Below are 57671 nucleotides of genomic sequence, written 5' to 3' on the forward strand. Positions count from 1 at the left end.
CCACGGCAGACGTTCAATCTGACTCTGAATAATGTTGACGTCCTGCGTCATAAAGGTGCCAGGCGACCCAAGCGCCAGAATCGACTGGCGAATGTCATCGTTACGCGTGTAGTGTCGCTCCCCGGTCACCACCAGCTTCGACAGCGGCAACCGCTGCGCGTCTTCCATCCAGCCCAGCACCATCCAGCCGCTGATAAACACGGTGCACAGCACCCCGAGCAGGAAGATGATCCCTGCAAGACGCGTTCCATTACTCCGGCGCGAAGAGGAATATTCTTCTTCGTCATCGCGGTTGCGCGTGTTCAATGCAGCCTGAGACATATCAGCCCGCCTGGTCCAGAATACGTACGACTAACTGCGAGAAGCTCATTCCCGCCTGACGCGCCGCCATCGGCACAAGGCTATGGCTGGTCATACCCGGAGACGTGTTTGCTTCCAGCAGATAAAATTGCCCGTCACCGTCAAGCATCACGTCAATGCGTCCCCAGCCACGACATCCCAGAACATTCCAGGCTTTAAGCACCAGAGACTGTAATTCGGCTTCACGCTCTGCTTCAAGACCCGCTGGGCAGAAATATTGCGTCTCATCAGAGAGATACTTCGCCTCATAATCATAGAAGACTCCGGCGGGTTGGATGCGAATTGACGGTAAAATTTCTTCGCCAAGCATCGCGACGGTAAATTCCGGCCCGCTAAGCCATTTTTCAATCAGAACTTCTACATCATGTTGAAATGCCAGTGCTAAAGCGTCAGCTAAATCTACAGCTTTATCGACTTTGGACATTCCCACGCTCGACCCTTCACGGCTCGGCTTAACAATAACCGGTAAGCCCAGTGCCGCAATGCGTGTATTAACGCTGTCCGACAGGCCCAATTCATATTCACGACGCGTCAGTGCAACCCATGGCGCAACAGGCAGTCCCGCCCCCTGCCACAGCAGTTTGCTGCGCAGTTTATCCATGGAGATGGCGGATGCCATTACGCCGCTGCCGGTGTACGGCATGCCGATCAGCTCCAGCAGCCCCTGCAACGTGCCGTCTTCACCGCCGCGACCGTGCAACGCGATAAAGGCTTTATCGAAGCCCATCGCTTTCAGCTGCGTGACGTCCACCTCTTTCGGATCAACCGGATGCGCGTCCACGCCGCCTTCACGCAGGCCCGCCAGCACGGCAGCGCCCGAATTCAGAGAAACTTCGCGTTCGGCGGAAGTGCCGCCAAACAGGACAGCAATCTTATCAGCCATGACGCTCGTCCTCCTGAGTTTGCGGCTTCAGTTTGATTTCAGCTAAGGTACGGGCGATTTTGCCGATATTTCCCGCGCCCTGAATCAGGATCAGATCGTTACCCGTCAGGACCGGGGCAAGCATCTCAGCTACCTGCGCCGGGTCGGGAACCAGAATAGGATCCACTTTACCGCGTCCACGGATGGTACGACATAAAGAACGACTGTCCGCACCCGGAATCGGCGTTTCACCCGCAGCATACACATCCAGCATCAGCAGGGTATCGACCTGCGAAAGGACGTTGGCAAAATCGTCATACAGATCGCGGGTACGCGTGTAACGGTGCGGCTGGAAAATCATGACCAGATTCTTTTCCGGCCAACCCGCGCGTGCCGCTTTAATGGTTGCGTCCACTTCCGTCGGATGGTGACCGTAGTCGTCCACCAGCATCGCTGACCCTGGCTTACCGTTTACCGGCTCCAGTGGGAATTCACCGAGGAAGTCGAAGCGACGACCCGTCCCCTGGAAGCTCTCCAGTGCGCGCAGGATCGCTTCATCGTCAATGCCTTCTTCTGTCGCAACAGCCACCGCCGCCGCCGCATTCAGGGCGTTGTGACGTCCCGGCGCGTTCAGGGTGACATGCAGCAGATCCTTATCCTGACGCGCCAGGGTGAAATGCCCCTGCGCACCAATCTGCTTGTAATCTTCTACGCGTACATCCGCGTCTTCGCTGAAGCCGTAGGTCGTAATTTGACGCCCGACGCGCGGCAGAAGTTCGCGAATAACCGGATCGTCCACGCACATCACCGCACGGCCATAGAACGGCAGGTTGTGCAGGAAGTTAATAAAGGTCTGCTTTAAGTTCTCGAAGTCGCCCTGGTAAGTGTCCATATGGTCAGCTTCGATGTTGGTGACGATCGCCACCATCGGCTGTAGATGCAGGAACGACGCATCGCTCTCATCTGCTTCCGCAATCAGATAACGGCTGTGGCCCAGACGCGCATGCACGCCAGCGGCTTTCACCAGACCACCGTTAACGAACGTCGGATCGAGACCCGCTTCCGCATAAATGCTGGAGACCATCGCTGTTGTGGTGGTTTTACCGTGCGTACCGGCCACCGCAATGCCGTGACGGAAACGCATCAGTTCCGCCAGCATTTCCGCGCGGCGGATCACCGGAATGCGCGCCTCATGCGCCGCAACGATTTCCGGGTTATCTGCGGAGATAGCGCTGGACACCACAACCACGCTCGCATCGCTCACGTTTTCCGGGCGATGATTGAAATAGATAGTCGCCCCCAGCGACGCCAGCTGCTGCGTAACAGGGTTTGGCGCCAGGTCAGACCCGCTGATCTGATAGCCTTCGTTAGCTAACACTTCGGCAATACCGCCCATGCCAGCACCACCGATGCCGACAAAGTGAATGTGCCGGACGCGACGCATCTCGGGCACGATAGAACGCAGTTTTGCCAGTTGTTGTGTATTCATTCTCTAAACGCCATCGACTACTTCAAAAAAATCGTGCAGCGCAACACGCGCTGCGAGAATTATGCCTGGGCTGCCAGGCTCACTTCTTTTGCCACCCGTTCCGTTGCATCCGGGATAGCGGTCGCGCGTGCGCGTTGCGCCATCTCCAGTAATACATCCCGGTTCCAGCCCGCCAGGGTAGTGGCGACCGCATCAGCGGTAAATTGTGGCTGCTCAAAAATCTTCGCGGCCCTCGCTTTCTCAAGCGGCAGCGCATTCCAGTACTGCTGTCGGTCTTTGTGCTGGAACGGCACAAACAGCGCCGGCAAACCGGCGGCGGCGATTTCACTCACCGTCAGCGCGCCCGAGCGACAGACCACGACATCGGCCCAGGCATAGGCTGCGGCCATATCATCAATAAATTCAGTCACTTTATGCTGCGGCTGACCTTCCTGCGCGTAGGCCTGCTCAACGGTCTGCTGAGCGCCCTTCCCGCTCTGGTGCCAGATGGTCACCGCATCACCCAGTTTTGCCGCAACCTGCGGCATCGTCTGGTTTAAAATACGTGCGCCCTGGGAACCGCCGACGACCAGCACGCGCACCGGCCCTTCGCGACCCGCCAGACGCGTATCTGGCAGCGGCAGCGCCAGCACGTCCACACGTACCGGATTTCCTACGACATCCGCTTTCGGGAATGCCCCGGGGAAGGCCTGCATAACTTTGGTGGCGATTTTTGCCAGCCATTTGTTGGTCAAGCCGGCAATACCGTTCTGCTCATGCAGAACAACGGGGATGCCCAGTGACCACGCCGCCAGTCCGCCCGGACCGGAAACGTAACCGCCCATGCCCAGAACGACGTCAGGCTTAAAACGCTTCATAATGGCGCGCGCCTGACGCCAGGCATTGAAAATGCGCACCGGCGCCAGCAGCAGCGCCTTGATCCCTTTGCCACGAAGGCCAGAAATACGAATAAAGTCGATCTCGATACCGTGTTTAGGTACCAGGTCGGCTTCCATGCGGTCTGCGGTTCCCAGCCAGCGTACCTGCCAGCCCTGTTCCATTAAATGGTGCGCAACCGCCAGTCCCGGGAACACGTGTCCGCCGGTACCGCCTGCCATCACCATTAACCGCTTCGGTTGATTCATCGTGAACCTCGTGTAAACGCCTGAGCTTTCTCCAGACGCGTTTCATAATCTATGCGTAACAAAAACATGATGGCCGTCGACATGATCAACAGACTCGAACCACCATAACTGATCAACGGCAACGTCAGACCTTTGGTCGGCAGCATACCCGCTGCCGCCCCAACGTTTACCAGTGCCTGGAAGCTAAACCAGATACCAATTGAGCAGGCCAGGAAACCGGAGAAGCGGTGATCGATCTCCAGCGCTTTCCGGCCAATCGACATGGCGCGGAAAGCGACGAAGAATACCATTAATAGCGCCAATACCACACCGATATAACCCAGTTCTTCCCCAATAATGGAGAAGATGAAGTCGGTGTGCGCCTCCGGTAAATACTCCAGTTTTTGCACCGAGTTGCCCAGGCCTTGACCCCAGACTTCGCCGCGGCCAAACGCCATCAGCGACTGCGTCAGCTGGTAACCGCTGCCGAACGGATCTTCCCATGGGTTCCAGAACGAGGTCACACGGCGGATACGGTAGGGTTCGGCGAGGATCAGCAGCACCACCGCCGAAATCCCCATCCCGATGATGGCAATGAACTGCCACAGTTTTGCGCCCGCCAGGAACAGCATCGCCAGCGTAGTGACAAACAGTACGACTACCGTACCGAGGTCGGGCTGCGCCAGCAGCAGGATCGCGAGGACCAGAATCACGCCCATCGGTTTTAAGAAGCCACGAAGGTTGTTACGAACTTCGTCAACTTTACGCACCAGGTAGTTAGCCAGGTAGCAGAACAACGACAGTTTGGTGAACTCCGCGGGCTGAATACGCAGTGGGCCAAAGGCAATCCAGCGTGATGCCCCGTTAACGGAGCTCCCGACAACCAGCACGATCAACAGCATGATGATTGAGGCGATGAGCATGGCCGTACTGTGCCGCTGCCAGAACGACATCGGCAGGCGTAAGGTGATCAGCGCCAGGCAGAACGCGAGAATGATGTACAGCCCGTCACGCTTGGCAAACAGGAACGGGTCGTTCGCCAGACGCTGTCCGACAGGCATTGACGCCGAGGTGACCATAATAAAGCCGATCGCTGCCAGCCCCAGCGTGAGCCAGAACAGCGTGCGGTCGTACATGATCAGGCTGTCGGAATCTTTATCCCGTGAAGCCATCACCCAGCCTTTCAGCGCCGTAAACAGCCATACCAGGATACCAAATCCTGGCAGGCGCGGCATTTTCAGGCGAGGGAGAGATAAACGCATCAGCCTAACTCCTTCGCCAGGCGGGTAAAGACATCACCCCGCTGTTCGAAATTCTTGAATTGATCGAGGCTGGCACAGGCTGGCGAGAGCAGTACCATATCGCCGGGCTTCACGCGTGGGGCGATGAGGCGCATCGCCTGCTCCATGGTCTCGGTTTGTTCGGCGACCTCAGGGCGCAACGCCACCAGCTCGCTACCATCGCGGCCAAAGCAATACAGGCGCACGTTATCACCGTTGAGGTACTGCTTCAGCGAGGAGAAGTCAGCCGATTTACCGTCGCCGCCCAGTAGCAGGTGCAGCGTGCCATCAACGTGCAGACCGTTCAGTGCCGCCTCGGTGCTACCCACGTTGGTCGCTTTGGAATCGTTAATCCAGCGTACGCCGTTGTGCTCCAGCGCCAGCTGGAAGCGGTGCGCCAGGCCGGTAAAGGTAGTCAGCGCCTTCAGGCTTGAAGATCGCGGCAGGCCAACAGCATCCGCCAGCGCCAGCGCCGCCAGGGCATTGGTGTAGTTATGCTGGCCGGAGAGCATCATCTCTTTCACGTTCAGCACCTTCTCACCTTTCACCCGCAGCCAGGTTTCGCCCTGCTGACGGTTGAGGTGATAGTCACCCATATTAATACCGAAGCTAATGCAGCGATCGTCTGCGCCGCGCACCGGCATGGTGAGTGCATCATCGGCATTCACCACGCAAACTTTGGCATTTTCATAAACGCGCAGTTTGGCCGCACGGTACTGCTGCAAGCCGAACGGGTATCTGTCCATATGATCTTCGGTGACGTTTAGGATCGTCGCCGCCGCCGCATGCAGGCTTGAAGTGGTTTCCAGCTGGAAGCTGGAAAGCTCAAGGACGAATAGCTCACACCCTTTATCAAGCAGCATCAAAGCGGGCAGACCAATGTTACCGCCCACGCCGACATTTTTGCCCGCCGCCTTCGCCATTTCCCCCACCAGCGTGGTGACGGTGCTTTTACCGTTTGAACCGGTAATGGCGACGATCGGGGCCTGCGCCTCCCGGCAGAACAGTTCGATATCGCCGACAATCTCAACGCCTGCATCCGCGGCGGCGCTCAGGGAAGGATGCGCCAGCGCCATACCGGGGCTGGCAACAATCAGATCGGCGTCCAGCAGCCACTCATCATTCAGACCACCCAGGTGGCGTTCAACCTGCTCCGGCAGCTTGTCCAGACCCGGCGGAGAGACGCGCGTATCCATCACGCGCGGCGTCACGCCACGCGCAAGGAAAAAGTCCACGCAGGAGAGGCCAGTGAGGCCCAACCCGATGATAACGACTTTTTTGCCCTGGTAATCTGCCATGATTAACGTACCTTCAGCGTTGCCAGGCCAATCAGCACCAGCATCAGCGAAATAATCCAGAAGCGCACAATGACGCGCGGCTCCGGCCAGCCTTTCAGTTCATAGTGGTGGTGAATCGGTGCCATACGGAAGATGCGCTGACCGCGCAGCTTGAAAGAACCGACCTGCAAAATCACCGACAGCGTCTCAACCACAAACACACCGCCCATGATCACCAGCAGGAACTCCTGACGCAGCAGCACGGCGATAATGCCCAGCGCGCCGCCCAGCGCCAGTGAACCGACGTCGCCCATAAAGACCTGCGCCGGATAGGTGTTAAACCACAGGAAGCCCAGCCCCGCCCCGACAATCGCCGTACAGACGATCACCAGCTCACCCGCGTGCCGCAGGTACGGAATGTGCAGGTAGTTTGCAAAGTTCATGTTACCGGTTGCCCACGCCACCAGCGCGAAACCGCCCGCGACAAACACGGTTGGCATAATCGCCAGGCCGTCCAGACCATCGGTCAGGTTGACGGCGTTGCCGGTGCCGACGATCACAAAGTAAGCCAGCAGAATGTAGAACAGCCCCAGCTGCGGCATCACGTCTTTGAAGAACGGCACCACCAGCTCGGTGGCCGGGGTGTCTTTTCCTGCCAGGTAAAGGGCGAAGGCCACCCCCAGCGCAATCACCGACATCCAGAAATACTTCCAGCGGGCGATCAACCCTTTAGTGTCTTTGCGCACAACTTTGCGGTAGTCATCAACAAAACCGATGATCCCGTAGCCAACCAGAACGGTCAGCACGCACCAGACGTAGGGGTTAGACGGATACGCCCACAGCAGAACGGACACCACAATCGCGGTCAGGATCATGATCCCGCCCATGGTCGGCGTACCGCGCTTGCTGAAGTGCGATTCCGGACCATCGTTGCGTACAACCTGGCCGAAAGAGAGTTTTTGCAGACGGGCAATCATGCGCGGGCCCATCCACAGCGAGATGAACAGCGCAGTCAGCAGGCTGACGATGGCGCGAAACGTCAGATAGGAAAAGACGTTAAAGCCTGAATAATATTTGACCAAATGTTCGGCCAGCCAAACTAACATGTCCCGTTCTCCTGTAATGCGTGCACAACCTCTTCCATGGCGGCACTACGTGAACCTTTAACTAAAACAGTCACAATCTGTTTTTCTGCAATCAATGCCTTCAGGCGTTCGATCAGTGCAGATTTATCGGCAAAATGTTCGCCAACTTCACTGGCATCGGAAATGGCCTTGCTCAGCGTGCCTGCGCTCAACACGCGGTCAAGCCCGGCGGCTTTCGCCGCTTCACCCACCTGAACATGGCAGGCTTCGCTTTCATCACCCAGCTCAGCCATATCGCCCACAACCATCACGCGATAGCCCGGCATCTCAGACAAGACCTGCACCGCCGCCGTCATGGAGCCGACGTTAGCGTTGTAGGAGTCATCCAGCAGGAGTTTGTTTTCAGCCAGCTGGATCGGGAACAGACGCCCCGGCACGGCTTTTAAATTTGCCAGACCTGCTTTGATCGCCGCGTGTGAGGCACCTACCGCCATTGAGAGCGCTGCCGCAGCAAGCGCATTGGCGATGTTATGACGACCCGGCAGGGGCAGCAGCACGTCGATGCCGCCCGTTGGGGTCGTGAGGGTGAACTCGGTGCCGTGTGACGTCACATGAATGTTGGTCGCCGAAAAATCACTGTTTGCCGCATTCGGTGAGAAGCGCCAGGTTTTGCGTGAACCAATGATGCTCTGCCAGTTCAGCCAGTCGTTGTTATCGGCATTCATAATGGCGATACCGTCATCCGGCAGGCCGGTATAAATTTCACCTTTCGCTTTCGCCACACCGGCCAGCGAACCAAAACCTTCAAGATGTGCCGCCGCCAGGTTATTCACCAGCGCCGCTTCCGGACGCGTCAGGCTCACGGTCCAGGCGATTTCGCCCTGATGGTTGGCCCCTAACTCAATCACCGCATATTCATGCTCGTGGGTCAGGCGCAGCAGCGTCATCGGCACACCGATGTCATTATTAAGGTTGCCCGCCGTATAAAGCGTGTTACCGCACTGGCTAAGGATCGCCGCCGTCATCTCTTTAACGGAGGTTTTGCCCGACGAGCCCGTCAGCGCCACGACGCGTGTTGGCACCTGCTGGCGAACCCATGCCGCCAGCTCGCCAAACGCCAGGCGCGTATCTTTCACCACAATCTGCGGCAAATCGATATCGAGCTTACGACTGACCAGCAGCGCGCCCGCGCCGTTATCTTTAGCCTGTTGCGCAAAATCGTGGGCGTCAAAACGTTCGCCCTTCAGCGCCACAAACAGGCAGCCCGCCGTCACCTTACGGGTGTCGGTGGTTACAGCCTCGATGGTCAGATCCTGACCATGCAGCATCCCCTGCAATACCGCAGCGGCCTGGCTTAACGTAATGCTAATCATGTCACCACTCCCAGCAGACGCGCTGCCGTCACCCGGTCGGAGTAATCCAGACGACGATTGCCGACGATCTGATAATCTTCATGACCTTTGCCGGCCAGCAGAACCACATCGTTCTCCTGCGCCTGCATAATGGCGTTAGTCACGGCCTCCGCACGGCCTTCGACCACGCGCGCACGACCCGCGTCCAGCATGCCTGCCAGAATGTCATTGATAATGGCCCGCGGCTCTTCGGTACGCGGGTTGTCATCGGTTACCACGGGAATATCCGCGAACTGCTCAGCGATGGCGCCCATCAGCGGACGTTTGCCCTTGTCGCGATCGCCACCGCAGCCAAACACGCACCAGAGCTTGCCTGCGCAGTGCAGACGCGCCGCTTCCAGCGCTTTTTCCAGCGCATCCGGCGTGTGCGCGTAATCCACAACCACCGTCGGCTTGCCCGGCGCGCTGAACACTTCCATGCGGCCACAGACCGGTTGCAAACGCTCAGACGTCTTCAGCAGATCCGCCATCGGGTAGCCCAGCGCCAGCAGCGTCGCCAGCGCCAGCAGCAGGTTACTGACGTTAAAGGCCCCCATCAGGCGGCTTTCAATTTCACCTTCGCCCCAGGTGGAAGCAAAGCGTATCGTCGCCCCACTATCGTGGTAGTTCACCTCGACCGCCTTCAGCCAGCGGCCGCGGCAGTTCGGATTAATGCGATCTTCCATCGACACCGCCACCGCATCCGGCAGTTTTTCCAGCCAGCGACGACCGACTTCATCGTCGGCGTTAATGATCGCCTGTCCGTGGTGGTGAGTGGAATAAAGCAGCCATTTCGCCGCTTCGTAGTGCTCCATATCACCATGATAATCAAGGTGATCGCGGCTCAGGTTAGTAAAGACAGAGGCAGCAAATTTCAGGGCCGCCACGCGGTGTTGTACCAGACCATGGGAAGAGACTTCCATCGCAGCGAAGGTCGCCCCCTGCTCAGCGAGGCCCGCCAGCACACGCTGCACGTCAACCGCCGAGCCTGTGGTGTTTTCCGTCGGGCTTACTTTGCCCAGAAGTCCGTTCCCCACCGTGCCCATGACGGCACCGGTTTCGCCCAGCAGCTGCGCCCACTGCGCCATCAGCTGAGTGGTGGTGGTTTTTCCGTTGGTTCCTGTCACGCCAACCAGCTTTAACTGGTCGGAAGGTTCGTTGTAAAAACGTCCTGCCAGCGCGGAGAGACGCTCATTCAGCTGGCTGAGATAGATGACCGGCACGCCGTGCATTTCACGGATCTCACCGTCTGTTGCCTCATCTTTGGCCTCAGCAATAATGGCAGCAACACCTTGCGCAATCGCCTGCGGGATATAACGACGCCCGTCCGCCTGATGACCCACCACTGCCACAAAAAGATCGCCAGCAGCCGCTACGCGGCTGTCCAGTACCATCTCTCGCAGTGCTCGCGCAGGTAGCATAGGCACCCACGGAGCAAGAAGGTCGCGCAAATTACGATCTGCCACCTGTTCCCTCGCCTTGATTAATTACAAATTCACTTTTTTCGCCCGTCGCCAGCGCATCCGGTTCAATGTTCATGGTGCGCAACACGCCGCCCATAATAGCCCCGAACACAGGCGCGGAGACGGCGCCGCCGTAGTATTTACCCGCCTGCGGATCGTTGATGACGACCACCAGCGCAAAACGCGGATTGCTTGCAGGCGCTACGCCTGCGGTATAGGCAATGTATTTGTTGATATAGCGGCCGTCCGGCCCCACTTTTTTCGCTGTACCGGTTTTAATGGCGATACGATAGCCCTTAATCGCGGCCTTCACGCCGCCACCGCCTGGTAACGCGACGCTTTCCATCATATGCACGACGGTACGAACGATAGATTCCGGGAAAACACGTTCCCCCGGAACCGGTGGATCAACTTTGGTGATCGACAGCGGGCGATAAATGCCATAGCTGCCAATCGTTGCGTAGACTCGCGCTAACTGTAAGGGAGTTACCATTAGCCCGTAGCCGAAAGAGAAGGTGGCCCTCTCTATGTCAGACCACCGTTGTTTTTGAGGATATAAGCCACTGCGTTCTCCGACCAACCCCAAATTGGTCGCCTTTCCCAGCCCAAAACGTGAGTAAGTATCTACTAACGCTGAGGACGGCATCGCTAACGCCAGTTTTGACACACCGACGTTACTCGACTTCTGCAAGACCCCAGTCAGGGTCAGTTCGCTGTAACGTGCCACGTCTTTGATTTCGTGACCGTTAATTCGATAAGGGATCGTATTCAGAACGGTATTTTCGTTGACGATGCCTCGCTGTAGAGCCGTCATCACCACCATAGGTTTTACGGTTGAGCCGGGTTCAAACACATCGGTGATGGAGCGGTTACGCATTGCATCTTTTGCTGTACCGGCAAAATTATTCGGGTTGTATGAGGGGCTACTGGCCATCGCCAGCACTTCACCTGTCGCCACATCCACCAGCACGGCACTGCCCGATTCCGCCTTGTTAAACGCGACGGCGTTGTTCAGCTCACGATAGACCAGCGCCTGCAAGCGCTCATCAATACTCAGGGCCAGGTTGTGCGCGGCCTGGCTGTCTGTCGAGGAAATGTCTTCAATGACGCGACCATAGCGGTCTTTACGCACGATTCGCTCGCCAGGCTGGCCGGTAAGCCACTTGTCGAAGCTTTTTTCAACGCCCTCAATCCCCTGGCTATCCACGTTGGTAAAGCCAATCAGGTGTGCGGTGACTTCGCCGGAAGGATAGTAACGGCGGGATTCTTCCCGCAGATGAATGCCGGGCAGCTTCAGTTTCTTAATGTAATCAGCCATATCAGGGTTCACCTGACGGGCAAGATAGATAAAGCGCCCTTTCGGGTTGGCGTTAACGCGTGACGCCAGCTGATCCAGCGGCATTTTCAACGCGTCTGACAGCGCCTTCCAGCGGTTATCAAGGGTGATCCCGCCAGCGTCGTGCAGCTCTTTCGGATCGGCCCAGATCGCCTTCACCGGCACGCTCACCGCCAGCGGACGCCCGGAGCGGTCGGTGATCATCCCACGAGAGGTGGAAACTTCCTGCACGCGCAGAGAACGCATATCCCCCTGACGCACCAGCATGTCAGGCGCGATGATTTGTAGCCACGCCACGCGTCCCAGCAGGAAACCCAGCGCCAGTAAAATGCAGCCGCAAAGCAACGCAAAACGCCAACTGACAAAGTTGGCCTGTTCTTCCTGGCGTTTTGGTTTTAGCGTTTTTGCCGCTGCTTTCATGCGTCGCGTTTTCCCTTATTTTTGTACTACGATATTTTCCTGCGAAGGATCAACATGCTGTAATTGCAGTTTTTCCGTTGCGATCCGTTCAACCCGGCTGTGATCGCCGAGCGCGTTTTCTTCAAGGATCAGATTTCGCCATTCAATATCCAGCGCATCGCGTTCCAGTACCATCTGTTCGCGCTGCGCAGTCAATAAACGGGTATGGTGAGCGGTGGTGACCACCATGACTGCCGTCACAATGATGCAAATGAACAAGCAGAGTGGCAGCTTCCCAAACCGCAAAAGATCGTCGCCGATCACGCCAGGCAAGGCATGGCGCTCGTTGCTTCCTAACGATCCCTTAACTTTGCTTAGGGTCTCTGTCACTCTGCTGATCATGCGTTCGTCCTCTCTGCAATACGCAGCACTGAACTACGGGCACGTGGATTCTCTGCCACCTCTTCTTCGCCCGGCATCAACTTGCCTAATGCTCGCAACTGACGGCCTCCCAGCTTTCTGAGTTGTTCTTCCGTCATCGGCAGCCCAGCTGGAACCTGCGGACCGCGGCTCTGTTCACGCATAAAGCGTTTTACGATGCGATCTTCCAGCGAATGGAAGCTGATGATGGATAACCGCCCACCCGGGGCCAGCACGTCGAGCGAGCTTTTTAGCGCCAGCTCTATTTCCTCCAGTTCACTGTTTACCCAAATACGAACCGCCTGGAAGGTACGGGTCGCAGGATGTTTGTGCTTATCCTTCACCGGCGTTGCCGCCGCGATGACTTCTGCCAGCTCTTTGGTGCGGGTCATTGGCTCAACGCGGTTGCGCTCCACGATGGCGCGCGCAATACGTTTGCCAAAGCGTTCTTCACCGAAGGTTTTGATTACCCAGGCGATATCCGCTTCGTCAGCAGTTTGTAACCATTCAGCGGCAGACTGGCCGCGAGTGGGATCCATACGCATATCCAGCGGCCCATCACGCATAAAGGAGAAGCCGCGTTCTGCATCATCAAGCTGTGGTGAAGAGACGCCAAGATCGAGGAGAATCCCGTCGATCTTGCCGGTCAGGCCGCGCTCAGCGACATAATCCGCAAGCGCAGAGAAAGGTCCATGCACGATGGAAAAGCGAGGATCATCGATGGTTTGCGCAACGGCAATCGCCTGCGGATCGCGGTCAATTGCCAGCAGGCGTCCTTCCGCTCCAAGCTGAGAGAGGATCAAACGCGAGTGACCACCGCGACCAAAAGTGCCATCAATATAGATGCCGTCTGAACGAATATTCAGGCCGTTAACGGCCTCATCCAGCAGCACCGTTGTATGTTTATAATTTTCCATCATATTTATAGAGACAAGTCCCGCAGCCGTTCCGATAATGTTGCGGAATCAGACTGCTCAGCGTCGATATCTTCCTTGACCTGTTGATACCAGGTCGTTTCGTCCCACAGTTCAAACTTGTTGAACTGCCCGACCAGCATCACTTCTTTAGTCAGACCGGCATGTTGCCGCAACACAGGCGCAATCAATAATCGCCCGGCGCTATCCATCTGACATTCACTGGCATGTCCCAATAACAGCCGCTGTACGCGGCGTTCCTGCGGGTTCATGCTCGACAGTCGCGACAGCTTTTGCTCAATGATTTCCCATTCAGGCAAAGGGTAAAGCAGCAGGCAGGGGGAGTTGATGTCAATGGTGCAAACCAGTTGACCCGAAGCGTTCTCAATCAGCTGGTCGCGGTATCGGGTTGGTACCGATAAACGCCCTTTACTGTCGAGATTGACTAACGTTGCTCCACGGAACATGCCAGCCTCACCCCTCCTCACCACTTTAACCCACAAATTCCCACCTGAAGGAGTTTACGGAGCGAGGGAAAAGCTTGTCAAGCCAGGACTCTCTCTATACCGGCGCGAAAGCACCGTATTTACAGAGCAAGAGTGACCTGGCTAATTACTACACAACTGGCGAGGCAAAATTAACGTTATGAATATTTGTAAGAAAAAAACCGAATATGCACACGAGCGTTAAGACTCACTCAATATCATCGCAGGGAAATATAAAGTGTCAGTTTGCGACGCGGGCAGCATTTTAAGGCATATTGCCGGGGGATAACAGCCTCAGATTAACCTCAAGGCCAGATGGATTCGTTCGTGTGCATAGAGGTCTGAAGGGAGGCGTAAAAAATGGCTGAATATTCATCGGCTGGCACCTGTTTGTAACAAAACAATACAAAGAAATGCCCAGTAAAAATTATAATTGCGCTTTTTAACGCCAAAATGGATTCAGAATAATAGCAGGCTATGAATCTTAGAGATAAATCCTAATTTTTATCCGGGAATTATTTCCCGCAATAAATGCGCTTCAAAAGGGGCAGTTTTACCGCCCCTGTGGAAATATTAATGGCGGCTCAAAATTCCGCGCCGATAGAGATTACGTTTGATACGCGTAAGCCCGGGTTTCGGTTTGCGGGGTTCATCCAGGCTTGCCAGAACAATCTCAAGCACGCGCTCGGCGACGTCGCGATGACGCTGGGCCACGGCTAACACCGGACATTGCAGGAAGTCGAGCAGTTCGTTATCGCCGAAGGTCGCAATCGCCAGATCGGATGGCAGTTTGCCATCGCGTCGTAACGTCACATCCATCACCCCCTGCAACAGGGCAAACGAGGTGGTAAACAACGCCTGCGGCATCGGGTGCGTTTCCAGCCATTTCTCGAACAGCTGGGCAGCCGCTTCACGCTCATAGCTGTTGGCATACAGATAATGAACGTCACGCGGATCGTCTTTCCACGCCGTACGGAACCCTTGTTCACGCAGGAAGCTTACGGACAGTTCAGGCAAAGCGCCAAGATAGAGCACCGTTTCCGCCGGGAAGGTACGCAGCTCGGCAGCCAGCATTTCTGCATCGTCCTGATCGGCACCGACGACGCTGGTGAAATGTTCACGATCCAGCGCACGATCCAGCGCCACAATCGGGAACGGATCGTTCGCCCAGCGCTGATAGAAAGGATGCTCGGGTGGTAAAGAGGTCGACACGATGATGGCGTCAACCTGACGTTGCAGCAGATGCTCAATACAGCGCATCTCGTTGTCGGGCTGATCCTCGGAGCAGGCAATCAACAGCTGATAGCCCCGCTGACGCGCCTGACGTTCCAGATAGTTGGCGATGCGGGTATAGCTGGTATTTTCCAGGTCCGGGATCACCAGGCCAATCGAGCGGGTGCGCCCGGCACGTAAACCAGCGGCGACAGCATTCGGATGGTAATTATGCTCACGAACGACTGCCATCACTTTCTCAACGGTCTTATCGCTGACACGATACTGCTTTGCTTTACCGTTAATCACATAGCTGGCCGTGGTTCTCGACACGCCGGCGAGCCGGGCGATTTCATCCAGTTTCACAATTGCCCCTCAAAAAAAGAAAAAAGTCCATGGCCCTGTCAAGGTTATGGTTAAATATTTTAACATCTAAACGCAGAATAGCTTTCACGGCAACCGCTTTTGTCCGCGTTGTCGGTGGATTACGCAAAAAAAAGCCCGGCTTTGGCTACCGGGCTGAAAGAGGCGAACCTTTTGCGCAACTAACGCATGATTTTATCGCCGCGCGAGAGGCCAACAACGCCAGAGCGCGCAACTTCAACAATTTTTGCCACATCCCTGACGGAGGCCAGGAACGCATCCAGCTTATCGCTCGTTCCGGCAAGCTGCACAGTATATATAGAAGGCGTGACGTCGATGATCTGCCCACGGAAGATATCCGTGTTGCGCTTGACCTCTTCCCGACCGTAACCGCTGGCCTGAATTTTCACCAGCATCACTTCACGTTCGACGTAAGCCCCCTGCCCCAGCTCGCTGACGCGCAACACGTCCACCAGCTTGTGCAACTGCTTTTCGATCTGCTCAAGCACTTTCGCATCGCCGACGGTCTGGATCGTCATGCGGGAGAGCGTCGGGTCATCGGTCGGCGCAACGGTCAGGCTTTCAATGTTATAGCCGCGTTGCGCAAAAAGCCCAATGACGCGTGACAGTGCGCCCGACTCATTTTCCAGTAATACAGATAATATCCGGCGCATATCAGGTTCTCTCCGTTTTGCTTAACCACATTTCATCCATACCGCCGCCACGGATATGCATCGGATAAACGTGCTCTGTGCCGTCGACGATGACGTCCATGAAGACGAGGCGATTGTTTTTAACGTGCTCAAGCGCTTCGCCGAGCTTCGCTTCCAGCTCTGACGGATCGGTTACTCGCATGCCAATATGACCATAGGCTTCAGCCAGACGGACAAAGTCCGGAAGTGACTTCATATAAGACTGAGAGTGCCGGCCAGAATAAATCATATCCTGCCACTGCTTCACCATACCGAGGTAACCGTTATTCAGGTTCAACACCAGCACTGGCAACTCATATTGCAGCGCAGTAGAAAGCTCCTGAATATTCATCTGTATACTGCCATCACCCGTCACGCAGATAACCGTTTCGTTTGGCAACGCCAGCTTCACCCCCAGCGCGGCGGGCAGACCAAAGCCCATCGTGCCAAGCCCGCCAGAGTTGATCCAGCGACGCGGTTTATCAAACGGGTAGTACAGCGCAGCGAACATCTGATGCTGGCCCACGTCAGAAGTGACATACGCATCGCCATTGGTCAGACGCCAGATCGTCTCGATCACCGCCTGCGGCTTGATGTTCTCACTCTGCGTGTCGTATTTAAGGCACTGTCGGCCACGCCATTGTTCGATTTGCTGCCACCAGTCGCGGATCTCGTCCAGCGGTTGAGACGCGGTCTCCTGCGCCAGCAGATCCAACATTTGATCCAGCACCTGTCGTGCATCCCCCACGATCGGCACATCCGCCGGCACCGTTTTAGAGATTGAAGTCGGATCGATATCAATGTGCAGCACCGTCGCATTCGGACAGTATTTCGCCAGGTTATTGGTGGTACGATCGTCAAAACGCACGCCGACGGCAAAAATCACATCAGAATGGTGCATCGTCATATTGGCTTCATAGGTGCCGTGCATACCCAGCATGCCCAGCGCCTGACGGTGGGTAGCCGGAAATGCCCCCAGCCCCATCAGCGATGACGCGACAGGAAGATTCAGCTTCTCAATCAGTTCACGCAGTTGCATTTCACAGGCTGCATTGACGGCGCCGCCCCCTACATAGACTACGGGCTTTTTCGCAGCCAGCAGCGTTTGTAGCGCACGCTTAATCTGGCCTTTGTGCCCTTGCGTCGTCGGATTATACGAACGCATGCTCACCGACTCAGGCCACAGATAAGGCAGTTTGTTCGCCGGATTGAGAATATCTTTTGGCAGATCGACAACCACTGGCCCAGGACGACCGCTGGCGGCCAGCCAGAAGGCTTTTTTCAGTACGCCCGGAATGTCTTCCGTTTGCTTAACCAGAAAGCTGTGCTTCACCACGGGGCGTGAGATCCCCACCATGTCGCATTCCTGAAACGCATCATAGCCAATCAGTGACGTCGCCACCTGTCCGGAGAGAATGACCAGTGGAATGGAGTCCATATACGCAGTCGCAATGCCGGTGATGGCATTGGTCGCTCCCGGTCCGGAAGTGACCAGCACAACACCCACCTCGCCCGTGGCGCGGGCCAGGCCGTCAGCCATATGCACAGCAGCCTGTTCATGACGAACCAGAACATGATCAATACCGCCTACCGTGTGCAGCGCGTCATAAATATCAAGAACCGCGCCTCCGGGATAGCCGAACACTTGCTTCACGCCCTGATCGATAAGCGATCGGACGACCATTTCCGCGCCAGACAACATCTCCATGCTTTGCCTCCAGGCTTTTGTTATAGACGGACAGCAGAATTCATTTCCGCGCCGTCTTCTGACAGGGTGAACCCATCTTATAATGTGCAGAGTGATGAATACCTTAACCGCTCGTTATGAGGCAGGCAATTAGCAAACGGAATGCGGGAATGGGCAATAAAAGCAGAAAAAACAGCTGTCAGACACGAATATGGTGAATTCGTCTGGTATAAGGGGAGACGCTAATAATTCATCTCTTAAAAAGAGGATGGATCAGGAAATCATCTATTTTTAAGCCGCCCTGAGCGTCTGGAAAAATGCGCACAGAACAAAATATTGCCTGCGTAAAAAATCACAGAATAAACCGCATGACACCATGCGGTTTATTCACCCTGACTTATCGACGACAAATATTGATCAGCAGTTCTTCCATCCACTGATGCCCTTTATCACGACCCGCGGCTTCATGCCAGGAAAGATAACAGGTACGGCTGTTCAGCTTGAGCGGCAGAGGTAAAATTTGCAGGCTCAGCGATTCGGAGAACTCTTCAGCAAGCCAGCGCGGTGCAATAGCGACTAGCTGCGTCTGAGAGACGACATTTAATACGCTGACCATCGCCATCCCCTGATAGGCCACGCTGGCTTGTTTATCGGCTGTGTCATACCACGGCTGGCTGAACGAAGCATATCTGTCCAGAGCAACAACGGCATGCTGCTCGCTGTAAACATCGCTTTCACGCAGCGGTGAATTCATGCGTGGATGTTTTTTGCTGGCGACTAGCACCATTTCATCTTTAAACAACGGAACACAGGCAAACTCTGGACGGCGAAACTCTTCATAGCCCAGAACGAACTCCGTTTCCTGATAACGTAGCTGGTGTTCGGTATTTTGATTTAATGATGATTTAAAAACGAGATGAATATTAGGGGCAATCTGTTCAACTTTATTATATATAACAGACGTCAAATAATTGTCTAACGGACTACAAACACAGAGATGGAAAACCCGTTCACTGCTTAAAGGTTCAAAACCCGAGCCGGGAAGCTCATTTTGTACCAGCTGTAGCGCCTGACGAATCGAACCGAATAGCTGGAATGCACGCGCCGTGGGCTGGATACCTCTTCCATACCGGACGAATAACTCGTCGTTAAACATCACCTTAAGTCTGGCTACGGCATTACTCACGGCAGGTTGAGACATTCCCAGAGATTGCGCTGCTCGCGTAATATTCTGCTCCTGCATAACGGCATCAAATACAGTTAACAGGTTGAGATCCACTGTGCGTAACTGAGGCTTAACCCCATCATAAGGCTGTGGTTGGTTAATATTATTTTCTGGCATTTCTGACTCCACTGTCACGCTAAATTCCCTTTGCCAAAGTACAGTAATAACTTCGAAAAATATGATTTACCATGCATATACAACAAGCGAAAGGGAATTATTTAAAATTCGGAATATATAAAGAACCCCCATTTAAGAGATGGCATTTCGCATCCCATAAATGAAGAGCTAAAAATCGTTCAAATGATATCTATAACTTTAATGCAGGCATGAAACCATAAACCAGGGAAATATACAATCACCGCCTTCGTTAATAATAACTTAAGTATTATTAAACTATGAAGGGCAGACACCGCGATTTCATTAACAAAATGATATCAATATTGATAACTTTCCCACCCGCAACTCATTCATGAAACTTATAACTCAATGAAATGAAACACATTCCATTTCACGGCATATCGGTAAAAATACTGTGTTCAATTGCTACCAATTATATTCAAATTATTCCAGAGATGAATCGCCAGTCCAATAATAGACAATTAAAGCGGTTAGCTACGTAAAAACCAGCACAATTAGCTAATGTGTTTATCCTGTGCTGAGTGGCCGTTTTGCCTGAGAGGGGTTGACATGCGTCGGCGTATCCAGTACCACTAAAAGCATATCGCATTCACCTGGAGCACGATTCATGATTCGCACCCTTCGTTTCACCGGTCTACTACTACTAAACGCATCCACTGTGCGCGGTAGACTGGCGGGCGAAATTCAGCGTTGAATCGTCTTCAGTAAAACTAAAAACCCGCGCCACTGCGCGGGTTTTTTTATGCTCGTAGCAAGGCGCCCTAAGACTGACAAGGACCTAACCCATGAGCCAGCAAGTCGTTATTTTCGATACTACTTTACGTGACGGTGAACAGGCATTACAGGCGAGCCTGAGTGTTAAAGAAAAACTGCAAATTGCGCTGGCCCTCGAACGCATGGGTGTAGACGTAATGGAAGTCGGTTTTCCCGTCTCCTCGCCGGGTGATTTCGAGTCAGTACAGACCATCGCCCGCACCATCAAAAACAGCCGCGTGTGCGGTCTGGCTCGCTGCGTAGAGAAAGATATTGATGTGGCCGCGGAATCCCTGAAAGTTGCAGAAGCTTTCCGTATCCATACATTCATTGCCACCTCCCCCATGCACATTGCGACCAAGCTGCGCAGTACGCTGGATGAAGTGATCGAACGAGCGGTGTATATGGTCAAACGCGCGCGTAACTACACTGATGACGTCGAATTCTCCTGTGAAGATGCAGGCCGCACTCCGATTGACGATTTGGCCCGTGTAGTGGAAGCCGCGATTAATGCCGGAGCCAGAACCATCAACATCCCGGACACCGTCGGCTACACCATGCCGTTTGAGTTCTCCAGCATCATCACCGGTCTGTACGATCGCGTGCCAAATATTGATAAAGCCATCATCTCCGTGCATACCCATGACGATTTGGGCCTGGCTGTGGGCAATGCCATCGCCGCCGTCCACGCCGGCGCGCGTCAGGTAGAAGGGGCAATGAATGGCATTGGTGAACGTGCCGGCAACTGCTCGCTGGAAGAAGTGATCATGGCGATCAAAGTGCGCAAAGACATTATGAACGTGCACACTCGCATCAATCACAACGAAATCTGGCGCACCAGCCAGACCGTGAGCCAGATTTGCAACATGCCGATCCCGGCGAACAAGGCGATTGTTGGGGCTGGCGCGTTTGCCCACTCCTCCGGTATTCACCAGGATGGCGTGCTGAAGAACCGTGAAAACTACGAAATCATGACTCCGGAATCCATCGGTCTGAACCAGGTTCAGCTGAACCTGACCTCACGCTCTGGCCGCGCGGCGGTAAAACACCGTATGGAAGAGATGGGTTATAAGGACAGCGATTACAACATGGATCAGCTGTACGACGCATTCCTGAAGCTGGCTGACAAAAAAGGCCAGGTCTTCGATTACGACCTGGAAGCGCTGGCATTCATCAATAAACAGCAGGAAGAGCCAGAGCACTTCCGTCTGGACTACTTCACCGTTCAGTCAGGTTCAAGCGATATCGCTACCGCCTCCGTCAAGCTGGCCTGCGGCGATGAAATTAAAGCGGAAGCCGCCAACGGTAACGGCCCTGTGGATGCCATTTACCAGGCGATTAACCGCGTCACTGAGTACGACGTAGAGCTGGTGAAATACGACCTGACGGCAAAAGGGCACGGTAAAGACGCCCTGGGCCAGGTTGATATCGTCGTCAACTACAACGGTCGCCGCTTCCACGGTGTGGGTCTGGCGACAGATATCGTCGAATCCTCCGCGAAAGCGATGGTGCATGTCCTGAATAACATCTGGCGCGCCGCCGAAGTCGAAAAAGAGTTGCAACGCAAAGCTCAGAATAAAGAGAACAACAAGGAAACCGTGTGATGTCGAAGAATTACCATATTGCTGTGTTGCCGGGTGACGGTATTGGCCCGGAAGTGATGGCACAGGCGCTGAAAGTACTGGAAGCTGTTCGTTCGCGTTTTGCGATGAAAATTACTACCAGCCACTACGACGTGGGCGGTATTGCGATTGATAACCACGGTACTCCCTTGCCGAAAGAGACTGTAGAAGGCTGCGAAAATGCCGATGCCGTTCTGTTTGGCTCCGTGGGCGGTCCAAAGTGGGAACACCTGCCGCCAGCAGAGCAGCCGGAGCGCGGTGCGCTGCTGCCGCTGCGTAAACACTTCAAACTGTTCAGCAACCTGCGTCCGGCGAAGCTGTACCCGGGGCTGGAAGAATTTTGCCCGCTGCGCGCGGATATCGCGGCCAACGGTTTCGACATCCTGTGCGTGCGTGAGCTGACCGGCGGCATCTACTTCGGTCAGCCAAAAGGTCGCGAAGGCAGCGGTCAGCATGAGAAAGCGTTTGATACCGAGGTCTATCACCGTTTTGAAATTGAACGTATCGCCCATATCGCGTTTGAGTCAGCGCGCAAACGCCGCCGTAAAGTGACCTCGATTGATAAAGCAAACGTGCTCCAGTCGTCCATTTTGTGGCGCGAAATCGTCAGTGAAGTCGCTAAGCAGTACCCGGACGTTGCGCTGTCGCATATGTATATCGACAACGCAACGATGCAGTTGATTAAAGATCCGTCCCAGTTTGACGTGCTGCTGTGCTCCAACCTGTTCGGCGATATTCTCTCGGATGAATGCGCGATGATCACCGGCTCCATGGGCATGCTGCCATCCGCCAGTCTGAACGAAGAAGGCTTTGGCCTGTATGAGCCTGCGGGCGGCTCCGCGCCGGATATCGCAGGCAAGAACATCGCCAACCCGATTGCGCAGATCCTCTCCCTGGCTCTGCTGCTGCGCTACAGCCTGGATGCAGGCGAAGCAGCAACCGCAATTGAAAACGCCATTAACCGGGCGTTAGAAGAAGGCGTCCGTACCGGTGATTTAGCACGCGGCACGGCGGCAGTCAGTACCGATGAAATGGGCGACATCATTGCCCGCTATGTCGCTGAAGGGGTGTAATCATGGCTAAGACGTTATATGAGAAGTTGTTTGATGCGCACGTTGTCTACGAAGCACCAAACGAAACCCCACTGTTGTATATCGACCGTCATCTGGTACACGAAGTGACCTCTCCTCAGGCATTTGACGGCCTGCGCGCGCATAAGCGCCCGGTGCGTCAGCCGGGTAAAACCTTTGCCACGATGGATCACAACGTATCCACTCAGACCAAAGACATCAATGCATCTGGCGAGATGGCGCGTATCCAGATGCAGGAGCTGATTAAGAACTGTAACGAGTTTGGCGTGGAGCTGTACGATCTGAACCATCCCTATCAGGGCATCGTCCACGTAATGGGGCCTGAGCAGGGGATTACGCTGCCGGGCATGACCATCGTCTGCGGCGACTCCCACACCGCAACGCACGGCGCATTTGGCGCCCTGGCGTTCGGGATTGGCACCTCTGAAGTTGAACACGTTCTGGCGACGCAGACCCTGAAGCAGGGCCGCGCCAAAACCATGAAGATTGAAGTGAAGGGGAAAGCCGCGCCGGGTATCACCGCGAAAGATATCGTGCTGGCGATTATCGGCAAAACCGGCAGCGCAGGCGGCACCGGTCACGTCGTTGAGTTCTGCGGCGACGCTATCCAGGCGCTTAGCATGGAAGGTCGTATGACCCTGTGCAACATGGCCATTGAGATGGGCGCCAAAGCAGGCCTGGTGGCCCCAGACGAAACCACCTTCAACTATGTGAAGGGGCGTCTGCATGCGCCGAAAGGTCAGGATTTTGACGACGCGGTAGCCTACTGGAAAACCCTGAAAACGGACGAGGGGGCAGTTTTTGATACCGTTGTGACGTTGCAGGCGGAAGAGATCGCCCCGCAGGTCACCTGGGGAACCAACCCGGGGCAGGTGATGTCGGTCAACGACGCCATTCCCGATCCGGCTTCCTTCGCCGATCCGGTCGAGCGCGCCAGTGCGGAAAAAGCGCTGGCTTACATGGGGCTGAAACCCGGCGTGCCGCTGACCGACGTGAGCATTGATAAAGTATTCATCGGCTCCTGTACCAACTCCCGTATTGAAGATTTACGCGCTGCGGCAGAAATCGCTAAAGGCCGCAAAGTGGCGCCGGGCGTGCAGGCGCTGGTTGTGCCAGGCTCCGGTCCGGTGAAAGCCCAGGCGGAAGCCGAGGGTCTGGATAAGATCTTTATCGACGCAGGCTTCGAGTGGCGCCTGCCGGGTTGCTCCATGTGTCTGGCGATGAACAACGACCGCCTGAATCCGGGTGAGCGCTGTGCCTCCACAAGCAACCGTAACTTTGAAGGCCGTCAGGGCCGCGGTGGGCGCACCCACCTGGTCAGCCCGGCAATGGCCGCCGCTGCGGCAGTCACCGGTCATTTCGCCGATATTCGCAGCCTGAAATAAGGAGACAATCATGGCAGAGAAATTTACCCAACATACGGGCCGGGTTGTCCCGCTGGACGCCGCTAACGTCGATACCGACGCGATCATTCCTAAGCAGTTTTTGCAGAAAGTGACGCGCACGGGTTTTGGTGCGCATCTGTTCAACGACTGGCGTTTCCTCGACGATAAAGGCGAAGTGCCGAACCCGGAATTCGTCCTGAACTTTCCGGAATACAAAGGCGCCTCCATTTTGCTGGCGCGGGAAAACTTTGGCTGCGGATCGTCGCGTGAACATGCGCCATGGGCATTGACCGACTACGGCTTTAAGGTGGTTATCGCCCCAAGCTTCGCGGATATCTTCTACGGCAACAGCTTCAACAACCAGCTGCTGCCGGTGACGCTGAGTGACGAACAGGTCGATGAACTGTTTGCGCTGGTGCAGGCAAATCCGGGGATTTCGTTTGAAGTGGATCTGGAAGCGGAAGTGGTGAAAGCCGGTGACAAGTCCTACCGCTTCAGCATTGATGCGTTCCGTCGCCACTGCATGCTGAACGGTCTGGACAGCATTGGCCTGACGCTGCAACACGAAGAGGCTATCTCCGCCTACGAGAAAAAACAGCCTGCGTTTATGGGCTAAAGGCAATGGCCCGCAGGGCGCGGGCCATTGATAAGGGTGCGTTGAGGCTCAACCACCCTGGAGAGGCGGGGAAAAACCCCCGCCAATACCGCTAACGTTTCGCTTCGTAAGCCAACACTGCCGCCAGCTCTGTTTTCTCCTGTCTGAAGTGCAGCTCACACAGCGAGTCGCGCACCATCCAGGTGAAGATCAACAGCGTCGTACAGATCAGAAACAAACCTAACAGCAGAGTACGTTTTGGCATTCCAGCCTCCTTATTGCTTTTCGGCAATGAAGAGACTAACCTCGCAATGATCGTTGTGAAGTTGGTCTCCCCATCAGTTTTTTGATGTGGGACTCTCCACTGTTTGCCTCTTGCGAAAGCCTGAGGCAAACAGCCTCAAGCACCCGCCACGCACTCTATGCACCTTCTCGGCGCCTGTCAGAAAATCGTTTCATTTCGTGAAGCCGCCTTCCAGAATCAAACGTCTTTTACCCGGCACGTCAGCATCAGCGTGACAAGCGAAATCGCTGCGATCACCCAGTACACGGATGCATGCCCATAGCTTTGCGACAGCGCCCCCTGAATTACCCCTGCCAGAATCACGCCGGTAGAGATACTGTTGGTAAACAGCGTGGTCGCGGAGCCTGCGCGCCCCGGCATTAAATCCTGGAACCAGAGCATGCCGATCCCGGCAACGATGCCGATAAATACCGCGTTAAACAGCTGTAACGCCAGCAAGGCTTCACGCGAATGGAACAGGATCAGCCCCGCGTAGAACACCACCCCAGCCGCCACGGCGACGACCATCATCCGACGCTTTCCGAAACGTTTGACGTAGTAACCCGCCAGAATCATCGCCGGGATCTCCAGCCCGGCAGCGGTGCCCATCAGAATACCCGCGAGCTTGTCGGGCAGCCCCAGATCGCTGCTGATCCACAGCGGCATATCAATAATGTACATGGTGTTGCAGGTCCACATCAGCGTGGAGGCGATAAACAACATGCGGACATTTTTATCCTGCCAGCCGCTCACCTGGGTGATGGGCTTGTCCGTCACCTGCTCTACGCGCGCCACCGATGGCAGCGCAAAGGCTATCAGCGCCAGGCTGATGACAAAAATCCCCGCCGCGATGGAAAACATGGTGGTGAAGCCGTAGTTCAGCGCCAGCATAAACGCCAGCGGCGGACCGATGACCCACGCGAGAGAGAGCTGCGCACGCATCACCGAGCTGAACATCACCACTTCCCTCGCCGAGCTGTCGGCGTACTCCCGGGCCAGGGCGAACAGTTGCGGCATGGCGGTGTTCGCCAGAGAGGCCAGCAGCACGCCGCAGGTAATGAGCGTCAGGTAATGGCGGTTGAAGGCAAACAATAACGCGTTGCCCACGGCCATGGCGCAACAAAAGAGGATCAGCTTGCGGCGATCGCCCTGGCTGTCGGATCGTTTCGCCAGCCACAGGCTGACGAGGATCCCGGCAATGGCGTTGACGGTGTAGAACAGGCCCACCCAAAACGGCTGCGCCCCCACCTCGCGGCTGAGAAACAGGCTCAGCGTCGGCGCCTGAAGCGCGCCGGCCACGCCCATCATGAAGGCCACCAGCATAAAAGCGGCGTACACGCCATTCAGGCGTCGCCCCATCGTCATCAACCAGAGCATGCACAAGTCCTTATGAAAGCGAATCGAAATTGGGTGGAATAGTAAACGAAAAAAGCCAGCAAAAAACATTTTGCTGGCGGGTGATTAGCACCAATACTCAGTCACACATGATCGAGGCGAGTTAGCGAGAAGAGGTCGATTTCGTAACGTCCCACTGCATCAGATCTTCCAGTATTCTCAGCCGCTGCTCTGCGCACTGGCGGGCCAGCCAGGACACTCCCTTTGTCGCTGAAAAATAGTGCTGATAAAACTGACGTGCGGTAGACCTCTTCATAATTTACCTCCTCGCTTCATCGATAAGGATTATTGGCGTAATATAGGGATTAATAAATTGCTGATTTTTTGTCAGGAGTTCCCCTTTTATGCCTTCCGGTCGTCTGCAACAACAATTTATCCGCCTCTGGCAGTGCTGCGAGGGGCAATCGCAGGAGACCACGCTGAACGAGCTGGCTGAGCTCCTCAACTGCTCCCGGCGTCATATGCGCACGCTCCTTAATACCATGCAGCAGCAGGGCTGGCTAAACTGGGAGGCCGAAGCCGGACGCGGCAAGCGTTCGCGCCTGACTTTCCTTTATACCGGCCTGGCGCTACAGCAACAGCGGGCGGAGGATCTGCTGGAGCAGGACCGCATCGATCAGCTGGTCCAGCTGGTGGGCGACAAAGCCGCCGTGCGCCAGATGCTGGTCTCGCATCTGGGACGCAGCTTTCGTCAGGGACGCCACATTCTGCGGGTGCTTTATTACCGCCCAATGAAAAATCTGTTGCCCGGCACGGCATTACGTCGCTCTGAAACCCACATGGCCCGGCAGATTTTTAGCGGCCTGACGCGGATAAATGAGGAAAACGGGGAACTGGAAGCGGATATTGCCCATCACTGGCAGCAGGTATCCCCGCTGCACTGGCGCTTCTTTTTACGCCCCGGCATTCATTTCCACCATGGACGCGAGCTGGAGATGCGCGACGTTATCGATTCCTTAGAGCGCGCCCGCACGCTGCCGCTCTATTCGCATATCGCGCGGATCCACTCCCCAACGGCCTGGACGCTGGATATTGAGCTATCGCAGCCGGACAAATGGCTTCCGTGGCTTCTGGGCTACGTCCCCTCAATGATCCTGCCTGCCGAGTGGCGATCCCTGAACAATTTTTCCAGCCAGCCGATTGGTACGGGCCCTTACTCCGTTACGCGCAATAACAGTAATCAACTGAAGATCCGCGCCTTTGATGATTACTTTGGCTATAGGGCGTTGATCGACGAAGTGAACGTCTGGGTGTTACCGGATCTCAACGAAGAGCTGAGCGCAGGCCTGACCCTGGAAGGGCCAACAGCCGGTGAAAAGGCGTTCGAAAGCCGCCTGGAGGAGGGCTGCTACTACCTGCTCTTTGATAGCCGCAGCCATCGCGGGGCAAACCACGACGTCCGCAGGTGGATAAGTCATATTCTGGCGCCCGCTAACCTGATTTATCACGCAGAGGAGCAATACCAGACCTGGTGGTTCCCGGCCTATGGCCTGCTCCCACGCTGGCACCATGCGCAGCCCGTCCGCAGCGAAAAGCCTGCCGGACTGGAGACCATCACCCTCAGCTACTATCGCGATCACATTGAGCACCGTTTTCTGGCGAGGATCATGAGCACGCTGCTGGCAGCCGAAGGCGTGACGCTGGCGATACAGGAAGTCGATTATGATGAATGGCATCGCGGAGACGTAATCAGCGATATCTGGCTCAACAGCGCGAATTTTACGCTGCCGCTTGATTTCTCGCTCTTTTCTCACCTGTACGAGGTGCCCCTGATTCAGCACTGTATCAACCGGGACTGGCAGCAGGACGCCGCGCGGTGGCGGGCGGGAGAAATGGATCTGGCCGCCTGGTGTCAGGAATTACTGACCGGGCAGACGATCGTACCACTGATTCACCACTGGCTGCTGATCCAGGGGCAGCGCAGCATGCGCGGTCTGCGGATGAATACCCTCGGCTGGTTTGATTTTAAATCCGCCTAGTTTGCGCCGCCGGAGCCATAACGCTTTCGTAATATTCACTAAATCATTACAATAGCGCCGTTCTCAACGGGGTGCTGCATCACTGATGTGCGCTGAGATAATACCCGTCGAACCTGATCCGGATAACGCCGGCGAAGGGATTTGAGGCTGTCTCTCAAAATCCTTTGCCACTCAACCCTGAGGTGCAAAGTGTTAAAAAACGTTCTTCCTCTGCTGGCGCTGGTTGCGCTGCCTGTTTTTGCTAAGCCCGTTCTGACGGTCTACACCTACGACTCCTTCTCCGCCGACTGGGGCCCCGGCCCGGTCGTCAAAAAAGCCTTTGAAGCCGACTGCAACTGCGAGCTGAAATTCGTGGCGCTGGAAGATGGCGTCTCGCTGCTCAACCGTCTGCGCATGGAAGGCAAAAACAGCAAAGCCGACGTGGTGCTCGGGCTGGATAACAACCTGCTGGAAGCCGCCACCCAAACCAGACTGTTCGCCAAAAGCGGCGTGGCGGCAGATGCCGTCAACGTACCGGGCGGCTGGAAGAACGACACCTTCGTTCCCTTTGATTACGGCTACTTTGCGTTTGTCTACGATAAAAACAAGCTGAAGAATCCGCCCAAAAGCCTGAAAGAGCTGGTTGAAAGTGACCAGAAGTGGCGCGTAATTTATGAAGATCCGCGCACCAGCACGCCGGGTCTGGGGCTGCTGCTGTGGATGCAGAAAGTCTATGGGGATAAAGCGCCGGAAGCGTGGCAAAAGCTGGCCGCGAAAACCGTTACCGTCACCAAAGGCTGGAGCGAAGCCTACGGCCTGTTCCTGAAAGGCGAAAGCGATCTGGTGCTGAGCTACACGACCTCTCCGGCCTACCACATTATCGCCGAGAAGAAAGACAACTACGCCGCCGCGAACTTTGCTGAAGGGCATTATTTGCAGGTGGAAGTGGCCGCCCGCACCGCCGCGAGCAAACAGCCGGAGCTTGCCGAAAAATTCCTGAAATTTATGATCTCCCCGGCATTCCAGAACGCTATTCCGACAGGCAACTGGATGTACCCGGTCACTGACGTTGCGCTGCCGGCAGGTTTTGAACAGTTGAACAAGCCGCAAACCTCACTGGAATTTACGCCGCAGCAGGTTGCCGCCCAGCGCGCCGCATGGATAAGTGAATGGCAACGCGCCGTCAGCCGCTGATCCCCGGCTGGTTAGTTCCCGGGCTGCTCGCCGCCATACTGATGGTGGTCGTCAGTCTGGGTGCATTCCTTGCGCTGTGGTTTAACGCGCCCGAGAGCGATCTGCTCGCCCTCTGGCACGACAGCTATCTCTGGCACGTCATCCGTTTCTCCTTCTGGCAGGCATTTCTCTCCGCGCTGCTGTCGGCGATCCCGGCTATTTTCCTCGCGCGCGCCCTCTATCGCAGACGTTTCCCCGGCAGGCTTGCCCTGCTGCGGCTGTGCGCGATGACGCTGATCCTGCCCGTGCTGGTGGCGGTGTTCGGCATTCTGAGCGTATACGGTCGGCAGGGCTGGCTGGCATCCCTCTTCAACCTGCTTGGTCTGGAATGGACCTTCTCCCCTTACGGCCTGAAAGGCATTCTGCTGGCGCATATTTTTTTCAATATGCCGATGGCGACGCGCCTCTTTTTACAGGCGCTGGAAAACATTCCCGGTGAGCAGCGCCAGATTGCCGCCCAGCTTGGCATGCGCGGCTGGTCGTTCTTCCGCTTTGTCGAATGGCCATGGCTGCGACGCCAGATTGCCCCGGTGGCCGCGCTAATCTTTATGCTCTGCTTCGCCAGCTTCGCGACCGTGCTTTCTCTCGGCGGCGGGCCGCAGGCCACCACCATTGAGCTGGCGATCTTTCAGGCCTTAAGTTACGACTATGATCCGGGCCGCGCCGCGCTGCTGGCGATCGTGCAGATGGTCTGCTGTCTGGCGCTGGTGTTACTCAGCCAGCGGCTGAGCAAAGCGATCCCCACAGGCAGCAACAACTTGACGGGCTGGCGCGATCCGCAGGACAGCCTGCACAGCCGCGTCGCGGATTTTATGCTGATCGCGCTGGCACTCCTGCTTCTGCTGCCCCCGCTGCTGGCCGTTATCGTTGATGGCCTGAATCGCAATGTGTTGTCGGTACTGCAACAGCCTGTCCTGTGGCAGGCGACGTGGACCTCATTGCGCATCGCGCTGGCAGCCGGGCTCCTGTGCGTGATCCTGACCATGATGCTGCTCTGGAGCAGCCGCGAGCTGTACGCGCGTCATGCCCGTAAAGCCGGACACGCGCTGGAGCTGACGGGTATGCTGATCCTGGCGATGCCGGGCATTGTGCTGGCGACCGGATTCTTTTTACTGTTCAACAGCACCATAGGCCTGCCGGAAAGCGCCGACGGCATCGTCATTTTTACCAACGCACTGATGGCCATCCCTTACGCGCTCAAGGTGCTGGAAAACCCGATGCGCGATGTCAACAGCCGCTACAGTTTGCTGTGTCAGTCGCTGGGCATGCAGGGCTGGCAGCGTCTGAAGGTGGTCGAACTGCGCGCGCTAAAGCGTCCGCTGGCCCAGGCGCTGGCGTTTGCCTGCGTGCTGTCGATTGGCGATTTTGGCGTGGTGGCCCTCTTTGGCAACGAGGATTTCCGCACGCTGCCGTTCTGGCTTTATCAGCAAATTGGCTCCTATCGTAGCCAGGACGGCGCCGTCACGGCGCTGCTCCTGTTACTGCTGTGCTTTGCGTTATTTACCGTTATCGAAAAACTTCCGGGGCGTGATGTTAAAACTGACTGATGTAACCTGGCTTTATGAGCACCTGCCAATGCGTTTTACCCTCTCCGTTCGTCAGGGAGAGCGAATCGCAGTGCTTGGCCCCAGCGGGGCCGGAAAAAGTACCCTGCTCAATCTGATAGCCGGTTTTTTACAGCCTGCCAGCGGGTCGATCGTCATTGATAATGGCGAGTATACCTACGCTCCGCCGGCTAAACGCCCGGTGTCGATGCTGTTTCAGGAAAACAATCTGTTCAATCATCTTACGGTGTGGCAGAACATCGCGCTGGGTATGGATCCGGGGTTAAAGCTCAGTGCTGCGCAGCATCAGACGCTGGAGGCGATCGCCGAACAAATGGGCCTGGCTGCGTTTATCAACAGACTACCGGGTGAGCTTTCCGGCGGCCAGCGCCAGCGCGTGGCGCTGGCGCGCTGTCTGGTGCGCAAGCAGCCGCTGCTGCTGCTCGACGAACCCTTTTCGGCGCTCGACCCGGCCCTGCGTCAGGAGATGCTCTCGCTGGTTGAGGAGGTTTGCGAGCGCGAGCAACTGACGATGCTGATGGTTTCGCATAGCATCGAAGATGCCGCACGCATCGCGCCGCGATCGGTGGTGATCGCGGAGGGACGTATTCTGTGGGATGGAACAACCGACGCCTTGATGAGCGGGAAAGAAAGCGCGTCAGTATTACTGGGTATAAGACCGTAGGCCGGGCAAACGCAGTGCCGCCCGGCGTTTAACGGCTCACCACTTTCAACAGGATCTCGCCGTACACCGGCATCAGCGGGTGGCGTATCAGCGCGATCAGCGCCACCACGGCCACTCCCAGCGTCAGCGGGGCCAGCCAGAGCAGGCGCGTGCGCGGAAGATAGCGCGTCAGGCGATCAACACTGGCTTTCGCGCTGCGCCACAGGCGCCAGCAGAGCCAGACCGCCAGCCACAGCAGCACCGCCGTGCCCAGCAGCAGCCACTTGAACTCACCGCTTTGCATACCGTCAGGAATATCGATGGCCGCGCCTGCGAGGATCCCCGGCAGGAAGTAGAACGGCGGCCAGAAGACACAGCCGATGATGTTCGGCACCACAAACTTCGCGACGGGCAGATCCAGCATCCCGGCCACCATCGGCACCAGCGGGCGCGTTGGGCCAACAAAGCGCCCCACAAGGATAGTGAACATGCTGTGCTGGTGAAGCGCGTGCTCGGTTTTATCCAGCAGCGCTTTGTTCTTTTTCATAAACGACCAGCGGTGCAGCGGCTTCTTAAAGCGCCAGCCCAGCCAGAAGGAGATCCAGTCCCCCAGCAAACAACCGATAATACCGGCCATCCACGCCTGCCAGAAATTGACCTCGCCGCTGCCGATAAGCGCCCCAAGCCCCGCCATCATCACGGTGCCGGGCAGGATCAGCCCGACCAGCGCCAGCGACTCCAGAAACGCCACCAGCGCCACGGCGATGAGCGAATACATAACGGACTGGGTAATAAAATGTTCCAGCAATGCCTGCATAACTATTCCGGTCAGAAAACGAATCAGCGATTCTGCTTAGCGCCCTGCACCGCGTCAAGGCATCAATTGTCTGAATAGTTTACAAGATGCGCCTGAAGTTCACCTGAATGTTTACCGATTATTCACATCCCGCACGGAATTCGCTCGGGCTGGCACCGGTGCACTTCTTAAACACGCGAGAGAAATAGAGCTGATCTTCAAAGCCAACGTTACGCCCGACAGTGGCGATAGGCATTCGGGTGGTGCTGAGCAGCAGTTTCGCCTGGCTGATGCGCTGATCCTCACGCCAGCTGAGTACGCTCACGCCAAGCTGCTGGCGGAACAGATGAGAGAGCCGTGACGGCGACAGGCACACATGCTGGGCGACGCTGGCAATATCAAACTGGCTGTCGGCAAGGTGGTCGCTGATGTACTGGCAGGCGTCGCGGACGCGGTTGTCCAGCGGCGGATTAAGCGACTCGTTGATGGCCTCCATGCGGCGCAGCAGCACCTGTTCAAGCAGGTTGATCGCCAGCAGTTCGGCGTAGCGCCCGCCCGCCTGCCCTGCTTCAATAATCTGTGCGAACAGCTCACGGAACTGCGCCAGATGCGCCTCATCCGGGCGATATAAACCGGTATGGGCGAAAATGGCCGGCCACGAGAGCCACTCCTGCCAGTAGGCGCGCGGACGGAAATAGACCCACTGGTGATACCACTCTTTGGCATCCGGATGGCGCCCGTAGTGGTGGATCTCCCCCGGCGGGAACAGCAGCATATCACCGGGGCGGCAGATAAACTGCTGATCCCCGTTTTTGACGACCCCTTCTCCGCGTACGGTCAGGTTGAGGATATATCCCTTCATGCCAAGAGGGCGATCGACGTAAAAATCGAGATATCCCTCGGCCTCAATTGGCGTCAGCCCCGCCACCAGATGGGCGTTAAATGAGTAGCCCGGCAGTAAGGGATCGTTTTGCGGTTCGGCCATAGATTCAGTTCTCCCAAGGGTCCTGAAGGAAACCAATTGTCCATATCGATAAAAGCAGGTTAAAAATGGCCCGCGAAAAGATCCAAAAAGCATCACGCCTCTTTTACGTCCGCCATGTTTCAGCCTTTTCCCCTGATTTGTCCACCAGTACGGGCAGATAAGCAGTAACAAAAGTGTCTATAAGTGCGGCAGAAATGTCCACATAGAATATTTGCACGGCGTCACACTTTGCGTGGCTACAGCAATTTAGTCCATAAGATTAGCGGATCCTGCCTGACGATTTTTATCCCCAGTCTCTAATGTTCTTCCATACCTGTTTTTTGGATGGAGCAACACCATGGCAATTGCAATTGGCCTCGATTTTGGCAGCGACTCAGTTCGCGCGCTGGCAGTGGACTGTACGACTGGCCAGGAGATAGCAACCAGCGTTGAGTGGTATCCGCGCTGGCAAGAGGGGCGCTACTGCGATGCGCCGAACAACCAGTTCCGCCACCACCCGCGTGATTACATTGAATCAATGGAAGCGGCGATCAAAACCGTGCTGGCGGAGCTGACGGACGCCCAGCGGGCCGATGTCGTGGGGATTGGCGTCGACAGCACTGGCTCAACGCCTGCTCCTGTCGATGCCGAAGGCCGCGTACTGGCGCTGCGACCGGAGTTTGCCGACAACCCGAACGCCATGTTTGTGCTGTGGAAAGACCATACCGCCGTGGAAGAGGCGGAAGCCATCACCCGCTTATGCCATCAGCCGGGCAAAACTGACTACTCACGGTATATCGGCGGAATTTACTCCAGCGAGTGGTTCTGGGCCAAGATCCTGCACGTTACCCGTGCGGACGCGTCGGTCGCACAGGCAGCGGCGTCATGGATTGAGCTGTGCGACTGGGTTCCCGCCCTGCTCTCCGGCACCACGCGTCCGCAGGATATTCGTCGGGGCCGTTGCAGCGCCGGTCATAAATCGCTGTGGCATGAAAGCTGGGGCGGTCTGCCTCCGGCAGCGTTCTTCGATGAACTCGACCCGATCATCAACAAAAACCTGACATACCCGCTGTTTACCGACACCTTCACCGCTGATATTCCGGTCGGCACGCTCTGCGAAGAGTGGGCGAAACGCCTCGGTTTGCCGCAAAACGTGACCATTTCCGGCGGCGCGTTCGACTGCCATATGGGGGCCGTGGGCGCGGGTGCGCAGCCCAACACGCTGGTAAAAGTTATCGGCACCTCCACCTGTGACATTCTGACGGCAGATAAAGCCAGCGTCGGCGACCGCGCGGTGAAAGGCATCTGCGGTCAGGTTGACGGCAGCGTGGTACCCGATTTTATCGGCCTCGAAGCGGGCCAGTCCGCCTTCGGCGATATCTACGCCTGGTTTGGCCGCGTGCTCGGCTGGCCGCTGGATCAGCTGGCTGCCGCGCATCCTGAACTGAAAACGCAGATTACGGCGAGCAAAAAACAGCTTCTGCCGCAGCTCACCGACGCCTGGGCAAAAAATCCGTCTCTCGACCACCTGCCGGTGGTGCTGGACTGGTTCAACGGGCGTCGTACGCCGTTTGCCAACCAGCGTCTGAAAGGGGTGATTACCGATCTCAACCTCGCGACCGACGCGCCCGCGCTGTTTGGCGGCCTGATTGCCGCCACCGCGTTCGGCGCGCGCGCCATCATGGAGTGCTTCATCGACCAGGGCATTGACGTGAACAACGTGATGGCGCTGGGTGGGATCGCCCGTAAAAACCCGGTGATTATGCAGGCCTGCTGCGACGTGCTGAACCGGCCGCTGCAAATTGTGGCCTCCGATCAGTGCTGTGCGCTGGGCGCCGCGATTTTCGCTGCCGTGGCCGCAGGGGTCCATGCAGATATCCCGACCGCGCAACAGCATATGGCGAGCGCCGTCGAAAGTACGCTCCATCCGCAGACTCAGCAGGCACAACGCTTTGAACAGCTTTATCAGCGCTACCAGCAATGGGCAAAAAGCGCCGAACTTCACTATCTCCCTGTCGCCGCCCCGGCCAAAAGCACCGCGGACACTACGGCAACCCTGACACATTAAGGACATGATAATGACCATTTTTAATAATTATGAAGTGTGGTTTGTGATTGGCAGCCAGCATCTGTACGGACCGGAAGCGTTGCAGCAGGTGACGAAACACGCGGAGCACGTTGTGAATGCGCTGAACGCGGAAGCCAAACTGCCGTGCAAACTGGTGCTGAAGCCGCTGGGTACCACCCCGGACGAAATCACTAACATCTGCCGCGATGCCAATTACGATGACAAATGCGCTGGCCTGGTGGTGTGGCTGCACACCTTCTCACCAGCCAAAATGTGGATCAACGGCCTGGCTATCCTCAACAAACCGCTGCTGCAATTCCACACGCAGTTCAACGCCTCCCTGCCGTGGGACAGCATCGACATGGACTTCATGAACCTGAACCAGACCGCGCACGGCGGCCGCGAGTTCGGCTTCATCGGCGCGCGCATGCGTCAACAGCATGCCGTAGTGACCGGGCACTGGCAGGACGGTCAGGCACAAAAACGCATTGGCTCCTGGATGCGTCAGGCGGTCTCTAAGCAGGATACCCGCCACCTGAAAGTGGTGCGTTTCGGCGACAACATGCGCGAAGTGGCAGTCACCGACGGTGATAAAGTGGCCGCGCAGATTAAATTTGGCTTCTCCGTCAACACCTGGGCGGTGGGCGACCTGGTGCAGGTGGTGAATGACATCAGCGATGGCGACGTTAACGCGCTCGTGGACGAGTACGAAAGCAGCTACCGCCTGACGCCTGCGGCACAGATCAACGGCGACAAGCGCCAGAACGTGCTGGATGCCGCACGTATTGAGCTGGGCATGAAGCGTTTTCTGGAACAGGGCGGCTTCCATGCCTTTACCACCACCTTTGAAGATCTCCACGGCCTGAAACAGCTCCCGGGTCTGGCGGTACAACGTCTGATGCAGCAGGGCTACGGCTTTGCGGGCGAAGGCGACTGGAAAACTGCCGCTCTGCTTCGCATCATGAAGGTGATGTCGACCGGTCTACAGGGCGGCACCTCTTTTATGGAGGACTACACCTACCACTTCGAGAACGGCAACGATCTGGTGCTCGGCTCGCACATGCTGGAAGTGTGTCCATCCATCGCGGTTGAAGAGAAACCGATCCTCGACGTGCAGTACCTCGGCATTGGCGGCAAAGCGGATCCGGCCCGTCTGATCTTCAACACCCGTACCGGCCCGGCCATTAACGCCAGCCTGATCGACCTCGGCGACCGTTTCCGCCTGCTGGTGAACTGCGTCGATGCGGTTGAAACCCCGCATTCTCTGCCGAAGCTGCCGGTCGCTAATGCCTTGTGGAAAGCGCAGCCTGACCTGCCAACCGCCTCGGAAGCCTGGATCCTGGCCGGCGGCGCGCACCACACCGTATTCAGCCACGCGCTTGACCTGAACGATATGCGCCAGTTCGCCGAGCTGCACGACATCGAGCTGACCGTGATTGATAACGACACCCGTCTGCCAGCCTTTAAAGACGCGCTGCGCTGGAACGAAGTCTATTACGGTTCAAAACGTTAAGCCCTGAATGCCCGGTGGCACTTCGTTTACCGGGCCTACGGTTCTGTAGGCCGGATAAGCGCAGCGCCATCCGGCAGGAGACGACAATGTTAGAAGATCTCAAACGTCAGGTACTCGAAGCCAACCTGGCGCTGCCAAAACATAACCTCGTGACCCTGACATGGGGCAACGTCAGCGCCGTTGATCGGGAAAAAGGGGTGTTCGTGATCAAGCCTTCCGGCGTGGATTACACGGTAATGACCGCAGACGATATGGTGGTGGTCAGCCTCGAAACGGGTGAAGTGGTTGAAGGCAATAAAAAGCCCTCCTCCGATACGCCAACCCACCGCCTGCTCTACCGCTCATTCCCAACCATCGGCGGGATTGTGCATACCCATTCACGTCACGCGACCATCTGGGCGCAGGCGGGCCAGCCTATTCCGGCCACCGGCACCACCCACGCGGACTACTTTTACGGCACCATTCCCTGCACGCGTCTGATGACCGATGCGGAGATCAACGGTGAGTACGAGTGGGAAACAGGGAACGTGATTGTCGAAACCTTCGAAAAACAGGGTATCGACGCGGCGCAAATGCCCGGCGTGCTGGTGCACTCCCACGGCCCGTTTGCCTGGGGTAAAAACGCGGAGGACGCGGTGCACAACGCGATCGTGCTGGAGGAAGTCGCCTACATGGGGATCTTCTGCCGCCAGCTTGCGCCGCAGCTGCCGGATATGCAGCAAACCCTGCTGGATAAGCATTACCTGCGTAAGCACGGCGCGAAGGCGTATTACGGGCAATAGATTGTAGGCCGGATAAGCGCAGCGCCATCCGGCTAAACAGACACTGTATAAAACCCCAGCAAACACCCCTCAACCAGGCTATAATCAGGCCTGGTTTTGTTTTATGGGATATCGGCGTGACGCAGGCGCAAGAAGGCTTTTTACTGACCAGACACTGGCGGGATACCCCTCAGGGTACTGAGGTTGAATTCTGGCTGGCAACGGACAACGGCCCACTAAACGTTACGCTCCCGCCGCAGGAGTCCGTGGCCTTTATTCCTGAAGCTCACGTCGAGAAAGTGAAACAACTGCTGCGCGGCGAAAACAACTGGCGCCTTACGCCGCTTCAGCTGAAAGATTTCCATCGCCAGCCGGTTTACGGCCTCTACTGCCGCGCCCATCGCCAGTTAATGCGCTATGAAAAACTGCTCCGTGAAGCGGGCGTGACGCTTTACGAGGCCGATATCCGCCCGCCTGAACGCTTTCTGATGGAGCGGTTTATCACCGCCCCCGTCTGGGTAGATGGCGCCGCGCAAAACGGCAGGATCGTTAACGCGCGCCTGAAGCCTAATCCGCACTATCGCCCACCGCTCAAGTGGGTGTCGCTGGATATCGAAACCACCCGCCACGGCGAACTTTACTGCATCGGTCTTGAAGGCTGCGGGCAGCGGGTTGTCTATATGCTCGGGCCGCCGAACGGCGATGCGTCCGCGCTGGATTTTCATCTGGAGTACGTCAACAGCCGCCCGCAGCTGCTGGAGAAGCTTAACCAGTGGTTTGCCGAGCACGATCCGGACGTGCTGATCGGCTGGAACGTCGTGCAGTTTGACCTGCGCGTGCTGCAAAAACATGCCGAGCGTTACCGTATCCCGCTGATTCTGGGGCGCGGCAACAGCGAGCTGGAGTGGCGTGAGCACGGCTTTAAGAACGGTGTTTTCTTCGCACAGGCCAATGGTCGCCTGATTATCGACGGTATCGAGGCGCTGAAATCCGCCTTCTGGAACTTCTCTTCCTTCTCGCTGGAAGCGGTCGCCCAGGAACTGCTCGGCGAAGGTAAATCCATCGACAATCCCTGGGACCGAATGGACGAGATCGACCGGCGCTTTAACGAGGATAAACCCGCGCTCGCCACCTATAACTTGAAAGATTGCGAGCTGGTGACGCAGATCTTCCACAAAACCGAGATCATGCCCTTCCTGCTGGAACGCGCAACGGTGAACGGCCTTGCGGTCGACAGGCACGGCGGCTCGGTAGCGGCCTTCAGCCACCTCTATTTCCCACGGATGCACCGGGCGGGCTATGTCGCCCCTAACCTCGGCGACGTGCCGCCACAGGCCAGCCCCGGCGGTTACGTGATGGATTCACGGCCCGGGCTGTATGACTCGGTGCTGGTGCTGGATTATAAAAGCCTGTACCCGTCCATTATCCGCACGTTTCTGATTGATCCGGTGGGGCTGGTGGAGGGGATGGCGCAGCCAGACGATGCGCACAGCACCGAAGGTTTTCTTGGGGCACGCTTCTCGCGGGAAAAACACTGCCTGCCCGAAATTGTGGGAAACATCTGGCACGGCCGCGACGAGGCGAAACGCCACGGCAACAAGCCGCTCTCACAGGCGCTGAAAATCATTATGAACGCCTTTTACGGCGTGCTGGGTACCAGCGCCTGCCGCTTCTTTGATCCCCGTCTGGCGTCGTCCATCACCATGCGCGGGCACGACATTATGCGCCAGACCAAAGCGCTGATTGAATCCCGGGGCTATGACGTGATTTATGGCGATACCGACTCCACCTTTGTCTGGCTGAAAGCGGCCCATTCAGAGGACGCCGCCGCGCAAATCGGCAAAGAGCTGGTCGCCTACGTGAACGACTGGTGGCGCGAAAATTTGCAAAAAGAGCGGTTAACCAGCGCGTTAGAGCTGGAGTTTGAAACCCATTTTGCCCGCTTTTTAATGCCGACCATTCGCGGAACCGACCAGGGCAGCAAGAAGCGCTACGCCGGGCTGATTCAGGAAGGTGACACGCAGCGGATGGTGTTTAAAGGGCTGGAGACGGTGCGCACCGACTGGACGCCGCTGGCGCAGAAGTTCCAGCAGACGCTCTACCTGCGGGTGTTTCGCAACGAGCCCTATCAGGACTACGTGCGCGAAACCATTGCCAGCCTGATGGCCGGTGAGCTGGATGACCAGCTGGTATATCGCAAGCGCCTGCGCCGCCCGCTGGCGGAATATCAACGTAATGTTCCTCCCCACGTACGCGCCGCGAGGCTGGCGGACGAAGAGAACGTTCGCCGGGGCCGTGCGCCGCAGTATCAGAACCGGGGGACGATCAAATACGTCTGGACAACTAACGGCCCGGAACCCGTTGATTATCAGCAGTCTCCGCTTGATTACGATCACTACCTGACCCGCCAGCTTCAGCCGGTAGCGGAGGGAATTTTACCGTTCATCAATGACGACTTTGCTACACTAGTGACAGGACAACTTGGGCTATTTTGACGCGTGACGAAACCGTTGCCATCCAGTACCATAGCGCCCTTTCCATTCCCGGACCCATTTTTCGACGACCGTCTTTTTTGACGGGGTCGAACTATTGCCTGCAATTAAAGATTAGAGCCGAACAACTATGCCTTTTACACTTGGTCAACGCTGGATCAGCGATACAGAAAGCGAACTTGGATTAGGAACCGTCGTTGCCGTCGATGCGCGCATGGTTACCCTCCTTTTCCCTGCTACCGGTGAAAACCGCCTGTACGCTCGCAATGACTCCCCTGTTACCCGCGTAATGTTCAATCCGGGCGACACCGTGACCAGCCACGAAGGCTGGCAGCTGAAGGTTGAAGACGTAAAAGAAGAGAATGGACTGCTCGCCTACATCGGTACGCGTCTTGATACCGACGAGACGAATGTTATCCTGCGTGAAGTGCTGCTCGACAGCAAACTGGTTTTCAGCAAGCCGCAGGACCGTCTGTTTGCCGGGCAAATCGACCGAATGGATCGCTTCTCCCTGCGCTACCGCGCGCGTAAGTTCCAGAGTGAACAGTACCGCATGCCGTGGAGCGGCCTGCGTGGTCAGCGTACCAGCCTTATTCCCCATCAGCTGAATATCGCCCATGACGTGGGCCGTCGCCATGCGCCTCGCGTGCTGCTGGCTGACGAAGTGGGCCTGGGTAAAACCATCGAAGCAGGCATGATCCTGCACCAGCAGCTGCTCTCTGGCGCTGCCGAGCGCGTGCTGATTGTGGTGCCGGAAACGCTGCAACATCAGTGGCTGGTCGAGATGCTGCGCCGCTTTAACCTGCGCTTCTCCCTGTTTGACGACGAGCGCTATGCCGAAGCCCAGCACGACGCGGACAACCCGTTTGAAACCGAACAGCTGGTCATTTGTTCCCTGGACTTCGTGCGCCGCAGCAAGCAGCGCCTGGAGCACCTGTGCGACGCAGAATGGGATCTGCTGGTCGTCGACGAAGCACACCACCTGGTCTGGAGCGAAGATGCGCCAAGCCGTGAATACATGGCGATTGAGCAGCTTGCCGAGCGCGTACCGGGCGTTCTGCTTCTGACCGCCACCCCGGAGCAGCTGGGTCTTGAGAGCCACTTCGCCCGTCTGCGCCTGCTCGATCCGAACCGTTTCCACGATTTTGAGCAGTTTGTTGAAGAGCAGAAAAACTACCGTCCGGTGGCGGACGCCGTCGCGCTGCTGCTGGCCGGTAATCGTCTCTCTAATGATGAGCTTAACACTCTCAGCGATCTGATCGGCGAGCAGGATATTGAGCCGCTGCTCCAGGCCGCGAACAGCGACAGCGATAATGCGGGATCCGCGCGTAAAGAGCTGATCGACATGCTGATGGACCGTCACGGCACCAGCCGCGTGCTGTTCCGTAACACCCGTAACGGCGTGAAAGGCTTCCCGAAACGCGAGCTGCACACCATCAAACTGCCGCTGCCGACCCAGTACCAGACGGCGATTAAAGTCTCCGGCATTATGGGCACCCGTAAATCTGCGGAAGATCGCGCGCGCGACATGCTCTACCCGGAGCAGATTTATCAGGAATTTGAAGGCGACACCGGCACCTGGTGGAACTTCGATCCGCGCGTGGAGTGGTTGATGGGTTATCTGACCGCGCACCGTTCCCGGAAGGTGCTGGTGATCTGCGCCAAGGCAGCCACCGCCCTGCAACTTGAACAAGTGCTGCGCGAGCGCGAAGGTATTCGCGCCGCCGTGTTCCATGAAGGCATGTCTATTATCGAGCGCGACCGCGCTGCGGCGTGGTTTAGTGAAGAGGACAGCGGCGCGCAGGTTCTGCTGTGCTCCGAAATCGGTTCTGAAGGCCGTAACTTCCAGTTCGCCAGCAATCTGGTGATGTTCGATCTGCCGTTTAACCCGGATCTGCTGGAGCAGCGTATCGGCCGTCTGGATCGTATCGGTCAGGCGCACGATATTCAGATCCACGTTCCGTATCTGGAGAAAACTGCCCAGTCCGTTCTGGTTCGCTGGTACCACGAAGGCCTGGATGCGTTTGAACATACCTGCCCGACCGGCCGCACCATTTACGATCAGGTACATGCGGATCTGATCGGTTACCTCGCGGCGCCGGAAAACACCGAGGGCTTTGATGAGCTGATCAAATCCTGTCGAGAGAAGCACGACGCGCTGAAAGCTCAGCTGGAGCAGGGGCGCGATCGCCTGCTGGAGATCCACTCCAACGGCGGTGAAAAAGCGCAGCAGCTGGCCGAAAGTATCGAAGAACAGGACGATGACACCAGCCTGATCAGCTTCTCCATGAACCTGTTCGACATCGTCGGCATTAACCAGGACGATCGCGGCGAGAACATGATCGTGCTGACCCCGTCCGATCATATGCTGGTGCCGGATTTCCCGGGCCTGCCGGAAGACGGTTGCACCATCACCTTTGAGCGTGATGTGGCGCTGTCCCGCGAAGATGCACAGTTCATCACCTGGGAGCACCCGCTGATCCGCAACGGTCTGGATCTGATCCTCTCCGGCGATACCGGCAGCAGCACCATCTCCCTGTTGAAGAACAAAGCTTTGCCTGTGGGCACGCTGCTGGTGGAGCTGATCTACGTTGTGGAAGCGCAGGCGCCGAAACAGCTTCAGCTTAACCGCTTCCTGCCACCAACCCCGGTGCGTCTGCTGCTGGATAAAAACGGTACGAACCTGGCCGGCCAGGTGGAGTTTGAAAGCTTCAACCGTCAGCTGAGCGCGGTGAACCGCCATACCGGCAGCAAGCTGGTGAATGCGGTGCAGCAGGACGTGCATGCCATTCTGCAACTGGGTGAAGCCCAGGCCGAAAAAGCGGCCAGAGAACTGATCGATGCGGCGCGTAGCGAAGCCGATGAGAAACTTTCTGCCGAGCTGTCGCGTCTGGAAGCGTTGAAAGCGGTGAACCCGAACATTCGTGACGATGAGCTGGCCGCCATTGAGAGCAACCGCCAGCAGGTGCTGGAAAGCCTGAATCAGGCGGGGTGGCGTCTCGATGCCCTGCGTCTTATCGTTGTGACGCATCAGTAAGCGGAGCGCAAGATGGTAATGGAGCCCTACAATCCCCCGATGGATCCGTGGCTGGTCATTCTGTATCAGGACGAGCATATTATGGTGGTTAACAAGCCGAGCGGCTTGTTATCCGTGCCGGGGCGTCTGGAAGAGCATAAAGACAGCGTGATGACGCGTATCCAGCGTGATTATCCCCAGGCCGAGTCTGTCCATCGTCTGGATATGGCGACCAGCGGTGTGATTGTGGTGGCTCTGAATAAAGCGGCAGAACGTGAGCTGAAGCGTCAGTTCCGCGAGCGCGAGCCGAAGAAGCAGTATGTCGCCCGCGTCTGGGGCCATCCGGCGCAGGCGGAAGGGCTGGTGGATTTACCGCTGATTTGCGACTGGCCGAACCGGCCAAAGCAGAAGGTGTGTTATGAAACCGGCAAGGCCGCGCAAACCGAGTATGAAGTGCTGGAGTACGCGCAGGATAACACCGCGCGCGTTCTGCTGAAGCCGATTACCGGGCGCTCCCACCAGCTGCGTGTGCATATGCTTGCGATGGGTCACCCCATTCTGGGGGACAGATTCTATGCGCCGCCGGAAGCGCTGGCGTTAGCGCCGCGCCTGCAACTGCATGCGCAGACGCTCACCATCACCCACCCTGCTTTCGGCAACGCCATGACGTTCAAAGCCCCGGTGGACTTCTGAAAAAATGGCCCGACTGTGTCGGGCCATTTTTTTATTTAAAACCTTTCTGCTCTTTAATCAGCTCGTAGGCTTTCTGGATTTCCTGCGCTTTTTGTTTCGCCATTTCCATCATCTCTGGCGGCAGGCCTTTCGCCACCAGCTTATCCGGATGGTGCTCGCTCATCAGCTTACGATAGGCGCGTTTGATGGTCGTGACATCGTCAGACGGCTTCACGCCGAGGACGTTACAGGCATCTTCAAGCGTAGGGCCACGCTGCGCCTGCTGCCAGCCGCCGCCGGACGATTGCTGCTGATAACCGCCGCCAAAGTGCGCGCCGCCCTGCATCATGCGCAGGAACTGATCGAACTGCATGCGGGAAATGCCCAGCTCTTCAGCAATCACATACAGGACGTCCCGTTCATTCGGATGCAGAGAGCCATCCGCGAAGGCGGCCTGGATTTGAATTTCCAGAAACATCCGAATTAAATCAAAACGCCCGAAACAGATGCTACGGAACTGCCGCATTTTTTCACGCAGCGGGTAGTGATCTGATTTACCAATCCGGAACGCATTCTGCGCCGCGATGCGGGATTCGCCGTGCAGATTCATGCGATCCATAAAGACGCTGGCCACCTGAATATCGGCTTCCGTTACGCGTCCTTTTGATTTGGTTAAGTGCCCCATCACCTCGAAGGTGGTGGAGAAAAAGAGTGACTGGCGCTCGCGCTGGTTGGCAAACCAGGCCATTTTGCGGCTGCGTGCTTTATCAAACATATGGCCGATAATGAGGCCAAGAACGACGCCCCAGAATCCGGCACCCATAATAATTGCGAACGCAACGCCGATTATTTTACCCCAATACTGCATATACTCCCCGAATGGTCATGTTCCTGGCCGACGCAACGCCATCATTACAGTGGTCGCGCCACGGTCAATTGAGGGACATCGCCTATAATTTGCATTATCATACTCGTCATTCGATAGCGAGCCTAACACTCTGGCGCGCAAACGGGCAGGATTAACGCTGGTACTGCGCTGATGAGTAAGATAGTCTCTGAGCGTTTGTAAGCCGTAGCCACTGATGACGGAACAATAAAATACAACGTATGAAAAAACGTATCCCCACCCTTCTGGCCACAATGATTGGCACCGCCCTGTATAGCCAACAGGGGCTCGCAGCCGATCTCGCCTCGCAGTGTATGCTTGGCGTCCCAAGTTACAATCGCCCACTGGTGAAAGGCGATACGAATGACTTACCCGTCACCATTAATGCCGACAGCGCAAAAGGTAATTATCCTGACAATGCGACCTTTACGGGCAATGTCGATATTAACCAGGGCAACAGTCGCCTGCTTGCTGACGAAGTGCAATTGCACCAGAAGCAACCGGAAGGTGCTCAGGCGCCTGTCCGTACGGTGGATGCGCTGGGTAATGTGCACTATGACGACAATCAGGTCATCCTGAAAGGTCCGAAAGCCTGGTCGAATCTGAATACCAAAGACACCAACGTCTGGGAAGGTGATTACCAGATGGTCGGTCGTCAGGGGCGCGGTACCGCAGACCTGATGAAGCAGCGCGGCGAAAACCGCTACACCATTCTCGAAAACGGCACGTTTACCTCCTGTTTGCCAGGGTCAAATACCTGGAGCGTGGTGGGCAGTGAAGTGATCCACGACCGTGAAGAACAGGTTGCAGAGATCTGGAACGCCCGTTTTAAACTCGGCCCGGTGCCCATTTTCTATAGTCCTTACCTGCAACTGCCTGTGGGTGACAAACGTCGTTCAGGTTTCCTGATCCCGAACGCCAAGTACAGCACGTCGAACTACTTTGAGTTCTACCTGCCGTACTACTGGAACATTGCGCCCAACATGGACGCCACGATCACGCCGCACTATATCCATAAGCGCGGTAACATCATGTGGGAGAACGAATTCCGCTATCTGACCAAGGCGGGCGCGGGTCTGATGGAATTTGATTATCTGCCATCAGATAAGGTGTTCCAGGACGAGCATCCGAGCGAAGGTGATAAGCACCGCTGGATGTACTACTGGAAGCACGCCGGGGTATTGGATCAGGTGTGGCGCTTCAACATCGACTACACCAAAGTCAGCGATCCGTATTACTTCAACGACTTTGATTCTAAATACGGCTCCAGTACCGACGGTTACGCCACGCAGAAATTCAGCGTAGGCTACGCCATTGAGAACTTTGACGCGACGGTGTCGACCAAACAGTTCCAGGTGTTTGATACGCAATCGCGTAGTACCTATGGTGCCGAGCCGCAGCTGGACGTGAACTGGTACCAGAACGATGTGGGCCCTTTCGACACGCACGTTTACGCTCAGGCGGTCCATTTCGTCAACACCAACTCGGATATGCCGGAATCAACGCGTCTGCATATCGAGCCGACGATCAACCTGCCGTGGTCAAACGACTGGGCGAGTCTGAATACCGAAGCCAAAGTGATGGCCACCCACTACCAGCAGAAGAATCTGGACTGGTATAACAAACGTTATGGCACCGATCTTGAAGAATCGGTAAACCGTACGCTTCCGCAATTCAAAATGGACGGGAAGCTGATTTTCGAACGTGATATGGCTCTTCTCGCGGATGGATACACCCAGACGCTTGAGCCACGTATGCAGTATCTGTACGTGCCTTATCGCGATCAGAGCAAAATTCAAAACTATGACTCGTCCTTCCTGCAATCAGACTACAGCGGCCTGTTCCGTGACCGTACCTACGGCGGCCTTGACCGTATTGCGTCTGCTAACCAGTTAACGACCGGCGTCACAACGCGCGTATATGATGATGCTGCCGTTGAACGTTTTAACGTTTCTGTTGGTCAAATCTACTATTTCACCGAGTCTCGTACCGGTGATGACGACATTAACTGGGAGAAAGACAACAAAACGGGCTCACTGGTATGGGCGGGCGACACCTACTGGCGCATGACGGATCGTTGGGGTCTGCGCGGTGGTGTTCAGTACGATACACGACTGGACAATATCGCGACGGGCAGCGCTGCCATCGAATATCGTCGTGATGAAGACCGCATGTTGCAGTTGACGTACCGTTACGCCAGCCCGGAGTATATCCAGGCGACACTGCCAAACTATGCGAATACAGACCAATACAAAGACGGTATTTCACAGGTGGGTACCGCCGCGAGCTGGCCGATTGCCGATCGTTGGTCAGTCGTCGGAGCCTACTACTATGACACGAATGCCCAAAAACCTGCTGACCAGATGCTGGGTCTGCAATATAACTCCTGCTGTTACGCAATACGTGTCGGTTACGAACGCAAACTTAACGGCTGGGATACGCAAAACAGTCAGGGCAAATACGATAACGTGATTGGCTTTAATATCGAATTGCGCGGCCTGAGTTCTAACTACGGTCTGGGCACGCAGCAGATGCTGCGCTCGAACATTCTGCCGTATCGTAGTTCATTGTAATGTGCTTGATTTACAACGTAATCCGCTTTGCGGTTAATTGAAATGGAAAAAGTATGAAGAACTGGAAAACGCTGCTACTCGGTGTCGCTATGGTTGCGAATACCAGCTTCGCGGCCCCACAGGTTGTCGATAAAGTCGCGGCTGTGGTTAACAACGGCGTCGTGCTTGAAAGTGACGTTGACGGTTTGATGAAATCTGTAAAGCTCAACTCGGGCGAAGCAGGTCAACAGCTTCCGGATGACGCTACGCTGCGCCACCAGATCCTGGAACGTCTGATCATGGATCAGATTGTTCTTCAGATGGGCCAGAAAATGGGTGTGAAGATCTCTGACGAGCAGCTCGATCAGGCGATCGCCAACATTGCAAAGCAGAACAACATTACCCCGGACCAGATGCGTAGCCGCCTGGCCTATGACGGCATCAGCTACGCCACCTACCGTAATCAGATCCGTAAAGAGATGCTGATTTCAGAAGTGCGTAACAATGAAGTCCGTCGCCGCGTCACCATCCTGCCGCAGGAAGTGGATGCCCTGGCAAAACAGGTGGGGAATCAGAATGATGCCAGCACCGAGCTTAACCTGAGCCACATCCTGATCCCACTGCCGGAAAACCCAACCTCCGATCAGGCGGCTGAGGCGGAAAGCCAGGCGCGCGCTATCGTTGAGCAGGCGCGTAATGGCGATGACTTCGGCAAGCTGGCGATCACCTATTCCGCTGACCAGCAGGCGCTGAAAGGCGGCCAGATGGGCTGGGGGCGTATTCAGGAGCTGCCATCCCTGTTTGCCCAGGCGCTGAGCACCGCCAAGAAAGGCGATATCGTCGGTCCAATCCGTTCCGGTGTGGGCTTCCACATTCTGAAAGTGAACGACCTGCGCGGCCAGAGCCAGAACATTTCGGTTACCGAAGTGCATGCCCGTCATATCCTGCTTAAGCCGTCTCCGATCATGACTGACGATCAGGCCCGTGCGAAGCTGGAACAGATCGCCGCAGACATCAAGAGCGGTAAAACCACCTTCGATAAAGCAGCAAAAGAGTTCTCTCAGGATCCTGGCTCTGCAAACCAGGGCGGTGACCTGGGTTGGGCGGCAGCGGATATCTACGATCCGGCTTTCCGCGATGCGTTAATGAAGCTGAATAAAGGCCAGATGAGCGCGCCGGTGCACTCCTCCTTCGGCTGGCATCTGATCCAGCTGATGGACACGCGCAACGTGGATAAAACCGACGCGGCGCAGAAAGACCGCGCGTATCGCATGCTGTTTAACCGTAAGTTCTCTGAAGAAGCCGCAACCTGGATGCAGGAACAACGCGCCAGCGCTTACGTGAAAGTGTTGAGCAACTGATGAAACCGCATCGTGTTGTGATCACCCCCGGCGAACCCGCCGGGATTGGGCCTGACCTTGTGGTTCAGCTCGCCCAGCGCAGCTGGCCGGTAGAGTTGGTTGTCTGCGCAGATGCAACACTGTTACAAGACCGGGCAGCCTTGCTCGGTCTGCCTTTAACGCTCCTCCCTTACGTTGAAGGCCAACAGCCCGCACCGCAGCAGGCTGGCACTCTCACCCTGCTTTCTGTTCCGCTCCGTGCGCCTGTTGTCCCCGGTGAGTTACACATCGAAAACGGCCACTACGTTGTCGAGACGCTGGCGCGCGCCTGTGACGGTTGCCTTCAGGGCGAATTTGCCGCCCTGATCACCGGTCCGGTGCATAAAGGCGTGATCAATGACGCGGGCATTCCGTTTACCGGGCATACCGAATTTTTCGAAGAGCGTTCGCACAGCCCGAAAGTGGTGATGATGCTGGCAACCGAAGCAATGCGCGTTGCGCTGGTAACAACGCACCTGCCGATCAAAGCCATTCCGGATGCCATTACGCCTGAACTCCTGCGCGAGATCATCGGCATTTTGCATCACGATCTGCAAACCAAATTCGGCATTCCGCAGCCGCATGTGCTGGTTTGTGGCCTGAATCCGCACGCGGGTGAGGGCGGACATATGGGCACCGAAGAGATCGACACCATCATTCCGGTGCTTGAGGAGATGCGGGCGAAGGGGATGAACCTCAGCGGGCCACTGCCTGCCGACACCCTTTTCCAGCCCAAATACCTGGATAATGCCGACGCCGTACTCGCGATGTACCACGATCAGGGTCTGCCCGTGCTAAAATACCAGGGCTTTGGCCGCGGGGTGAATATCACCCTCGGTTTACCCTTTATTCGAACGTCCGTTGACCACGGTACTGCGCTGGATCTGGCAGGCCAGGGAAAAGCGGATGTCGGCAGTTTTATTACGGCGCTTAATCTCGCCATCAAAATGATTGTTAATACTCAATGACTAATCGAGTCCATCAGGGCCACTTAGCCCGTAAACGCTTCGGGCAAAACTTCCTCAACGATCAGTTTGTGATCGACAGTATCGTTTCTGCCATTAATCCGCAGAAAGGTCAGGCCATGGTCGAAATCGGCCCGGGTCTTGCCGCGCTGACCGAGCCGGTAGGCGAACGCCTCGACGAACTGACCGTTATCGAACTCGACCGCGATCTGGCCGCACGTCTGCAAACGCACCCGTTCCTCGGGCCGAAGCTGACGATTTATCAGCAGGATGCGATGACCATGAACTTTGGCGAACTGTCAGAAAAAATGGGACAGCCGCTGCGCGTGTTCGGTAACCTGCCGTACAACATCTCCACCCCGCTGATGTTCCATCTGTTTAGCTATACTGATGCCATTGCCGACATGCACTTCATGTTGCAAAAAGAGGTCGTTAACCGTCTGGTTGCAGGGCCGAACAGTAAAGCGTATGGTCGTTTAAGCGTGATGGCGCAATATTACTGCAACGTGATCCCGGTATTAGAAGTACCGCCTTCCGCGTTCACGCCGCCGCCAAAAGTAGATTCTGCGGTTGTGCGCCTGGTGCCACATAAAACGATGCCGTACCCGGTTAAAGACCTGCGCGTACTGAGCCGTATCACGACAGAAGCCTTTAACCAGCGCCGTAAAACGATTCGTAACAGCCTTGGCAATCTGTTTACCGTTGACGTATTAGCTGAGTTGGGTATCGACCCGGCAATGCGTGCGGAAAATATTTCCGTAGAGCAGTACTGCAAGCTGGCTAATTACATCAGCGACAATGCGCCGCCGAAGGAGAGCTAAGCCATGATTGATTCGCCCCGCGTCTGTGTTCAGGTTCAAAGCGTCTACATTGAGTCCCAATCCACACCGGATGAAGAACGTTTTGTCTTTGCTTATACCGTAACCATTCGCAATCTGGGGCGGATGCCTGTGCAACTGCTCGGGCGCTACTGGCTTATCACCAACGGCAATGGCCGTGAAATTGAAGTCCAGGGCGAAGGTGTGGTCGGTGAACAACCCCATATCGCCCCTGGCGAAGAGTATCAGTACACCAGCGGCGCGGTCATTGAAACGCCGCTGGGTACCATGCAGGGCCATTACGAAATGGTCGATGCCGACGGTAATGCTTTCCGCATTGCTATTCCCGTATTCCGTCTCGCCGTACCTACACTTATTCATTAATCTAATGTCTACATATCTGATTGGCGACGTTCACGGTTGCTACGATGAACTGATCGCATTATTAAAACAGGTCGACTTCACCCCCGGGCAGGACACGCTCTGGCTGACGGGCGACTTAGTGGCGCGCGGTCCCGGTTCCCTGGAAGTCCTCCGCTATGTCAAATCGCTGGGTGACAACGTGCGTATGGTGCTGGGCAACCACGATCTGCATCTGCTGGCCGTATACGCCGGGATCAGCCGTAATAAGCCGAAAGATCGCATTACCCCCCTGCTGGAAGCACCGGATGCCGATGAGTTGCTCAACTGGCTGCGTCGCCAGCCGCTGCTACAGATTGACGAAGAGAAAAAGCTGGTGATGGCGCATGCCGGCATCACGCCTCAGTGGGATCTTGAGACGGCAAAAACCTGCGCGCGCGACGCCGAAGCGGTGCTGGCGAGCGACTCCTATCCGTTCTTCCTGGATGCGATGTATGGCGACATGCCGAATAACTGGAGTGATGACCTCAGCGGCCTGGCGCGACTGCGTTTTATCACCAATGCCTTTACGCGCATGCGCTACTGCTTCCCGAACGGGCAGCTGGATATGTATTGCAAAGATACGCCGGAAAATGCCCCTGCACCGCTTAAGCCGTGGTTTGCCATTCCTGGCCCCGTGACTGACGAATACAGCGTGGTATTTGGGCACTGGGCATCGCTGGAAGGAAAAGGCACCCCGGAAAATATCTACGCGCTGGATACCGGATGCTGCTGGGGCGGGGATTTAACCTGCTTACGCTGGGAAGATAAAACCTACTTTGTGCAGCCATCCAACCGACAGCTGGACTTAGGCGAGGGTGAGGCGGTCGCTTCCTGAGGATGTTTATCCTCTCCCACCGGGAGAGGATAAAACCGTTAACGACGTTCCAGAATTTCGAAGCAGTAGCTGTGCGAGTTCTGCGCATCCGCATCGTGAAACTCACTGAATACAGACTCCCACTCGTCCGGATCGTAATCCGGGAAATGGGTATCCCCTTCCACTTCCGCATCAATGTGCGTCAGATACAGTTTCTGCGCTTTTGGCAGGAACTGCTCATACACACGCCCGCCGCCGATCACCATGATCTCTTCGGCATCTCCGCAGGCGGCAATGGCTTCATCAACGGACTTAACCCACTGAACGCGATCGTCAGTGCCCGGCTGGCTACTGATCACAATATTCTTACGACCCGGCAATGGACGACCAATCGACTCCCAGGTCAGGCGGCCCATCACTACCGGCTTGTTTAACGTAGTACGTTTAAACCATGCGAGATCGGCAGGCAGGTTCCACGGCATGGCGTTTTCCATGCCGATAACGCGGTCTACCGCCAGCGCTGCAATCAGACTGATCATTGAAAATTTCCCGGATGCAAAAAATTGCCGCCACTATACGGAAAGCTTAATCTTTCGTCGACTGGCGGCAGGGTAAAGAATTAGAAATTTTTTAATATTGCTGGCAACTCCACTTCACGCAGAGGGTTTACTCTCCGGTTCATCCGCAGGATCACCGGTATGCTTGCCCTCTTCCGTCCCTTGCCAGCCGTGGCGCTGAACCAGCGACAGGTGATTACGATCTTCGTTGATGATCTCCGTCAGCATGGTGCTGGTGCGTTTAAACACCGCAGCGCGTTCGGTTGCCGTACTGCTCGCCATCGCCACCATCTCTTCCACCATCTCATGATTAAAACGGCGGAACAGATCGGCACGCTCACGGGCTTCATACGCACCGAGTCCCAGGCTTTCCAGCGCCATGCGGCCAGATTTAAGCGCCCCTTCGAAGGTTTCACGTTCAGGGGCTGCCACACCCGCCTGACGCAGCTGGATGTAATGATCCACATCGCGCGCACGGGAGATAATGGTCAGATGCGGAAAATGCTCTTTGACCAGCTCAACCATCTGCATACTGGTTTCTGGATCGTCAATGGCATTAATCAACACCTCGGCTTTCGCCGCCCCGGCGGATTCCAGCAGATCAACCCGGGTCGCATCACCGTAAAACACTTTCATATCGAATTTACGCAGCGTATCGACATGGTCAGGATCGTGATCGAGGATAACCATTTTGACTCCGCTGGAGAGCAGTAAACGGCCGGTAATCTGCCCGAAGCGGCCAAATCCGGCGATGATCACCCGCGGCTGCTCCTCGTCGATCTCATCGGCTTCTCGCTCCTGTTCGCTTCCCGTTTTTTCCAGACGCGTCAGCAGCACCAGCAGGATCGGCGTTGCCGCCATCGACAGCGCAACCGCCAGCGTCAGCGCTTTTGCCCATTCCGGATCGAGTACATTTGCCATCTGCGCTGCGCCAAAGACCACGAAAGCAAACTCACTCCCCTGCCCCAGCAGCACGGCAAACCAGCGGCGTTGCGGTTTTGGCACGTTTAACGGGCGGGCAATCAGCCACAGCATCGCCATTTTAATGACCAGGAAACCCACCAGCAGAATGATGATACGCAGCGGATGGGTCACCAGCGTCCCGAAGTCAATAGACATCCCGACGCCGATGAAAAACAGCCCCAGCAGCAATCCCTTAAACGGCTCGATATCGCTTTCCAGCGCGTGACGGTATTCAGAGCTTGCCAGTAAGACCCCTGCGAGGAAGGCGCCCATTGCCATCGACAGCCCGGCCTCTTCCAGCAGCAATCCAAACCCAAACACCAGGAATAACGCAACGGCGCTGAAGACTTCGCGCAGGCCAGAGCGAGCCACAAAGCGCAGCAGCGGGCGCGTTACGTAGCGACCAAGCAGAACAACCAGCGCCAGCGCACCGACAACCTTCAGCGCGGATAAGGCAAATGCCCCCAGCGTCGTTGATGCGCCGCTGGCTGCCAGCAGCGGGATCATCGCCACCAGCGGGATGGCGGCAATATCCTGGAACAACAGTACGGAGAAGGTGCTGCGCCCCATTTGCGACACCGTCAGGTTACGCTCGTTCATTGCCTGCATGGCAATTGCCGTCGAGGAGAGCGCCAGCGTCATGCCGATCAGCTCCGCGACTTTCCACTCCATCCCCAGCAGAATGCAGAACCCGCCCAACAGCAGACCGCAGGCCAGCATTTGCAGGGCGCCTCCGCCAAACACCGAGGCGCGTAGCTTCCACAGCCGCTGCGGATCCAGCTCCAGACCAATCACAAACAGCATCAGCACCACGCCGATCTCCGCAAAATGCAGGATCGACTCGGCATCCGTCACCAGCCGAAAGCCCCAGGGGCCAATCACACACCCGGCAATCAGATAGCCGAGCACCGAGCCCAGCCCCAGGCGAACCGCCACGGGCACAATTAATGCCGCCGCGCCAAGATAAATCAGCGCCTGTATCAGCGTATGGCTATCCATTGTGCGCCTCCTGCCACTCAAGTAAGCGTTGTTTGTAGTGACGAGCCTGCGCCTGCAAGGTTTCATCGTCGCAGACAAAGGTACAGTGCATCGCAAAAGGCGGAAGCCAGTTCAGACCGCAGTACAGGGCAGTAGCCTGGAGCGGCTGCGCCAGCACGTCAAATCCGGGGAAGGCGCCAATCTCAAAGTGGCTTTCCCCCCCGCCGGTGGTAACAGCCCACATCAGGCTTTTGCCATGAAGCGCTTTGCCATTGTGTCCGTATGCCCAACCGTGGGAGAAAACTTTGTCGATCCACAATTTCAGCAGCGGAGGGGTGCTGTACCACTGCATCGGATGCTGCCAGACGATCAGATCGGCACGAGAGAGCGCCTCCTGTTCGGCGGCGACATCGATATTAAAATCTGGATAGAGTTGATAGAGGGAACGTATCTCTACGTTTTCGAGCGTCCTTGCCTGCTCAAGCATCCGCTTATTCGCATGCGAATGCTGCGGATAGGGGTGCGCATAAATTATCAGAACCATGAATATGCCTGTCTTCTGCTTTTCTTGTAGCAATGAGTGTAGACAGTTCCCCCCCCAACTGAAAGAGGCTAACGACCGCTTCAAAGTAAATCGCAAGGAATGGCAACCTTTGTCGCCATACAAACGCGACTGACGCGAAAGAAGAAGCACCACGCTAGCGACGAATTAACCCTGCAAAATGGTTATATACACTCATATCTTTTACAAATATTTTTAGATTATCTTAAGTTACATTTTAATAAATCAACCTGTACATAACTCATTGAAAAAATAATAATTTTATGCTTTTTGTTTTTAGCTCAATCTTAAATATAGTCAATATACGTGTTACACACGTTATCTGATGTTCCTTCTCACTCAAATGGATGTGTACATGAGCAAAAAATTCTTCAAATTAAATAATACAACCAAAACTCTGGGGAAGATATTTCCTGCTTTGTTAATATGCACCCCAGCGGTTGCGTTTTCTGCAATCATTGATCAATCAACCTCTGTCCCTCAAGATTTTTCAGCCGATGCTGAATATGTTATTAATCAAGATGTCACAATTTCCTCTGCTGACAGTGAGGCGGCCGTTTCTGTCTCAGGTTTTAAAGTCAACAATGCCACTAATAATGGGAACATTTCTGGAACGGGAAATGGCCTGAATATTAATACGGGTGTACAGAGCGTTGTCATTAATAACGGCATCGGCGCAACTATTTCCTCCACTACGGCAAACGCTGTGAATATTAAGTCATTACGCGGTGATTTTAATAACAGTGGAAGTATTATCGGTGCGGAAAATGGCATGTTTGTCAGCAAAGGTTCCTCCGCATTAAACATTACCAATACCAGCAACGGAATGATAAAAGGAAAAACAGGTCTGAGTACTCAGGCTGGTATTGGCATAAATAACTATGGCTCAATTATCGGTACAAACGGTGACGCTATTACGGCAGATTATGGCAACACTAAGGTTATCAACAGTTGCACTGTGCAGGGAACCGATAATGGCATCAGTTCAAAAGATACGGCAAATTTAGATATCTTGAATAGCGGAACTATCAGTGGTGAAACAAACGCCATTATGTTTGCCAGCAGTGAAATTAACACGCTGTTGCTCGACACTGGTTCCACCCTCATCGGTGACGTTATTTCCACAAATTCCAAGGGAAACACCCTGACACTGATCGGCACGGGCACGGAAGACAGTAACTTTATCGGCCTGAATGAAGGGGACGGTTTTGCCAGCGTCACAATGAACGGCGAAAGCTGGGCACTGTCGGGCAATATTGACATTATTGGCTCTGGCGACTCCTTGCTGGTAGAGACTGGCGCGTTAACCCTGGCGGGCGACGTATCCAACACCGGTAATACACGGGTGGCCAAAGACGCCTCTCTGCAACTGGGCGATGGCGAAAAAACTGCGACGCTCAGCGGTGGGCTCACTAACAACGGTACCGTCATTTTTAATCAGGGTAGCGATTTCACTTTCGCCACCGACATGACCGGTAGCGGTAACGTCGAAAAAGTAGACTCCAATACCCTGACCCTGACGGGCAAAAATAGCTACACAGGGGATACGGTTCTGCACGGCGGCACCACGCTGGTCTCCACCGGCGCAACGCTCGGCGTCAAGGGCAGTAACGCCACCGTTACCGTTAAAAATGGTGCGACCTTTGCCACCGCAGGCGAAGTAAACAACAACATCGCGGTTCTTAGCGGCGGTACGCTGGCGGCATGGAATGCCGTCCAGGGTAACTCCACGCTCAGCGCTTCCGGCGTCGATACCATCAACGGCAACGTGACTAATGGCGGCACGCTGTTACTCAGTGCGGCTGATAATAGCGTTGGCAATAATTTTACGATTAATGGCGACTACACCGGCTCTGACGGTAGCCAGATCGTGATGAACAGCACCCTGGGTGAAGATAATTCACCAACTGACCACCTCACTATTACGGGCAGCAGCTTCGGTCAGTCCGGCGTCAGCATTACCAACATTGGCGGCGCAGGCGCGCAAACCATTAACGGTATGGAAATTGTCAGCATCGGCGGCAGTTCCGAAGCCCAACTGACGCTGGCAAAACCGGTCGTCGCAGGCGCCTGGGAATATAACCTCTACCAGCACAGTGACGGCAACTGGTATCTGGAATCAAAGGCGACGCCTTCTGATGATCCTTCCGACGACACCGATGACGGTGGTAATACCGATGATGGCGGTAACACCGACAACGGCGGCAACACCGATGATGGTGGCAACACCGATGATGGTGGCAACACCGACAACGGCGGCAACACCGATGATGGTGGCAACACCGACAACGGCGGCAACACCGATAACGGCGGCAACACCGACAACGGTGGCAACACTGACAACGGCGGTAACACCGACAACGGCGGCAACACCGATAACGGCGGCAACACCGACAACGGCGGTAACACCGACAACGGCGGTAACACCGACAACGGCGGTAACAATGCGCCGGAAGTCATGGCGCCTGAAGTGGGTGCTTACTTAGGCAACTACCTTGCCGCTCAGGGCATGTTCCTGCATAAGCGTGACGATCGCGACCAGATCACCTTCCGCAATGAAGACGACCTGAACACCTGGATGTACGTTAAGGGTCGCTATCACGAGAACGATGCGGGTGGCGATAAAGTCAGCTACGACACCACCACCACCGTACTGCAAGTCGGCAGCGATTTCATGAGCAAGCCAATGGATAACGGTATCCTGCGTGCTGGCGGGATGTTCGGTGCAGGCCAGGCGAAGACCCACTCTGATGCGAAGCACAACGTGCGTGACGCACAGGGTAAGGTTGATGGCTTCAATGTTGGGCTG

Annotated in this window: 48 protein-coding genes and 1 riboswitch (2 of these 49 running past the window's edge); of the genes, 22 read left to right on the forward strand and 26 right to left on the reverse strand. The window is 56.0% G+C overall.

Annotated elements, in window-relative coordinates; genetic code table 11:
* The 17 genes from ftsQ to leuO all read right to left on the reverse strand — a co-directional run.
* On the reverse strand, positions 1-321 hold the 5' end (the start) of the coding sequence (ftsQ, locus tag RHN82_RS05800; RefSeq protein WP_047051312.1) for a cell division protein FtsQ. Its footprint begins 522 nt before the window's first position; 321 of the gene's 843 nt are visible here — the first part of the coding sequence; the start codon lies at positions 319-321; its stop codon lies beyond the left edge, outside the window.
* 1 nt (position 322) lies between these two features.
* Positions 323-1243, reverse strand: coding sequence for a D-alanine--D-alanine ligase (locus tag RHN82_RS05805; RefSeq protein WP_047051313.1), 921 nt, complete (start codon positions 1241-1243; stop codon positions 323-325).
* The gene (gene murC / locus RHN82_RS05810; protein ID WP_003856345.1) at positions 1236-2711 is read right to left on the reverse strand and encodes a UDP-N-acetylmuramate--L-alanine ligase; all 1476 of its coding nucleotides are present in this window, start codon (positions 2709-2711) and stop codon (positions 1236-1238) included. Before murC ends, RHN82_RS05805 begins: the two co-directional genes overlap by 8 nt.
* A 59-nt stretch (positions 2712-2770) precedes the next feature.
* The gene (gene murG, locus RHN82_RS05815) at positions 2771-3835 is read right to left on the reverse strand and encodes an undecaprenyldiphospho-muramoylpentapeptide beta-N-acetylglucosaminyltransferase (RefSeq protein WP_047051315.1); all 1065 of its coding nucleotides are present in this window, start codon (positions 3833-3835) and stop codon (positions 2771-2773) included.
* Positions 3832-5076 carry a cell division protein FtsW gene (gene ftsW, locus RHN82_RS05820; protein WP_003856348.1) on the reverse strand — a complete coding sequence of 415 codons (1245 nt, stop codon included), beginning with the start codon at positions 5074-5076 and terminating at the stop codon, positions 3832-3834. The genes murG and ftsW overlap by 4 nt, the downstream gene beginning before the upstream one ends.
* A complete protein-coding gene (gene murD, locus RHN82_RS05825) occupies positions 5076-6392 on the reverse strand; it encodes a UDP-N-acetylmuramoyl-L-alanine--D-glutamate ligase (RefSeq protein WP_047051316.1) in 1317 nt (438 codons plus the stop codon). The genes ftsW and murD overlap by 1 nt, the downstream gene beginning before the upstream one ends.
* A 2-nt stretch (positions 6393-6394) precedes the next feature.
* Positions 6395-7477 (reverse strand): phospho-N-acetylmuramoyl-pentapeptide-transferase, encoded by a 1083-nt coding sequence (gene mraY, locus RHN82_RS05830; protein WP_003856353.1) that lies wholly within the window; start codon positions 7475-7477, stop codon positions 6395-6397.
* Positions 7471-8829, reverse strand: coding sequence for a UDP-N-acetylmuramoyl-tripeptide--D-alanyl-D-alanine ligase (gene murF, locus RHN82_RS05835; RefSeq protein ID WP_047051318.1), 1359 nt, complete (start codon positions 8827-8829; stop codon positions 7471-7473). The genes mraY and murF overlap by 7 nt, the downstream gene beginning before the upstream one ends.
* Positions 8826-10313 (reverse strand): UDP-N-acetylmuramoyl-L-alanyl-D-glutamate--2,6-diaminopimelate ligase, encoded by a 1488-nt coding sequence (gene murE, locus RHN82_RS05840; RefSeq protein WP_047051319.1) that lies wholly within the window; start codon positions 10311-10313, stop codon positions 8826-8828. The genes murF and murE overlap by 4 nt, the downstream gene beginning before the upstream one ends.
* The gene (gene ftsI / locus RHN82_RS05845) at positions 10300-12066 is read right to left on the reverse strand and encodes a peptidoglycan glycosyltransferase FtsI (RefSeq protein ID WP_003856361.1); all 1767 of its coding nucleotides are present in this window, start codon (positions 12064-12066) and stop codon (positions 10300-10302) included. The genes murE and ftsI overlap by 14 nt, the downstream gene beginning before the upstream one ends.
* A gap of 15 nt (positions 12067-12081) precedes the next feature.
* Positions 12082-12447 carry a cell division protein FtsL gene (gene ftsL / locus RHN82_RS05850; protein ID WP_003856363.1) on the reverse strand — a complete coding sequence of 122 codons (366 nt, stop codon included), beginning with the start codon at positions 12445-12447 and terminating at the stop codon, positions 12082-12084.
* Positions 12444-13385 (reverse strand): 16S rRNA (cytosine(1402)-N(4))-methyltransferase RsmH, encoded by a 942-nt coding sequence (gene rsmH / locus RHN82_RS05855; RefSeq protein ID WP_047051320.1) that lies wholly within the window; start codon positions 13383-13385, stop codon positions 12444-12446. The genes ftsL and rsmH overlap by 4 nt, the downstream gene beginning before the upstream one ends.
* 2 nt (positions 13386-13387) lie before the next feature.
* A complete protein-coding gene (mraZ, locus tag RHN82_RS05860; RefSeq protein WP_006810119.1) occupies positions 13388-13846 on the reverse strand; it encodes a division/cell wall cluster transcriptional repressor MraZ in 459 nt (152 codons plus the stop codon).
* Between the two features lie 591 nt (positions 13847-14437).
* Complete coding sequence (cra, locus tag RHN82_RS05865) at positions 14438-15442, reverse strand: catabolite repressor/activator (RefSeq protein WP_003856369.1); 1005 nt, start codon at positions 15440-15442, stop codon at positions 14438-14440.
* 179 nt (positions 15443-15621) lie between these two features.
* Positions 15622-16113, reverse strand: coding sequence for an acetolactate synthase small subunit (gene ilvN, locus RHN82_RS05870; RefSeq protein ID WP_003856371.1), 492 nt, complete (start codon positions 16111-16113; stop codon positions 15622-15624).
* Between the two features lies 1 nt (position 16114).
* Entirely contained in the window at positions 16115-17839 is a 1725-nt protein-coding gene (gene ilvI / locus RHN82_RS05875; RefSeq protein WP_047051321.1) for an acetolactate synthase 3 large subunit, read from the reverse strand.
* Between the two features lie 376 nt (positions 17840-18215).
* Positions 18216-19160 carry a transcriptional regulator LeuO gene (gene leuO, locus RHN82_RS05880; RefSeq protein WP_047051322.1) on the reverse strand — a complete coding sequence of 315 codons (945 nt, stop codon included), beginning with the start codon at positions 19158-19160 and terminating at the stop codon, positions 18216-18218.
* Between the two features lie 628 nt (positions 19161-19788).
* On the opposite strand from leuO, the gene leuL reads away from it, so the two are divergent.
* The 5 genes from leuL (at position 19789) to leuD (ending at position 24648) form a co-directional block, all read left to right on the forward strand.
* Positions 19789-19875 carry a leu operon leader peptide gene (leuL, locus tag RHN82_RS24550; RefSeq protein WP_057979999.1) on the forward strand — a complete coding sequence of 29 codons (87 nt, stop codon included), beginning with the start codon at positions 19789-19791 and terminating at the stop codon, positions 19873-19875.
* A gap of 91 nt (positions 19876-19966) precedes the next feature.
* Positions 19967-21538 carry a 2-isopropylmalate synthase gene (leuA, locus tag RHN82_RS05885; RefSeq protein ID WP_047051323.1) on the forward strand — a complete coding sequence of 524 codons (1572 nt, stop codon included), beginning with the start codon at positions 19967-19969 and terminating at the stop codon, positions 21536-21538.
* Complete coding sequence (gene leuB / locus RHN82_RS05890; protein ID WP_047051324.1) at positions 21538-22629, forward strand: 3-isopropylmalate dehydrogenase; 1092 nt, start codon at positions 21538-21540, stop codon at positions 22627-22629. The genes leuA and leuB overlap by 1 nt, the downstream gene beginning before the upstream one ends.
* A 2-nt stretch (positions 22630-22631) precedes the next feature.
* Positions 22632-24032 (forward strand): 3-isopropylmalate dehydratase large subunit, encoded by a 1401-nt coding sequence (gene leuC, locus RHN82_RS05895; RefSeq protein WP_047051325.1) that lies wholly within the window; start codon positions 22632-22634, stop codon positions 24030-24032.
* Positions 24033-24042: 10 nt separating this feature from the next.
* Positions 24043-24648 (forward strand): 3-isopropylmalate dehydratase small subunit, encoded by a 606-nt coding sequence (leuD, locus tag RHN82_RS05900; protein ID WP_032670569.1) that lies wholly within the window; start codon positions 24043-24045, stop codon positions 24646-24648.
* A gap of 91 nt (positions 24649-24739) precedes the next feature.
* On the opposite strand, the gene RHN82_RS05905 is transcribed toward leuD, so the two are convergent.
* The 3 genes from RHN82_RS05905 to sgrT form a co-directional block, all read right to left on the reverse strand.
* Positions 24740-24892 (reverse strand): Hok/Gef family protein, encoded by a 153-nt coding sequence (locus RHN82_RS05905; RefSeq protein WP_010427008.1) that lies wholly within the window; start codon positions 24890-24892, stop codon positions 24740-24742.
* Between the two features lie 216 nt (positions 24893-25108).
* The gene (locus RHN82_RS05910) at positions 25109-26287 is read right to left on the reverse strand and encodes a sugar efflux transporter (protein WP_047051329.1); all 1179 of its coding nucleotides are present in this window, start codon (positions 26285-26287) and stop codon (positions 25109-25111) included.
* 121 nt (positions 26288-26408) lie between these two features.
* Positions 26409-26561, reverse strand: a complete 153-nt coding sequence (gene sgrT / locus RHN82_RS05915; RefSeq protein ID WP_023303076.1) for a glucose uptake inhibitor SgrT — start codon at positions 26559-26561, stop codon at positions 26409-26411.
* Positions 26562-26649: 88 nt separating this feature from the next.
* Here sgrT and sgrR point away from each other — a divergent pair, with 88 nt between their 5' ends.
* The 4 genes from sgrR (at position 26650) to thiQ (ending at position 31725) form a co-directional block, all read left to right on the forward strand.
* Positions 26650-28284 (forward strand): HTH-type transcriptional regulator SgrR, encoded by a 1635-nt coding sequence (gene sgrR / locus RHN82_RS05920; protein WP_047051331.1) that lies wholly within the window; start codon positions 26650-26652, stop codon positions 28282-28284.
* A 57-nt stretch (positions 28285-28341) separates the two neighbouring features.
* A riboswitch (TPP riboswitch) is annotated at positions 28342-28442 on the forward strand.
* A gap of 31 nt (positions 28443-28473) precedes the next feature.
* On the forward strand, positions 28474-29457 hold the full coding sequence (thiB, locus tag RHN82_RS05925; protein ID WP_047051332.1) for a thiamine ABC transporter substrate binding subunit: 984 nt from the start codon (positions 28474-28476) through the stop codon (positions 29455-29457).
* Positions 29433-31043, forward strand: coding sequence for a thiamine/thiamine pyrophosphate ABC transporter permease ThiP (gene thiP, locus RHN82_RS05930; RefSeq protein WP_047051333.1), 1611 nt, complete (start codon positions 29433-29435; stop codon positions 31041-31043). The genes thiB and thiP overlap by 25 nt, the downstream gene beginning before the upstream one ends.
* Positions 31027-31725, forward strand: coding sequence for a thiamine ABC transporter ATP-binding protein ThiQ (thiQ, locus tag RHN82_RS05935; RefSeq protein ID WP_047051334.1), 699 nt, complete (start codon positions 31027-31029; stop codon positions 31723-31725). The genes thiP and thiQ overlap by 17 nt, the downstream gene beginning before the upstream one ends.
* A gap of 28 nt (positions 31726-31753) precedes the next feature.
* Here thiQ and RHN82_RS05940 read toward each other — a convergent pair whose 3' ends face one another.
* Together RHN82_RS05940 and araC are read right to left on the reverse strand one after the other, a co-directional pair.
* Positions 31754-32521, reverse strand: a complete 768-nt coding sequence (locus tag RHN82_RS05940) for a DedA family protein (protein WP_023324146.1) — start codon at positions 32519-32521, stop codon at positions 31754-31756.
* 118 nt (positions 32522-32639) lie between these two features.
* Positions 32640-33485 (reverse strand): arabinose operon transcriptional regulator AraC, encoded by an 846-nt coding sequence (gene araC / locus RHN82_RS05945; protein WP_003856402.1) that lies wholly within the window; start codon positions 33483-33485, stop codon positions 32640-32642.
* Between the two features lie 337 nt (positions 33486-33822).
* Here araC and araB point away from each other — a divergent pair, with 337 nt between their 5' ends.
* The 6 genes from araB (at position 33823) to rluA (ending at position 44007) form a co-directional block, all read left to right on the forward strand.
* Positions 33823-35532: a ribulokinase gene (araB, locus tag RHN82_RS05950; RefSeq protein WP_047051335.1), complete on the forward strand. Its 1710-nt coding sequence runs from the start codon at positions 33823-33825 to the stop codon at positions 35530-35532.
* 10 nt (positions 35533-35542) lie between these two features.
* Positions 35543-37045 (forward strand): L-arabinose isomerase, encoded by a 1503-nt coding sequence (gene araA, locus RHN82_RS05955; RefSeq protein WP_003856405.1) that lies wholly within the window; start codon positions 35543-35545, stop codon positions 37043-37045.
* Positions 37046-37131: 86 nt separating this feature from the next.
* Positions 37132-37827: an L-ribulose-5-phosphate 4-epimerase gene (araD, locus tag RHN82_RS05960; protein ID WP_047051336.1), complete on the forward strand. Its 696-nt coding sequence runs from the start codon at positions 37132-37134 to the stop codon at positions 37825-37827.
* Between the two features lie 116 nt (positions 37828-37943).
* Positions 37944-40301, forward strand: coding sequence for a DNA polymerase II (gene polB, locus RHN82_RS05965; RefSeq protein ID WP_047051338.1), 2358 nt, complete (start codon positions 37944-37946; stop codon positions 40299-40301).
* Between the two features lie 127 nt (positions 40302-40428).
* Positions 40429-43335, forward strand: a complete 2907-nt coding sequence (gene rapA, locus RHN82_RS05970) for an RNA polymerase-associated protein RapA (RefSeq protein WP_047051340.1) — start codon at positions 40429-40431, stop codon at positions 43333-43335.
* A gap of 12 nt (positions 43336-43347) precedes the next feature.
* Positions 43348-44007 (forward strand): bifunctional tRNA pseudouridine(32) synthase/23S rRNA pseudouridine(746) synthase RluA, encoded by a 660-nt coding sequence (gene rluA / locus RHN82_RS05975; protein WP_047051341.1) that lies wholly within the window; start codon positions 43348-43350, stop codon positions 44005-44007.
* A 31-nt stretch (positions 44008-44038) separates the two neighbouring features.
* On the opposite strand, the gene djlA is transcribed toward rluA, so the two are convergent.
* Entirely contained in the window at positions 44039-44854 is an 816-nt protein-coding gene (gene djlA, locus RHN82_RS05980; protein ID WP_015572652.1) for a co-chaperone DjlA, read from the reverse strand.
* Positions 44855-45093: 239 nt separating this feature from the next.
* Here djlA and lptD point away from each other — a divergent pair, with 239 nt between their 5' ends.
* The 6 genes from lptD to apaH are packed head-to-tail and all read left to right on the forward strand — an operon-like array spanning position 45094 to position 51823.
* Positions 45094-47445 carry an LPS assembly protein LptD gene (gene lptD / locus RHN82_RS05985; protein ID WP_047051345.1) on the forward strand — a complete coding sequence of 784 codons (2352 nt, stop codon included), beginning with the start codon at positions 45094-45096 and terminating at the stop codon, positions 47443-47445.
* A 53-nt stretch (positions 47446-47498) separates the two neighbouring features.
* Complete coding sequence (surA, locus tag RHN82_RS05990; RefSeq protein ID WP_047051347.1) at positions 47499-48785, forward strand: peptidylprolyl isomerase SurA; 1287 nt, start codon at positions 47499-47501, stop codon at positions 48783-48785.
* Entirely contained in the window at positions 48785-49771 is a 987-nt protein-coding gene (pdxA, locus tag RHN82_RS05995; RefSeq protein ID WP_047051348.1) for a 4-hydroxythreonine-4-phosphate dehydrogenase PdxA, read from the forward strand. The genes surA and pdxA overlap by 1 nt, the downstream gene beginning before the upstream one ends.
* Positions 49768-50589 carry a 16S rRNA (adenine(1518)-N(6)/adenine(1519)-N(6))-dimethyltransferase RsmA gene (gene rsmA, locus RHN82_RS06000; protein ID WP_003856423.1) on the forward strand — a complete coding sequence of 274 codons (822 nt, stop codon included), beginning with the start codon at positions 49768-49770 and terminating at the stop codon, positions 50587-50589. Before pdxA ends, rsmA begins: the two co-directional genes overlap by 4 nt.
* Positions 50590-50592: 3 nt before the next feature.
* Entirely contained in the window at positions 50593-50970 is a 378-nt protein-coding gene (apaG, locus tag RHN82_RS06005; RefSeq protein ID WP_003856425.1) for a Co2+/Mg2+ efflux protein ApaG, read from the forward strand.
* Between the two features lie 4 nt (positions 50971-50974).
* Positions 50975-51823 carry a bis(5'-nucleosyl)-tetraphosphatase (symmetrical) ApaH gene (apaH, locus tag RHN82_RS06010; RefSeq protein WP_047051350.1) on the forward strand — a complete coding sequence of 283 codons (849 nt, stop codon included), beginning with the start codon at positions 50975-50977 and terminating at the stop codon, positions 51821-51823.
* A gap of 38 nt (positions 51824-51861) precedes the next feature.
* Here the strand turns inward: apaH and folA are convergent, their stop codons facing one another.
* From folA to kefF, 3 genes are all read right to left on the reverse strand, one after another.
* Positions 51862-52341 (reverse strand): type 3 dihydrofolate reductase, encoded by a 480-nt coding sequence (folA, locus tag RHN82_RS06015; protein ID WP_003856431.1) that lies wholly within the window; start codon positions 52339-52341, stop codon positions 51862-51864.
* 114 nt (positions 52342-52455) lie between these two features.
* The gene (gene kefC, locus RHN82_RS06020) at positions 52456-54321 is read right to left on the reverse strand and encodes a glutathione-regulated potassium-efflux system protein KefC (RefSeq protein WP_047051351.1); all 1866 of its coding nucleotides are present in this window, start codon (positions 54319-54321) and stop codon (positions 52456-52458) included.
* Positions 54314-54844, reverse strand: coding sequence for a glutathione-regulated potassium-efflux system oxidoreductase KefF (kefF, locus tag RHN82_RS06025; protein WP_047051354.1), 531 nt, complete (start codon positions 54842-54844; stop codon positions 54314-54316). Before kefF ends, kefC begins: the two co-directional genes overlap by 8 nt.
* Positions 54845-55217: 373 nt before the next feature.
* On the opposite strand from kefF, the gene RHN82_RS06030 reads away from it, so the two are divergent.
* On the forward strand, positions 55218-57671 hold the 5' portion of the coding sequence (locus RHN82_RS06030) for an autotransporter outer membrane beta-barrel domain-containing protein (RefSeq protein ID WP_057057036.1). Its footprint extends 576 nt past the window's final position; 2454 of the gene's 3030 nt are visible here — the first part of the coding sequence; it begins with the start codon at positions 55218-55220; the stop codon falls past the right edge of the window.

The sequence above is a fragment of the Enterobacter cloacae complex sp. EB5 genome (genome assembly GCF_031432835.1).
In the GTDB taxonomy this organism is placed as follows: Bacteria; Pseudomonadota; Gammaproteobacteria; order Enterobacterales; family Enterobacteriaceae; genus Enterobacter; species Enterobacter hormaechei_C.

Coding starts and splice junctions, on each gene's coding strand:
- RHN82_RS05805 (WP_047051313.1), bottom strand. CDS start 1,243: ATGGCTGATAAGATTGCTGTCCTGTTTGGCGGCACTTCCGCCGAACGC.
- murC (WP_003856345.1), bottom strand. CDS start 2,711: ATGAATACACAACAACTGGCAAAACTGCGTTCTATCGTGCCCGAGATG.
- murG (WP_047051315.1), bottom strand. CDS start 3,835: ATGAATCAACCGAAGCGGTTAATGGTGATGGCAGGCGGTACCGGCGGA.
- ftsW (WP_003856348.1), bottom strand. CDS start 5,076: ATGCGTTTATCTCTCCCTCGCCTGAAAATGCCGCGCCTGCCAGGATTT.
- murD (WP_047051316.1), bottom strand. CDS start 6,392: ATGGCAGATTACCAGGGCAAAAAAGTCGTTATCATCGGGTTGGGCCTC.
- mraY (WP_003856353.1), bottom strand. CDS start 7,477: ATGTTAGTTTGGCTGGCCGAACATTTGGTCAAATATTATTCAGGCTTT.
- murF (WP_047051318.1), bottom strand. CDS start 8,829: ATGATTAGCATTACGTTAAGCCAGGCCGCTGCGGTATTGCAGGGGATG.
- ftsI (WP_003856361.1), bottom strand. CDS start 12,066: ATGAAAGCAGCGGCAAAAACGCTAAAACCAAAACGCCAGGAAGAACAG.
- ftsL (WP_003856363.1), bottom strand. CDS start 12,447: ATGATCAGCAGAGTGACAGAGACCCTAAGCAAAGTTAAGGGATCGTTA.
- rsmH (WP_047051320.1), bottom strand. CDS start 13,385: ATGATGGAAAATTATAAACATACAACGGTGCTGCTGGATGAGGCCGTT.
- mraZ (WP_006810119.1), bottom strand. CDS start 13,846: ATGTTCCGTGGAGCAACGTTAGTCAATCTCGACAGTAAAGGGCGTTTA.
- ilvN (WP_003856371.1), bottom strand. CDS start 16,113: ATGCGCCGGATATTATCTGTATTACTGGAAAATGAGTCGGGCGCACTG.
- ilvI (WP_047051321.1), bottom strand. CDS start 17,839: ATGGAGATGTTGTCTGGCGCGGAAATGGTCGTCCGATCGCTTATCGAT.
- leuO (WP_047051322.1), bottom strand. CDS start 19,160: ATGCCAGAAAATAATATTAACCAACCACAGCCTTATGATGGGGTTAAG.
- leuL (WP_057979999.1), top strand. CDS start 19,789: ATGATTCGCACCCTTCGTTTCACCGGTCTACTACTACTAAACGCATCC.
- leuA (WP_047051323.1), top strand. CDS start 19,967: ATGAGCCAGCAAGTCGTTATTTTCGATACTACTTTACGTGACGGTGAA.
- leuB (WP_047051324.1), top strand. CDS start 21,538: ATGTCGAAGAATTACCATATTGCTGTGTTGCCGGGTGACGGTATTGGC.
- leuC (WP_047051325.1), top strand. CDS start 22,632: ATGGCTAAGACGTTATATGAGAAGTTGTTTGATGCGCACGTTGTCTAC.
- leuD (WP_032670569.1), top strand. CDS start 24,043: ATGGCAGAGAAATTTACCCAACATACGGGCCGGGTTGTCCCGCTGGAC.
- RHN82_RS05905 (WP_010427008.1), bottom strand. CDS start 24,892: ATGCCAAAACGTACTCTGCTGTTAGGTTTGTTTCTGATCTGTACGACG.
- RHN82_RS05910 (WP_047051329.1), bottom strand. CDS start 26,287: ATGCTCTGGTTGATGACGATGGGGCGACGCCTGAATGGCGTGTACGCC.
- sgrT (WP_023303076.1), bottom strand. CDS start 26,561: ATGAAGAGGTCTACCGCACGTCAGTTTTATCAGCACTATTTTTCAGCG.
- sgrR (WP_047051331.1), top strand. CDS start 26,650: ATGCCTTCCGGTCGTCTGCAACAACAATTTATCCGCCTCTGGCAGTGC.
- thiP (WP_047051333.1), top strand. CDS start 29,433: ATGGCAACGCGCCGTCAGCCGCTGATCCCCGGCTGGTTAGTTCCCGGG.
- thiQ (WP_047051334.1), top strand. CDS start 31,027: ATGTTAAAACTGACTGATGTAACCTGGCTTTATGAGCACCTGCCAATG.
- RHN82_RS05940 (WP_023324146.1), bottom strand. CDS start 32,521: ATGCAGGCATTGCTGGAACATTTTATTACCCAGTCCGTTATGTATTCG.
- araC (WP_003856402.1), bottom strand. CDS start 33,485: ATGGCCGAACCGCAAAACGATCCCTTACTGCCGGGCTACTCATTTAAC.
- araB (WP_047051335.1), top strand. CDS start 33,823: ATGGCAATTGCAATTGGCCTCGATTTTGGCAGCGACTCAGTTCGCGCG.
- araA (WP_003856405.1), top strand. CDS start 35,543: ATGACCATTTTTAATAATTATGAAGTGTGGTTTGTGATTGGCAGCCAG.
- araD (WP_047051336.1), top strand. CDS start 37,132: ATGTTAGAAGATCTCAAACGTCAGGTACTCGAAGCCAACCTGGCGCTG.
- rapA (WP_047051340.1), top strand. CDS start 40,429: ATGCCTTTTACACTTGGTCAACGCTGGATCAGCGATACAGAAAGCGAA.
- rluA (WP_047051341.1), top strand. CDS start 43,348: ATGGTAATGGAGCCCTACAATCCCCCGATGGATCCGTGGCTGGTCATT.
- djlA (WP_015572652.1), bottom strand. CDS start 44,854: ATGCAGTATTGGGGTAAAATAATCGGCGTTGCGTTCGCAATTATTATG.
- lptD (WP_047051345.1), top strand. CDS start 45,094: ATGAAAAAACGTATCCCCACCCTTCTGGCCACAATGATTGGCACCGCC.
- surA (WP_047051347.1), top strand. CDS start 47,499: ATGAAGAACTGGAAAACGCTGCTACTCGGTGTCGCTATGGTTGCGAAT.
- pdxA (WP_047051348.1), top strand. CDS start 48,785: ATGAAACCGCATCGTGTTGTGATCACCCCCGGCGAACCCGCCGGGATT.
- rsmA (WP_003856423.1), top strand. CDS start 49,768: ATGACTAATCGAGTCCATCAGGGCCACTTAGCCCGTAAACGCTTCGGG.
- apaG (WP_003856425.1), top strand. CDS start 50,593: ATGATTGATTCGCCCCGCGTCTGTGTTCAGGTTCAAAGCGTCTACATT.
- apaH (WP_047051350.1), top strand. CDS start 50,975: ATGTCTACATATCTGATTGGCGACGTTCACGGTTGCTACGATGAACTG.
- folA (WP_003856431.1), bottom strand. CDS start 52,341: ATGATCAGTCTGATTGCAGCGCTGGCGGTAGACCGCGTTATCGGCATG.
- kefC (WP_047051351.1), bottom strand. CDS start 54,321: ATGGATAGCCATACGCTGATACAGGCGCTGATTTATCTTGGCGCGGCG.
- kefF (WP_047051354.1), bottom strand. CDS start 54,844: ATGGTTCTGATAATTTATGCGCACCCCTATCCGCAGCATTCGCATGCG.